We start from the raw sequence: 57,671 nt of genomic DNA, 5'->3' as shown, positions 1-57,671 counted from the left end.
CGAGCTGTCATATCCCAACCGCCACCAGCGCCGCCAGGGATTAGGAAGTGGATTTTTTCTACGTCAGCAGCAAAAGTGTTGAAAGAAAAGGTTGCTGCGATGATAGAAGCCGCAAGAGTAGGTTTCAGTGCCTTGAACATGGTTCACGTTCCTTATGTAGGGGATCTCTTCAATGGAGAGAAACTTATGTTTATTTCCAGCTACTAAACAGATGAGTAGGATATTGCCTAGCAGATGACGCTAAAGTTAACGGTGTGTTAACGAAATGTCTGTAATGCGGCGATATTGAGAATAAAGAACATTGGATTAATATTGTTCATAAAGTTCACGATGACGTGTTGTGCGAAGGCGAAAAAAAGAGAGCCATATCAGGCTCTCTAAAAAATTTGGAATGTTTGTAACGAATTCCTTTATTTGTCAGACGGTTAATCAGGCAAGGTCGATCCTTTTAAGATCTCAGTTGCCTTGTCAAAATCAAACTCTTCCAACGAAACTTCCAGTCGTTTGAATTCTGAAGGGGATAACCCAATCTTAGCGCCATCTTCAATGTTAAGAATTATGGTGAGCGCATCGGTGTCATCATTGGCCGTCGCCTCCAATAATTGGCGGTAGAGTTGCTGATCAGTAGTCGATGGTTGCTGCTGTTCAGAGCTCTCTTCCGACTTGGTAGAATTGGTCGCTACTGAATCTTTCGATACTTCAATTTGAGACAAGGCTTGGCTTATTGATTTGCTTAGTTTAAGCGATGCGTCGATCACATTGTCTTTCAAATCGTTGTCGTCTGGTTGTGCTTCTAGGTTTTCACACAACGTGTGCAGTTGTTTCGCCCCCAAATTACCAGCCACCCCTTTCAGTGTGTGAAGATAGCGTGGTGCGCTGCCGCCTGTTAGCTCGCTTTCAAGCTTATCTTTGTCAGAGTAGGCCTCGACAAATCGATGCAATAGCTTGCTATACAGTTGGTGATTATTGTTGGCTCTGATTAAGCCAAGCGTAATGTCTAGACCTTCAACTTTGGAAAGCGCTTCATTAAAGGCACTGTTGTCTTCTGACTCGTTAGAGCTAGAGTTCACTGATTCTGCTTGATGTGATATTGGATCAATAAACGCAGTAGGACGGGAAGGTGATACCCAATTCGCAAGAGTGGCAAACATGGAACCGACATCGATAGGTTTAGCAATAATGTCACTCATACCACAACTGAGCGCCTTTTCCTTGTCTCGCTCCATGACATTGGCTGTCATCGCGATGATCGGTATATCTTGATCGTTGATCTGCTGACGGATGTACTCTGTTGCTTCATAGCCGTCCATTACTGGCATTTGGCAATCCATCAAAATACCATCGAACGGTTGTCCGTCTGCAATGGCTTGTTGGTAAAGCTCAATCGCGAGCTTGCCATTTTCGGCTACCGAAACCTGAATTTTCTGTCCTTCTAATAGCTCAGTCGCAAGTTCTTGGTTGATCTCATTGTCTTCAACTAAGAGTAGCTTGGCTCCGGCTAGTTGCTGAACGTTGGCTAACTGAGTTTGTTGCTCAAGTTCGCTGCGTGAGACACGGTCTGAATCGAGCCCATAGAGTGAGACAATAGAGTCATAAAGATGAGAGGAGGTGATTGGCTTATCTAGAATGCTAGGCACTTCAAAGCCTCTTTGTTCAATCGCTTCAGCAAGCTCTTCTCTGTCGTAAGCGGTCAGCATCATGATCTTAGGCATTGTGTTTAGCTGCTGCCCACTGTTGAGCTCTGCGAGTAAGTCTACACCGTCTCTCTTAGGCATCTTCCAATCGGAGATAACCAAATCAAATGGTTTGTTCTGAGCGTCAGCGGTATGTAACTCAACAAGAGCGTCATCCACCGATGAACTTAGTGTTGGCGTTAGCTTCAACGACTCTAGAATGTCACCCATGATCAAGCGTGCGCTGGAGTTGTCATCGACGACTAATACTTTCAAGTCGTTAATCGATGCAGGCACCACCACTCGATGTTGCTGGATGGAATGACTGACGCGAGTGGCAATCGTAAATGAAAAGGTCGAGCCTTTGCCAAGTTCCGTTGAGACATGAATATCGCCGCCCATCAGTTGGCTTAGTTCTTTACTAATGGCGAGGCCCAAGCCCGTACCACCGTATTTTCGTGTGGTTGAGCTATCAGCCTGAGTGAACTTGTTGAATAACTTGGCGGCTTGCTCTTGCGTCATACCAATCCCACTGTCTGAGACGGCAAAGTTCAACTTGATGTCATCGCCTTGTCTTTCTGCAACCGAGATAGCGATCTTCACTTCGCCTTTCTCTGTGAATTTGACAGCATTGTTACTTAGATTAATCAATATTTGCCCAATTCTTAACGGATCCCCAATCAGGTTAGTCGGCACGTCTCTGTCGACTTGAATGAGCAGCTCTAGGTCGCGTTCTGAGGCTCGTAAGCCAACCAAGTTAGTAATATTGTCGAGTACATTCTCAAGTTGGAAGTCCACTTTCTCAATATCGAGTTTACCAGCTTCAATTTTCGAGAAATCGAGAATGTCATTGATTAGGCCGAGTAGGGTATCGGAAGAGAGCTTCACTTTATGGATGTAGTTACGCTGCGCCTTGGTTAAATCGGTTTTTAATGCCAGATAACTCATACCAATGATGGCATTCATTGGGGTACGAATTTCGTGGCTCATGTTAGCGAGGAAGTCAGATTTTGCTTGGTTTGCGGCATCGGCTTCATCTCTTGCTGCGGCTAGACTGTGTGCGAAAGTTTCTAAAGCAGAATGCGCTTTGTTAGCCAGCAAGCCCATCAACAAAATAATCACAAAGAAAATCATCCCACCGATGGCTAAATGGAACGTCACGCTAGAAGAGTCTTTTACATTGACGCTTTCTGAAAGGTGACGTTGAGAGACGAAATCTCGAAATTCTAAGAAGCTTTCATCCATTGCCGTGAGTAGTTGGTGACCTCGCATCTGTGAACTGACTAACTCCATAAATTGCGATTCATAAATGCTGATATGCTCGTCAAAGGCAGTAATTTTTACGTTTGGTGCATATAAAGTAATAAGTCGTTGTGCATTGCTAGATTTGGATTGCATCTCATTAATTACATGTGACACTTTGTCGGCAATGAGCTTCTGTTCCTTTGAATTTGCGAGCAGAAAATCTCGGTTGAATCGATTTGAACGACTTAGTAGCGTGCGAATCGCCAATAGGTCTTGCCCTATGAGCAATTGGGAAGAGAGTTCTGCTTGAGATTGAGAAACGAGATGACTCAGTTCCGCGACTTGGCTCTGTTTAGTTTGATAGAGCAAGCTAACTGAGCGTGAGAATTCAGAGCCACTTAGGGTGACTTGATTGATAAGGGATGCTCTTAACTTTTTCGAAGACGCCGGTATGCCTTGCAGCTGAACTAAGTTGGTGTAATAGCGATTTTTTGCCTTATCTACAATCTCTAAAAGTTGTTGCCCTTTGTCATCCAAAATCTGCTCTTGCAACTCTGAAATGAGCTGTGAAGCCTTTTGCATCTCAAGTTTGACTAACGAGTGAGTCTTTAGGTCGCCGTCGAGTAAATACTCTTTTTCAAGGTTTTGTATGTTAACGGCGAGAGTGGCAAGTTGACTGGTTTTTAGTGCGACGTTGGTCAGTTCTTCGTTGTTTAGTCGCAGACCGCGAATTTTCTGATTGTTTTGATTGATCGCTTGATTATGTAGATCCCTCATCTCTCGCAATAAGTCTGTTGCGGCATTAGAGCGCTCGTCCATAAGCGTTCGAGTTGATTGGTTCAACTCAACAATGTCGACATATTGCTTGAATTGAACCAAATATTCCGTGAGTAAATTGATAGGAAGGGACGTTGCATACTGGTCGGCGTAATCATTGGCCAGAGCCACGGTTTGTTCTGCTTCTTGATCAAAGTTAGAGATGACTTGTTCGCTGTAGTCGTTACTAAAAGACAACTCATAAACGCGGAGCTTATCGAGTGAGGTCAATAAGCGAGTACTGGAAGCGTATTGTTCAACGCCGATGAAGCGATCGTTGAGATTGATCCAAGCGCCTACCGCGACAGAAAACACCACGATGGCTGCGACCAGAAAGGAGGTTAAGATTAATTTCGAATCAGTAGCAAATCTTGAAACAGTATTCATAAAGTGCCTGTATTGATAAAGTACCAGCGAACTTAGTGTTCTTGTTCATCAGTAAAAGAGTCTTTGATAGTGAGCATTTCATCGAGCTTACTAATGAAAATAGGAACCAAGTTAGGATCAAAGTGATGGCCAGCTTGCTCTTGTATTAACTCAATCGCTTTTTCAATCGGCCAAGCTTTCTTGTATGGGCGTTCGCTGGTGAGGGCATCGAATACATCTGCTATTGCAACAATACGTGCACTTAGAGGGATGTCTTCGCCTGATAGCTTATGAGGGTAGCCGCTGCCATCCCATTTCTCATGGTGATAAAGAGCGATCTCTTGGGCGAGTTTTAGCAATTTAGAGTCGTTGTCTCCGATAATATCCCCGCCAATCGTTACGTGTGTTTGCATGATTGCCCATTCATCCGCATCAAGCTTGCCAGGTTTACCTAATATGCAGTCAGGAATACCGATTTTGCCAATATCGTGCATCGGAGCTGCTTGGAATAACAACTCCACCCACTCTTCACTGACGTCTAACTGTTGAGCCAAAATCTTTGAGTAGTAGCTCATTCTTACAACGTGCATTCCGGTTTCATTATCCTTGTATTCAGCGGCGCGGCCGAGCTTGCGGATTATCTCCAATCGACTCATGGCGAGAGCTTCCGTTCTCTGTCTTACCTTACGAGACAGTGCCAAGTTTTGGTCATACAAGGAGATATGTGTGACAACGCGAGCTTTCACGATAGGGGGGCTGACTGGTTTAGTGATGTAATCAACGGCTCCGAGTTCAAAGCCTTTCTGTTCGTCTACTACATCTGTCTTAGCTGTCACAAAGATAACGGGGATGTCAGAAGTGACAGGGTTACTTTTAAGTCGACGGCATACTTCATAACCATCCATCACAGGCATCATGATATCGAGAAGAATGAGATGAGGCTTTGGGTGAGTAGAAGCAATTTTTAGCGCTTTTTCTCCGGATGTCGCAGCCTTAATTTTAAAGTCGTCGTTCAGGATCCCTGAGAGGGTATGAATATTGTCCGGGATGTCATCAACAACCAGAATGATCGGTTTATCTGTCGTAATTTGATTCATTTTTCGTCCCTAAAAAATTTAATCAGATTGCTATGTTTTATATTAATAAAGCGTAGTGGAATTTGGCGGAAATGCATGATTTCAGGAGGGTTAATTGTTGGTTTTGGAATCTATAAAGATAATGGCGCGCCTATTTATTAATAGATATTTTATATATTAACCGTTATTTGACAAAGAATAACTAAATGGATTGTGTAGTAGTGCGATCAAGGTTGAATAGTTCAGGTTCTCGTTTGCTGACACTGAATCATTCAGAGTTAATTAGCCTTTCAATTAGCCTTTCAATTAGCCTTTCAAATCTATCTTGGACTTGCTACAGGGGAAGACATGCGATGCCGAATGTCGGGCTTATCTATGCTGTTTCAGTAGAACCTGATACCGACTAGGCAGATTCGCTTCATCTAACCGTTCTTCCAACATGACTGCAAGCGCGAACCAATCGTCTAGCCTACTTGTTACTGAATCAAGCATCGCGTATCGAGGTGTGTAGCTTTCAAAGCGAAGCGCAGTACGTTCAGTTCCTATTTTAGTAACGGAGCCAAAGTCGATGAGTTGAGCTTGTCCTTGTGGGCTGAGCACGATATTGGATGGCTTAATATCTCCATGAACAAATCCAGCAGTATGGACTTGGTTGATGGCTGATTCTAAAGTGCTAAGCCATTGAGAGGGCATATCGGCATTGATATTTGAGTTGCTTTGAATTTCCAGCAGTGTGTTACCACTTAAGTGAGAAAGCACCAGGCAGTCAGTCTGATGACGAGAAAAGTAATCACAATAGTTCGGCCAGGTATCTTTTTTATTAGAGTCGGTATTGGTATTTGAATACAGAAACTCAGCCTCTTGTTTTAAAAAGTGACGGTGCTTGAGCTCTTGAGCATATTTAATGGTCACCAGTCCCCAACTAGGATGCTGGGCTCTGAAAACTCGTAGACTTAAGCGAGTGAGATTAGTGTAGCCATGAGCTGTAAACGCTTGTCGAAGCTTTTCATCTATCACACCACCTTTCACGTCTTCTGTGTTTGAAGAGACAATATCCTCTGCAGGTTGAGCTCGCCTTGATAGGCAAGACGAGCTCGTTGTGAAAGCGTTATTAGATCCCACTTGGCAGAGAGAATCCGGAGAAGAAGCCAGGAACAAACGGGTTCGATTGACCCTGAGTCTTGATTGTTAATTTCACCTTGCTGTCACCGTAAACAAATTCTACCTGGGTGTCTTGTGCAGACGTAAAGTTCACATTTGGTTCGAATAAGCGGAACCAACTCCATGTGCCTTTTACTGTGTTCTGGCCAATTGTAGAGTCCTGTGCATTAAGCTGAATACCTAGCTTTTCGATAAACTTCGCGTCACCTTGCCACGATTGCTGGCTCCATAACGTCGGCCCATGACGATAGGTAAAGATTGGCTTATCCGAAATGATCGAAAACTCCGTTATGTTTGGCGTCATATCGACGGCTTTCAATTGGAAATTGATCAGGATGTTCGATGGGTCAGCTAAGAACAGGGCACTTTTTATATCGCCGGCTTTGTCCATCATTGTCCAAACCTCTGGCGTAATCGATAAGCCTGTACCCGGCAGTAGTCCCGGTAAATAAGGCGCTTCGTCGCTATCTTTAACGAATCCATTAAGGCGAGTTTGAGAGAACTTATCGACGATGCCATTCGTAACGAAGAAGGCTTTCACATCCGCCACACTGACATCCGTTTTAGACTTTCGATTGAACGGATAAAAAGAGGCCAAACGCTGTTGATAAGGCTGATAAATTTCGTTCGACCACGCTGTGTTTAAGTAGTCGTGAGCCAGTGACATCACCGTTTCATTACTTTGGTGTACCACCTTGTTAACCAGTTCTTGAGCGACCGCTAAATGGCTGTTGGATAGGCTCGATAGGGACGCAATAGGGTTACCGGCTTGCAAAGTGACGGACAGCGTATCAAAGGCAACCTTTTGCGGCTCTTTGGTTTCGTAAAACTTGTCTCCCCACTTTTTAGCGTTGATAAACGCAGTAAGCAGGTTATCGATTGGCTTCTTACCTTGGTCGTTAGGCGATACCTGTTTTTTGTAAGCTTGGAAGCTGAGTGATATCTGGCGAGCGGATTCTTTTTTGTCAGGGTCTTGAATCGGCATACTCGCAGGATCTTGTTTCTTGTCATCCTCTACAGGGATTTCAAGCTCAACATAGGTGTATTTAGCGATCGTCGAGTACAAGCTGACTAATGGGTTATTGCTCGCTTCCGACAGGCTCGTTAATGCACTTTTCAGTTGTGTAGGATTAGCCACTTCTTTGACTTCGACATTACGAACCAAATCACGCCAATAGTTGATGTAATCATTCTGGTAAGTTTGCTTTAACTCTCGACTGATTCGATGCAGCTCCAGTGCGCTAGGGTAAGCTCCTGCAACGCCTTCATAAGACTGTAAAGCGGACTTCAGAGTCGGGGAATTCACCGATAAATCGAGTTGGTTAAACCCCGCCGGGGTAAAGATATACGGAACCAAGTAGCCAGCGTAACTCGGTGAAAACTGAAGCACTGAGCCGAAATTTTCACCAAGCTCACCGCGAATGTCGACACGCTTAGCATAGGCCGTAGAACTCTGAATGTGTTCGTATAGCAGGGTTTCAATGCCCGTTTGCGTGATGACTTTCTTCGCTAGGCTTTCTAAATCATGATTCGATTTTACTGGCGTTAGGTTACGAGCAAAGATGTCATTGAGTAGCACATCAAGCTGAGCAATGTTGACGCTATCTGCTTCGCCTTGATCTTGGAGCGTACGAATGTAGTAGTTCTTGAGTTCTTGGACGTTGGTTCTGTCTTTGCTAAACAACAGACGATAGTTGTTTAACAGAGATAGCGTCTGAGATTGATCCTCAAGGTTTACATACACAAACAGGTCTTTCTCTAGCGTATTCTCCATTGAAGGAATCAGGACTTGTTGTAGCTCGGTGAAATAGGCTTCTTCGACTTCTTCCTTGATGCTCGGATTTGGCATAAACGGCAGGCTGTACCAAGGCTCTGGCTGCTTGTAGAGGTTATAGATACGCTGCAGTGAGAATAGGTTGGGGATATTGTCAGCCATGTTCTCGATGTCATAAGGCGATGCCGATATCGCCTCTTTATAACGCTCAAGCATGATATCCGCTCTGGTTTCACGTTGATTCTGGAAATCAAAATCAAACTTAATCACCAGCAACACAGCGGCGAGCAAGGCAATCCAAGATAGGGTGAAAACGACTTGGTTAACGAGCAGAGTGTTCTCTTTGCGTTTGTTGACGCCGACCAGCTCATGTTCCGATAGGATCACGTGAGTCATTAGGTATTGAGCAAATAAGGTTTGGTTAACCGGGATTTGCTCGTTTTGTTGATAATGCTCGTGACCTACTGAGTAAGAGACAGCGCTCGCCAATAAATCTGACTGCGCTGAACTTTGTCCATCATGCGTGAAGTAAAAGCCGCGGAATTGCAGAGCATCACTAAGTTGTTCTCCTCTGTATAAACGATTGAGGAACAACCAAAGATTCTGCTTTAATAATCCAAACTGGAAAGGGGCACTGGCTATGGAGTTGCGATAATCTTGATTGAGTTGCCCGGCAAGCGCATTGCTCATATTAGCAATCAGTTCGCTGATCAAGTGGTCATACTCATCGTTAAACCAGTCTGCATCGATCCCACCGTGTTTAGAGTAAGGCGCGGTGGCACCAAACACTTCGTCTCTTTTGGATTCATCAAATGCTGAGAAGAACTGACAAAAGTCACTGATGCTACCCATATTCGAGATAACATTATAAATCGGTAAGCTGACCCCAAATGCTTGATTAAAAGTCTTAATGGTCGATTTAAGCTCGTCAGCTTGCTGTGTAATTTGCTCATTGTTTTCTAATAACGAGGAAACATCGGTGGTAAGCAATAAGCCATTGGCGGCTTGTCTTGGTCGCCACGCAGTTAACGATTGACATAGCGTTTTCAGGTACTCAGGGTGTTGGTCTTCTCCCATACTGATAGAAACCAAAATCGAGTGCTCACTGACCCAAAACAGGATTGGGAATTCAATGTCATTGCCGAAGTCATCGAGCTTATACGCTTCATAGCCCATTTGAGTGATGATGCTTTTGTCTTTATTTGGGTTCTGACTTAGTAATAGATAGATTGGCTGGTCGTAACGGCTGGTTAAGCGAGTTTTACGTTTCTGCCCACTGATCATTCGCTTGAAATGACTGGCTAGTTGCTTTTGTCGTTTTTGAATCAATTCTTTATCTAATGACTCTTCTTGTGATTTTGCGCTGCGTTTGATCAGCACCCAGTAACAAATGAAGCCGATAAGCGTGGATATAATGGCGATAGTGGCCAGCGCCCACACCAAATAAGCGTTGAGAGGTGTTAGCAGAATGACGCTAGAAGCGACGGTAAAAGAGGCGACAGAGGCTAGGGCAGAAATGCCTACTGTTTTTTTTACATTGCCTGACTTGTTTGATTTGGCATCCGGCATAATCAGTTAGACTCTTCCTTGTTTAACTCGTGTGCAGAAGTGCGAACGATAATGGCGTTTATTTGGTCGTTTTCGACATACCACGCCTTTGTGCTTCTCGCTTCTTCTGAGGTGTTTGTTCTTAGTATCACTCGGTAGTACTTCTTGTAAGGAGAGATAATCGGCTCATAAGCTGAAGGTGATAGGTTCTTGATGAAAGCTTCGGCGTTTTTCTTACTTGAGAAGGTGGCGAGTTGAACCAACCAATTTGCTGTACTTGGCGTAAAGTCGTTGGTTTGTGATGCTTCTATTGCGTCCGCTTTGCTGGCGTGACGAGGTGGATTTACCAAGTCTTTATCATCGCTGATGAATACGATGTCCTTGATTTCGCCTGATAAGACGTAACGTTCGCTAAAGCTTGGCAAGAATGTGAAATCACGCGCTCTTTGCTCGTGGGTCTTGGTGTACCAAAATTCAGTTAAGCCAATGCTGGTGGCGATTAAACAGAAGAAAAACAGGCTAGTGATGAAGTAACGTTTACGCCTAGTCGGTTTCCTTACTTCTGGGAGTTTTACTTTAGTACGACAATGCACACCGCTAGCCGAGCGATATTGGCTGATGGTTTGTTCTAACTGATGAACAAACGCTTTTAACTGTTCAGCGCCGCCTTCACGATATTGGCCTTTGAATCCAATATTGATAAATAGGTAGATGATCTCTAAAAGGTCTATCAGCTTGTGGGGCTGTCTTGCGGCTTTTTCTGCAACGGAGAAGAACAGTTCGCCACCGTTACGCATGCCAAACAATTCGCTCAGCAGGGTCTTGTTTTCCCAGCCGCGTTTCTCTCCCCATTCGGTGTAGATGATGAATTCATCAATGACTACAGCGTATAAAAAGCACAGTTTATCGATCACCGCGATAGGGTAAGTGAGCTCGGTTGCTTGAGCTTTTATGTCGTTGATGCCTTGAATAAATTGTTCACGAAAGACCGTGAGATCTTCGGGTTCAGACAGTGTGGATATCTTGAGTGTTTTAGTCAGTAAATCACTGCTGATGTTGATCAGTTGATTCTCTGCCTTATCAAAATGACGCAGAAACTCTTCTTGAGTGCTGGTGGAGTGTACAGCAACCAATTTAGAGAATGCCTGATCAGACTCTGTGTTAGCAGAGCCTTTTGATGCTTTATCGATGACCAGTGTTTCTTCGTCTAAATAATCCATAGCCATTATCTCAACGCGTATAGAACGACTTCGAGAGCAGGAATGCGCGCATCAACGTGTAGGGCAATCGCGTCACGTGTGTCTAGCATGTCTAACCAATTTCGGTCCTTGGTATCCACTTCGAAATAAGCGACGCCTTGCATCGGCTTAAGCTCGCTTGGTGCAATCGGAAGCGGTGTCAATGAGATACCAGAAAGCGAGCTTCTCACTAGCTCTACAATCTTGTTGTTACTGCTTAACTTGGCCGAGATTGGGAACAACTCATTAAGCTCTGTACTGCTGATGTCGGATTTAACACTTAGAACGAAGCGACGGTTATAAACGCTGCTAGGGTCTTTGATTAACGTGCGTAGTAAACGGCGTTTCTCAAACAGTGAAATATCCCATTTAAATTCGATGACTGAATCTTGTTGAACCAGTGTGAGTAGGTTCCGTAGGCTCGAAAACAGCGGGTTAAAGTTGTCATAGAGCTTGTCATATTTTAGAGGCTGACACTCACCTGGAATCGCTGGTGTTAACGCCATGACTTGAGCTTCAAATTGTTTTAGCTTTGAATACAGTTCATGGGTAGGGTATTTGGTGTTGCTGATGGTCAACTCAAACCACGGTAGCCATGTGTTGAGAGTTTGCAGCCATAGAAAATCTTGCATCATAGACTGAGGGCTTTTTTGACCTTGGCCAGCTTCAATGCGTTTTAAAAGGTTTTGAGCTCGGTTGCTTACCAGCGCGTGGATCTCTTTAACTCGTTCGCTGAGTAGGGTTGAAGCGCCGTAATGCAAGCAAGCAGGGATGAAGGCTCTATCAAGCATGACTTCGTCTGAGTCGCTGATTTCTAAAATCTTAGCCACTGGAATGAGGGTAAAGCCAGAGGTGTCTTCTCCCGCGAATTTGAGCCCGATATTCAGCTGAGCTACGTCGACTTCGACGCTGGCGTTTTCGGAGGTAGAAGTATCGAATACATTGATTGAACGGGTGATGTAACGACTCTGTTCTTGGCCATCTTCGCTGTAGTCATTATTGCCTTGCAAAGAGATTGGCAGAGCAAGGTAGACGATAGTTTCGATGGTGCCTTGCGGAATATCGACAACAATCTCTTGCTTGAGGTTGAATTGGGTTCCATCGGGGAACACACCTGAACAGCTCGGTATAGACAGCTTGCCGATCTTTAAGAGATCGTGGTTAAGCACTAGCTCGGTGATGCCAAAGAAAGGGGCAAAACCAGCCAGTGTTTCAATGTTCTGACGAATGTAGTTTTGCACATAGCGATCTTGCTGCTGAAAGTGCTGAGGGGCAATAAACATCCCTTCTTGCCACACTACTTTTTTGAAAGCGTCCACGTAAAATCCTTTTCTATTATTTTTATATATTGGCTTTTTTATTAAAAGATTTGCCACCAGCTCGAGTCAGGCTGTATCACGGCTAACTCTGCTTTCTTCCCTGTAATCGTTAACTCTAAGGTTTGCTCTGGATCTGAAGGCATAATCAAAACGGTCTTGGTTGTGCCATTCTGGTAATCCGCGAATTCGACCAGAGCTGCAATGTATTGCGTGTTTTTGTTGATGTCTAACGTCAGCTTTTGCTCTGAGTTAGGTAGTACAATCGGTAATACCTGTTTTGAAACTAAGTTTGCCGCCAATAACTGCAGGTCATTGTTGTACAAATCAATAAACGGCAGTTGTTTGAACAGCTGTTGATCCGTGAGTTGGTAAAGCCTAACCACAACTGGGTTCGCTTGGTCATCATTGTATTGGTTGACGGTCGCATCAGCTTTAACGGTCAACGAATATTGAGTGACAACAGGAGCTGGATCTGATGAAGAACACGCTGTGATCAGTAAACAAAGCGATAAGAGTATGAGGTGTTTCATTCTCTTTCCTCACTTTGTTTCTGCATGTTCTCCATAAACAACGCTTTGAATTGGCGTCTGAAATCCCCGTTGTCTTGACGATGTTGAAAGTGCTTTCGGTAAATCTTCCAATACTTTTTATCTTTGTTGGTAAAAATGCTGCTACTGACATACTCACTAAATTGGCTCTCAAGCTGCTTTGGTGCGAATTCATTTAAGAACTGATCAACGGTTTGTTCTAGGGCGTCGAACAGCGCTTTTTGTTGAAGCTGAGGATTCTGTAAGTATTGTTGGTTCTTTTCGGTCAGCGTGATGAGTTTGTCGATTGACTCTTCAATGCGAGTATTGTTCTCAACATTGACGGGCAGATATTCTAACTCTGCAGAAGAGAGTGAGTTGTTATCGGCGTGAGAGATTTCGTCTACTTCAATGTTCGGTATGACTTTGTCATCGTCCAAATCTTCAAACGGATCAGATGAGAAGGGGTCGTCACTCAGAACATTCTTCGAAGAGAAATTCGAGGTCTTCTGAACGGTAGCAACTTCTGGTGAGTCATCTAAAAAGTCAGTATCGCTGTCATCAAGCTTTAAGTTAAAAGGTTCTATAAAAGTTTCATCCTGTGTGGTGTTATTGGCCGCGTTGACCTTTGGATCACTCAATAGGCTAACCAGCAGTGTATAGCCACCAAGTTTGATGATGTCGCCGTCGGTAATGACGTACTCTTTCTCTTTTGCCAGAGACTTGTCGTTTAGTGATACGCCATTGTTACTGATGTCTTTAATCACGTAACCACGATCTGTCGGGTAGAGCTGACAATGAGTTCTCGAGATCCATTTTGATTGATCTGGCAGCGCAATATCACATGACGGAGAACGACCTAAGCTTCCGCCACTTTCGGGCAGATACGTCACTCTAGAGGAAACAACCTCTTCAGCAGGTACAGAAATCATGTGGACACTGATGGACAATGGCTACTCCTTGCACTTGGATATGGCTGAATTAAAACTGTCTAAGAAACCCGAATAGGTTTTAAGGAATCGATTCGAAAAATAGACCCCCATATCCTTGGTATCTAAATTCGTCGAATTGAAGTAATCGAGTGGTAAAGAGGCTTTGTTCAATTCTCTTTTAAAGACCAACTCATCTTCTAAAACAACATCAATTTCCCTTTGTTTTAAAAATCTTAGTAATACTTTAGCATCTCGTGGCTGCTTAACGACGTTAAATCCATTACGTTTTAGCCAAAACCATTTGTTTGAGCCAAATTTGGCAGAAAAGTTAAGGTTTAACTTTGACAATTCATCAACCTTCGGCTCAACTCCTGGGCCAAAATACCAATTCAACGTCTGTTTTGCGATGGGTGCTGAGAGCGTAGCGTATTCATCACGCTCAGAAGTTTTAGTGGCGACGAAAAAGCCGTGTTGGCTACCGCTATGCACGCGCAGTTGTGCGTCCGACCAAGTTGTCATTGTGAGTTGGTAAGGCTGTCCCATTATTCCTAAGGCACATTTAACCTTGTCCAAAGCAATTCCTTGCATTGTCGCGTTTTCGTAGCTTTGGTAAGGCGGCCAATCTTGTGTGGTCAGCATTAGGCGAGATGGCCCAATTTTTACTTGAGCAGAGACACTCATCGACCAAAACGTCGAGATGAGTAGGGTGACTAACGATAGTCTGATGGTAGAGGCTCTAGTTAACGTCATTAGAGTGTCCTATCACTTCAGAAATCTTCAAAATAGACACTGGCGGGTAATAGTCGAGCTTGTGTGCAGCCTCGATATTAACAATATAGGAATATTGGCTTAGTGATTCTATTGGGATGTCTGAAGCTTTTTGAGTTCCTTTCAATATGTTCTTCGCTTTGTATCCAGCGAATTGACCAACATTGTAGTAACGGCTAACAATGCCAAACAGGGCCTTATGTTTTCTTATCGGACTCTCGGTCGCCGAAAAAGTAGGTATACCTGCGGAATGTAGCCCCGATACGACTTCCCCACCTTGGGTGATAATGTATGAGTCCGGGGGTAAATAAGCCATATCGATACCATCACGTTTCATATTGTTTATCGTGATGTTAATTAAGTCGCTGTTTGACTTGGTTTTATCAATGTTTAATGGGTACAACATAACACGCTTGTTATAAATTTCCGATAACTCCATCATTTTATTTGCGGTGATAATCGAATTATTTTCGTCAGCGTTATATATAACCCCAAGGCTTGAAATGTTATTGAGCTTTTCTATCGCTTTAAACTGTATTTCATGGGGTACGATGTGCGATACACCAGTAAAGTTTCTGTCTGTTGAAGATAAATCAGTGATTAACTTCGAACCCACTGGGTCGGTCACGATACTGAATACTACGGGCGTCGTGTTGTTTATTCTAAATTCGCTAGGTTCAGTGTAAGTTCCTAATAAATTCAATGTGATAGTGGTACCAAATGAATAAATGAGGTTGGCTTCTTTATATTCTAGATCTCTTATATGTTGTTTGAGCTGAGCTTTATCTCGGTTTGCATCAAGAACGGTAAATCTCACATCAATATGTTGGGATAAATAATCCATGAAGCCTTGTTCGGCGTCCGTTACTCCCCGCCATAATAAAAGAATGACGTGTTTTTCATCACTCTTAGCAAATGAAGATGGGGACATTAAAATAAAGCTGAGAACGAACACTATAAATCTCATGATTGAACCCCTAGCTTCTGTTTATCAGACTTCAGGAATATCGAGAAAAACACAATTAAACTAAAGGAACTCGCGAGAAGCGACGCGCCAAATATAAGAATAGTTTGGTCGTAACCGAAGATACTCAAACAAACCCCAGCCAGCATTGGCCCCGCGATATTACCGATACGCTCTGTAAGTCTAAATATACCGATGATTTTTCCCTTCTCGATGCCCTGACCAGACAGGAGGTCGATGACCAAAGGTATTTGTGGAGAAACACAGATGCCGTGTGCAATACCAATAATGATCACGATAAGTAGCAGCCCTAGTGTGCCTTGGAAGAAGTAGAAATTGAGCAAGGCAAGGGATGAAAGCAAACCACCGATAAAAATGAAGGCCATTTTGTTTTTAAGCTTATCAACTAATATCGCGCTTAATGGTGAAATTAATATGATAGCGAGGCCATACGCCATAATCACCCGTCCAGAAACAGAGCTGCTTTCGCCTAGGAATTGCAGATAGACAGGGCAGATGTAGTAGAGGAAGCCTGTCAGTACGATCTTCGCCGGTATCGCACTGAATATCGTAATTAATGCAAAATACTTATTACTTAATAACAGCTTAAAGTCTTTCAGCTGAACGGGTTTACTCGCGTTGCTGGTGGTCGACTTTTCAAAGAACACATAGACCAACAAGACACTCAATGTTGCCAATAGCCCTGCGAGCATAAATGTTTCTGAGTATCCAAGTTTCTCGGCGAGGATCCCGCCAATGGCGGCGCCACATAAAGAGCCAGAAAAGAATGATGATAAGAAAGTCGCCATTCCTTTGGTGCGATTGGAATCGTTAGTGGTATCTGACACATAACCTTGCGCTGAAATAAATACGATACCGTAGCCTACAGCGGTAAAAGCCCGAGCTACTAACAGGAGTTCGAGAGATTGAATGAAAGCAGTAGCAACCAAGCCTATACAAGTGATGAGTCCACCTGTCATCAATGAATGTCTTCTGCCTACTTTATCTGACCAGTAACCTGCAAATGGCAGTGAGATAGCCCAACACAACATGAACAGAGAAATGGGCAAGCTCGTGACTAGGTTTTCAGGGATCCAACCGGTTGTGTTTTCCAGTGAAGAGACAAATCTAGGGAAGAAGGCGAGTGAAGATGCTTCTGAGAACACCAATAAAAACAGGGGTAAGCGAATGAATCGAAAGTCTTGCTTATCGATGTCTTGTGATGGTTGAGTCGGGTTGAGCTTAGTAATCGCTTGGTTAGTCAGATTGAGCAGTTTGCCTATTTCATCGCGCGTAGAGATCTTGGCTAAGTGATTCACGATGTCGCGGTTGACCAGCATGAACACTTTCTTTACCTGATTCCAAGGCGAAATAATCATGAAGTTACACATGAATAGAATGATTTCTGCAACCACAAGGCAAGAGGCAACTAACACGGTAATCATGTCCATGACGCTTTCTTTAAGCAGGTTAATGATTAAGTTGTTGTCGGTGGTGACATTCAATTGAATCGTGTGGCTGTTGTTGAGTGAGAATGTCGATTCGCGGATAGAAGGGTGATCGACCTGTTCTGCAGGGTAACGATAAGAAGTGCCCGATTGTCCTTCAAAGTTAATCGATAGAATCTCGCTATGATGATCAACGAAGAACGCAAATTCGTCTTCTAAGCCATGTAGTTTATCGGCAGGAACGCCTTTATCGAGTAGCTCTTTAATCATTTGATTTAAAGAGTCGCCAATCAGATTGGACTTCTGTTCGAGTTTAACCTCATAAATCTGTGAAAACTTGTCTAGAGATTGATACGAAACTCCTAGGTTAGCAATGATCGTCAACAGGATAGCAAGAGAGATGATAAACACAGGAAAGTGTTTGTTTTTCAACTTCTCAAACTTAGACAATGAATTCGGGGATTGCAGCGCCTTGTGAGCTTGGGTAATCGTTGGCAGTAATTCATCCGAATCGGTCGCGGACTCAAATATTGCAGTTGCGCCTTTTACTCGGCCGACAATACCTTTCAATAGGTACTTCAAAGCGACAAAGGCAAACAGGCAAGAGAGTAGTATCCAAATTGCCGAGTAGAGGAACTGGAGCTTGAGCAAGAAGGTTTTTTGTTGTTCTAACAGAGTTGTGGAGTAGTAGAGCTTTACTTGCCCCTCAACTAATCCAAAAGAGTTGGTGATATCGAGCGATAGCTGACGGTTATTCTCGTTGTTTTGTTCTCCGGTACCAAACAGTCGTTCGCCAGAGCTTGAGACGACAACCAAGGCGGTAATACCGTCAACGATTTTTAATCGACGATCCAGCATGCCTTGTATGTTTGATATTGCAGAAAGCGGCAAGCCTAAACTGATCGCTTGGTTGATATCGTTATGTGTTTCTTCTAATACAATTTCATAGATGGAGTCGGAGGTTTCAGTGAGCCTTTTCTCGAAATTAAAATAGTTCAGCGTTGCATTTAAGGTGATGGAAAACAGCAAAACCGCCATGATAGCAAGCATCAACTTAACCCGAAGTGAAAGGTTAATTAATGAAGGTTTGGTCAATGTTTGGCTGGCTTTGCTGTTCATAGTTAAAACCTACTTAATCGATAAATCGAAGTCAGCACTATTGTTGGTTGCGCTAACGGTGACTTGAGTAATAGGTTCGCTTCGGCTTAGCCTTCCAATACACTCTTCAGCTAACCTCGGCATCAATGAACGATTAATGATTTGCTCGACTGCACGGCCCCCTGTCGTTGGATCGGTATTACGGTCAACCACGAATTGAATGAAGTCTGCGTCCCAAGTAAAGGAAGCTTGATATTGTTCTGCGAGTTTCTTCTTGATTCGATTTAGCGAGATCTCAGTGATTTTCGCTAACTCTTCATCGTTAAGTGGGTAGTAAGGGATAATGGTGGTTCGTCCTAAGAAAGCGGGTTTGAAATATTGCTGCAGATCTGGACGAATTGCTTCAAGCAGCTCGTCGTTGTCGATACGATCTGGTGTCTTCGCGCACACATCACAGATAGCTTGGTCAGCTGCGTTCGACGTCATGATGATGATGGTGTTTTTGAAATCGACAGTTCGACCTTCACTGTCTTTGATATGGCCTTTATCGAAGATTTGATAGAACAAGTCATGCACGCCAGGGTGCGCTTTTTCCATCTCATCCAACAATAGTACTGAGTATGGGTTACGTCGGATAGCTTCCGTCAACACACCACCTTCACCAAAGCCAACGTAACCAGCAGGTGAGCCGAGTAGCATCGAAATCTTATGCTCCTCTTTAAACTCGGTCATGTTAATAACGGTAAGGTCATTGCTACCTCCGTACAGTTGCTCCGCAAGTGCCATGGCGGTTTCAGTTTTACCCACACCACTCGGACCACACATCAGGAACACACCAATTGGTTTACGATTATCGGTTAACCCGGCGCGTGATATGCGAATCGCTTTTGCGAGCTCGTTTTTCGCGACATCTTGACCAATAACTCGAGTATTAAGCTCGTCTTCTAGGGTCAGCAGCTTGGCGATTTCATCACTCATCATGTTGCCAACAGGAATACCGGTCCAATTCGCAATCACTTGAGCAATGGTGTTGTCGTCTACCATGGCGTAAACAAGAGGTTCTTCACCTTGCAGGTCGGCCAATTCAGTACGCAGGGTGTCGAGCTGTTTTTGCTTGTTAGCGTCGACAGCATCTTGCTCTTGTTCTTCGGTGATCTCCTGTTGAACCGATTTGATTTGGTCAACTAACTCAATCTCTTTTTCCCAACGTGTGTAATACGCTGCCAATGCTTGTTGGTTTTCTTCAATCGACTGTGTGAGTTCTTTGATCAATTCAGCGCTATTTGAGAACAACGCATCTTCTTTTTCTAACGCTGACTTCTCGTTTTCTTGGTAACGAATAGTTTGCTCTAACGTTTCTAATACTTCTGGTTTCGCACCTTGTGTCAGTGCGATTCGTGCACTCGCAGTATCAAGTAGGCTAATGGCTTTGTCTGGCAGTTGGCGACTTGGAAGGTAACGAATAGATAAGTTGACCGCCGCTTCAATCGCGGATTCAGCAATAAAAGCGCCATGGTGAGCTTGCAATGAAGCGGCTACACCACGCAGCATTTGCATTGCATCTTCTGCGTTAGGCTCTTCAATGGTCACGACTTGGAATCGACGTGTCAGTGCAGGATCTTTTTCGAAATACTTTTTGTATTCCGCCCAAGTTGTCGCGGCGATGGTTTTGAATTCACCACGCGCCAAGGCTGGTTTTAGAAGGTTTGCCGCGTCGTTTTGTCCGGCAGCGCCACCTGCACCAATAAGGGTGTGGGCTTCATCGATAAATACGATGATGGGTACTTCTGAGCTTTTCACTTCGTTGATGACGTCTTTTAAGCGGTTTTCAAACTCACCTTTAACGCTCGCACCAGCTTGCAGTAAGCCAAGGTCTAAAGAGTGGATTTGCACGCCTTGTAGAGCACTAGGGACTTCGTCGGCTGCGATTCTTAACGCTAAGCCTTCAACAACAGCGGTTTTACCTACGCCGGGTTCACCGACCATAATCGGGTTGTTTTGGCGTTTACGACACAAGATATCAATCGCTTTTCTTACTTCGGCATTACGGCCAGAAATAGGATCGATATTGCCGTCAATCGCTTGTTGAGTCAGATTCACCGTGTACTTGCTCAGTGCATCGTTGCCTGCTGGGGTAGTATCGACAGAGCCACCGGCTGAAGGCGTTGCAGAATTACGGGCAATAGGGGTTTTCTTGATCAGACCTTGCAGAGATTCGAGTGAAACACTGCTCAGTGTTTCTAGCTGCAGGGTGCTGACGCCTAACACGTTCTGTTGCATCAACGCTTGAATTAGATGCAAGCTGACGATTTCGCCATGACCATAGTTTACCGATGCAATCATCCAAGCATCTTTTATTAATTCAGTTAAGCCATGGCTTAGTGTTGGCTGACCTTCGCTGCCTTTTGGAAGCATAGATATTTTTTTGGAAAGCTCATTCACTAGCGCGTCTAATGACAGCTTTTGAGATTCGCACAACGCCATTAGCTTCGGATCTTTTTGGGAAATAAGCTGAAGGATCCAGTGTTCTGTTTCTATCGCTCCAACACCTTGGTTCATCGCCGCGCCCGCAGACGCTTCCAACGCTTGCTTCAGTTCGGGAGATAGCTTTCCTACTAAGTTAGTGAGAGTTACTTGTGTCATAGTCAATTCCTTGTATCTCTAAAATCTACACATTCCGTATTTATGAACTACAAAAGCAAAATCTTTACGGTTTCATTGGGGTTACGCTCAGGTGCAAGGTAGTCAATTTCACCTAAACGAGCGGCTATAGAAACCTTGCTTGATAAACGGGGTTTGGTTAAATATGAACGTTTGACGTTCAGATAAATGGCAACAGGCGTACTGTCTTTTAAATAGTGCTGAGTCAAAGACAGCACGGCTTTTGCAAATTGGTCATCTTTTTGAATCTCGAGGAACTCATTTCTGTTCTTTGGGGTAACAAAAATACTCAAGTTGTTGAAATGAGCTAGGCAGGTTTTGCCGACCAAAAAACCTTGCCCTAAGCGACTGTTAAAATCTCGATTAACACCGATGCGAGTTAACGAGTCGGTCGGTAATAGACGTTGTTCAAATGCCTTGCACTCCACCTCGATGGAGTAAGGGAAGAAGTCATTTAAAATCTTTTTCAGAGTCGTCAGATTTCGGCTTTGCTGGCTTAGCAGTAGTGAGTATTGGAGGTACTCTTTGTGCTCTTTTCCAAGCGCAGCAAAGTGGTTCAATAATGCTGTTTTCTTTGGGTTTTGCTCACTTTCAACGAGCAGCCAACGTCGAGCATTGGTTCGATAGGTGATTTCAAAGTGTCGTTGATTAAATACGTCGAGAAAATCTTGCAGCGAATGATCTTCATTGTGGATCGCGGCTAACAACTCTTCGTATATGTAATTAGGTATCACGCCTTTAACGCCCGAGAGCGCTTGTTTTGCCAATCTGAGTTTGGCTTTGTTCCCCTTTAACGAGAAGTATTGGATCTCTTGAGGGTTGCCAGTCGGCATCGCCTCCGATTTCAATTGGATCTGTATCGGCGCGCTACTTTGGGACTGAAGCTGCTCCAATAGCCTCATTGCCTGAGAGAAGTCGTACTTTTCAGGCTGAGCGGCTAGGTCTTTGATGAAAGGCTTCATATATCCCCCTTGCAGCCTAAGCGCTGGTTACTTTCAGTTCGCATCATTGCCGATATTCGCTGAGTTATAAGCACAATTGACTACCGTGAATCTTAGGGTACTTTTTAACGACACCATCTCGTCCGTAGATTCGGATCTTGAGTTGGATATAGCGATCAAAGCTACAAAATTGTTGGAAGAAGCGATTCAGTACATCTGCAAACGCCAAGTAGGGTGAGGTTGCATCGAGTGTGAGTTCAATCTCTGTTCCTGGAGAGAATACGTTTTTGCCCAGAACGCGAATCGCAGACACTTGAGAGTTAAACGTGATCGAGTGAATCATTTGAATTTCAGCGCTCGATACTTGTTCTCGACTGCACAAACTCAACATATGCTTGAGGTCTGCTACCGGATTACTAGACTGCACCAGTGATGAAAAGTTGGTGTTCAGTAAGCTAATGAATTCCCAATGGATATTTTGGTCGACTTCCTTTGTAATGGGTGCCGAAGGCGGATAAATAGGTGAAAACTCACCGGGTAAATCAATACTCTCGAGACATTCCAGAGTGCCGCTTACGCCACACGCTTGCTTGCCATTTGTACACAACAAGTGAGTACCAAGTAGCTTGCTAAATTCAGCCTCTGGCGCTTCAGATAGCGAGATTGCGATGCTCATTTCACCAAAGAGATTGTGTTTACTTTGCCAGTAGTCATATTGCTGATTGTGGGTGTATTTCTCTTTAAAAAGAGGAACTAACGGTATTTCACCGTTAGGCGTGATTTCATACACCTTCTGAATTTCGATGATTTCAATATTGTTGTCGCTGTGCGCGTCGGCATTGACAGGAACTGAAAGGGTTCTGTGATCGTACGCAATAGGTTCGCCTGTCTGCTCAAACAAGTTAATCGCTGGCATTACGTTTAACTTGAAAACATCTTTATTGAATAGGCGGATAAATTCTGACGGCAATGACGACATGAACAAGTTAATGATGATTTCTGACTCATCAAATTGGCCTGCGTAATCTGCAAAGTTCTTAAGCCTAAAGAACTGTCGCTTCTCTTTGAAAAAGAAGAACTCGTTAATCAGTTGGTAGCCCGTGAATTGATTACCATGCTCAGGTAAAAACTTGAACTCGAGATCGCTGATTCGATTTTTAAGCTGGTGGCTGTCAATGGTGACATGTCGAGCGCATTCGTTGTCTGAGATAGAAATCGCTAAGGTGTTATTGAGAAGAAGTTCGACTAGAGAGTCTGCATTGTTTTCAAACCCTTTGACGAAGAAGTCGAGGTCATTCAGTTCTAAATGGCTGAAATGTACTTCGGGGTCGCCAGTGTTCAGTGAGATCTGAACGACCGCTGAGCTTTGATTCGCCGATTTGGGTCTATTGAAGCTAAACGGGGCGCTTAGCGCTTTGATGTTACCTAAGCTAAACGGCGCTATTTTGAGTTCATCAACTGTTCTAAATAGACATTCGTTTTTGGTGTTTGTGCTTGAGAAAAGCGAACCCTTTGGCAAAGTACTCGATTCAATCGGGCCTTCTTCTGCGAGTAACTCAAGATAAGCAACGCTAGGAACGGTTTGTATATAAGAAGGATAGAGCACTCCTAATATACCTTCAATGACCTCAGGCAACTGCTCTGATAGTTTCTTTTCTACCTTAGCATTCAATAGCGCGACGCCATCTAATAGACGAGCCATGCTAGGGTCTTCAATCTTCCCTTGATGAATATTGAGCTTCTCAGCGTGCGTCGGGTATTCCTGACCGAATTGACCTAATGAACGGCGCACAAAAGCCAGTTCTTGCTCGAAGTAACGCATAATAGGTTCAGTCATAGTTATCTTCTTCTAATGAGGTGGTTAGGTCACTTAATGCGATTTTGGAGTCAAAGATAAGGTCTTGTTCGCCATGGCTTGTCTTAACCTTGGCGATGATGTTGAACGATAGTGAGTTGTCACCCTCTTTGCGCTCTCCAAGCTCTACCGAGATGTCATGGAGTCGTGGCTCAAAGCTTTTTATCCACGTTTCAATACGTAGAGTCAGTTGTGTTTTTTCTAGAGTGGCACTCAGCAATTGAATATCTTCGATACCAAACTTTAAGTTCGAGCGGTTGACTTCTATCAGTCTGTTATCGATATCTGTCAATGATGCCTCTGCTTCAAGGAGCTTGGTGAGATGGAACTTGATGTCTTCAATCTCCGCGTCCTGATAGGGCTTCGAATCACTGATAAAGGTCTTCCAAAAGCTCATTACGCCACCTCATTTAGGTCGGTGGTCAGCACCACTTCACCACTGAAATAATCAAATTGATATTGAGGAACAATGCGCAGAGTACAAGCGAAGCTGCCAGCTTGAGAACTCGATTCCGTCACGCTCACTTTGGCGAAGCTGAGTGGGTATTTGGATAAGGTTTCCTCATTAGCAAATGAAACGTTACTCGAGAACTTTTCAATCCAATGGGTCAAAAACAACTCACACTCGGTGGCGTTGTTGAAGCTGCCGATCATCTCTCTTACTTGAACTTTTAGGTAATGAGCAATTCGGCAAGACATCAGTGTGGTTTGAATCTGCGTGAGCACTTTGTCATTGTCGTTTTGCCCGCACTGCCAAATTGAGTTGTTACCATTGAAGTAAAACTTGTCGGTCAAAGGGCTCTTCGCTAATGGGATAAAGCCGCTTTGAGCGTAGAAGTTCGACAGTTGGCCGAACAAACTGATATCCGTCACCGGTTTCTGCAGATGGCTGTCGAAATAGTGATTCGTTGGTAGGTTAACGACGGCACCTTGCAGCTTGTCGTTCCAACGGGATTTTAGGAAGCCAAACCAGTTCACGCGGTGAAACTCTCGCATGATAGTGGTAGCCAGTACCATATTGGCTAATCCCCAAGCACCTTGACCTTGCTCGTTGTAAATGAAGCCAGCGCGTCGATTCTTGTATGCGTCTCTCAGACGGACTTGTGGTAGCGCCATGCCAATAAAGCGAGAGCTCGGTTTACTGCGTAAATCCTGCCACGCTTTAAAGTCGGGGCCGGAGAGGATCTTATTGATACGTTCGATATCAGATAACCAATCGGCACCGCTCTCACCAAAGAAGGATGCTACGGGTGAAAACAACATAGGGCAGAGTGTTGCTTCGCCTAATTTGCCTAACAGTTCTACGGTAAACAGATCGTCGTAGTCGGCATCAAAATCGATGTCCATCGAGATAGGATGACTAAAGGTGATGCAACCAAAAGGGTGACCACCTAAGGTATTCAGTTCGTTATTGCCGATCTTGTTATACAAGTCGCTGGATTTGGTGGAATAGGCTTGATTGACGTCGCTAGAGATCTCCGCCCAGTTCATATCGAGCAGTTTTACATGCGCTCTTTGGTAACTGACGGGTAGGGAAACAAGCTGCTGAAGGCTTAACCAGTTGCGTTCCAGTTTTTGAAACTCTGGTTCATGGAGGACTTCATCAAGCTGTAAACTGAGTTTGGAATCGATTGTTGATATAAGTGTTGATATCAATGAAATTAGTGAGGATTTAGAGCTTAAGGAGTGTTTGTCTAGCTCAGATAACAGAGATAAAGCCTCTTTCATAAAGGTATTATCTGTGTCATCTAATTGATTGAATCTGTTTTGCCATTCTGTATTTAACTTCATACAAAATTTTTGGCCGGATTGCTCCGGCCAAATCCATATTAGCCTGGAATCTTAGCAACCATTCGAACTGAGGTCGTCAATTCTTCAAGTTGTAACCAAGGTCTTAGATGAGCGACAGCTGAATATGCGCCTGGCTTACCAGGTTGCTCGACCACTTCAATGCGAGATTCACAAAGAGGGGTTTTTGCACGTTGCTCATTACCAATGGCACCTGCATTGGTGTATTGGTCGATCCATAGTTGCAGCTCTCGTTTGATATCCGGAGCTTCAAGATTCGAGCCTAACTTGTCGCGACCCATTACTTTCAGGTAGTGGGCGATACGGCTACTTGCCATGATGTAAGGCAGGCGAGTTGAAATTGCCGCGTTTGCCGTTGCATCTGGGTCCGTGAAGGTTTTAGGCTTCTGAGTTGTTTGACCACCGATGAACACAGCGTAGTTAGAGCTTTTGTAGTGAACCAAAGGAAGGAAACCAAGGTCAGATAGCTCTTTCTCACGCTCATCCGTTAGGTTAACTTCTGTTGGGCACTGCTGAAGTAGGTCGCCCGCTTCAGACTTGTACGTTAGGTTTGGAAGGTTCTCGACCTTACCACCGTTATCCAGACCACGAATAGACGTACACCAACCTGAAGCCGTGTAAGCTTGAGTCATTTTAAGACCCAGATCGTACGCAGCATTAGACCAAACTAACTGATCATTGCTGGTTGGCTTAGGGTTACCATCCATATCAGTACCAAGCTCTTCATAAGCGAAGACATCAGTACTCAAACCTTTGTCACCATAAGGTAGGCGAGCAAGAGTTCGTGGCAGTGTTAGGGTTACGTAGCGAGCATCATCACTCTCACGGAATGAATTCCAGGCAGCGTAAGCCGGAGAGTCGAAACCTGCAGCAACAGGCTTGCCTTCAGAGAATGTTTGGAAGTCATTAAACTCGAACATCTCAGCATTGGCAGCGGCCACGAATGGTGCGTGACACGCTGCAGCAACTTCACCCATGTAGCGAAGTAGGGCAACATCTTCATCTTTCGCGCTAAACTCGTAATCACCGATGAATGTGCCGTAAGGTTCACCACCTGCGGTACCAAACTCACCTTGGTAAACCGCATTGAATAATGGGCTACGGTCAATCGCTGGTGCATCTTCAAATTGATCAAGCAGCTCTTCTTGAGTGTAATCGACCATTTTGATCTTTAGATCACGACCAAGTTCGCTCTCTTTAACGAGTTTTTGTAGACCACGCCAAGAGCCTTCAAGCTTCTGTAAGTCTTTTTGTTGCATGACTTCAGATAACTGTTGAGATAGCTTCTTGTCTATCTCTGAGATTGCGTTTTCAATTGTTTTTGTAACGTTCTTATCCCACGTCACGGTGCCAGAAAGAGCTTGCTCTGTAAGTACAGAAAACAGTTCTTTTGTCGTGTCTGCAGGAGTTTGAGTGGTTGCTTCAATCGCACGGTCTAGGAAGCTCAGTGAGCTTTCCGCTGCTTCCGGTTGCGCTTGATTCTCAGTTTCAGTACTCATTACTCAGCTCCTTCTTCTTTAATGCCAAGCTCATCAGAAAGAGCATTAATCGTATCTGCACTTTGTAGAACTTCTTTAAGCAGCTTTTCTAGATCGCGGGAACGATCAGCTTTAGAAAGAAGTACCTTCAGTTGATTACGGGTTTCGACGAGTTTTTTAAGCGGTTCAACCTGTTCAATAATTGCTTCAGGTTCGAAATCTTTCATCGAGTCAAACTTAAGGCTCGCTTCAAACTGGCTGTCATCACCGGCAAGTACATTGTCTACTTTTAGGGATAATTCAGGGCCAACACGCTTCATTACAGTGTCGAAGTTGTCTTTATCAACGTTATAGAAGGTACGATCTTCCACTTCTTCTTTGTCTTGCTTATGGCCAGAGTAGTCACCAATAACCCCAACAACAAAAGGGAGCTCTTTGGTTTCTACAGCGCCATTAGTCTCAACGTCATAGGTAATACTTACGCGGTTCTTACTTACGCGTTTATGTTGGGAATTTAGTGCCACGGTAACTCTCCTTGTTTAATTACTTAGCAGTTGAAGTAACTTTAGCTGTAGTCGCATCGAAGCCAACCTCAGGGCCTTTCTCGATCTTACCGCCGTCTGCTTCAATGTAGTAAGCCTTAGAAATTTCTGTGTAGGTTAGGCTGAAAGACTCGCTTGGAAGTGAGCCGTCTGTGCCAGACATGTTGTAGCTAGACATACGAGCCATCTTAAGCGTTAGAATCAGATATGGATCAGCACCAGAACCTTCACGGTTTGGTTTTGTCATAACGATTTCAACAGTGCGACCTTCTGGACCCGGCGCATATAAGAAAGTGGTTAGATGAGGTGTTGCACCATCACAGCCACGAGTCATGTTGACTTCACCAAGAGCAACCATACCTTGGTCCGCATTGTTTGCATTACCTACATCGATACCGACACCACGTACTGCACTCCAAGAAACGCTATCAAGTGCAAAGAATCCATCTTTACCCCCGATCTTTTCTACCGTTGCTGCACCTTTTGGTGTCGTACCATCAATTCTCATAAAAATAGAAGCCATTACTTTCTCCTTGCTCAACGCATTAATGTGCTTTACCACTCAAAATCTTGCAGGCTGCTCGATGATGAGTTGGAAGTCGGTTCAGATGTTTGGTTTGTATCTGTCGTACTATTTGAACTATCAGGAACTGGCGATACTGCCGCTGGCTCTTCAATAGTCGGTGTTGCTACCGGAGTTCTCTCCGGAGCGGAAGTCATTACTGGAACGGACTTTCCGGACAAATCGGTTTTGTCTAGGTTGTCCATTCCTGTCATTTGATTGATTTGGGCGATGACACTTTCATTGCCAACCATTTCTTGGAGTAACTCTGGGAAGCTCATGTAGCCCCAACGAATTGAACGTTCGAGTAAGAATGCAATAGGGCTATGAGGCTCTGTTTCTTTAAAGTACTCTGCGATTTTTCTAATTTCTTGAAACGCATGATCGCGATTAACAATGCCGTTGATGCTCGAGACGTTTTGAACAATCGTTTGAGTTTGGTTTTGAGAGGCAAAGTTGCTTAGTGCTTGTCCGTCACTAGCCACGCTTCCGTTACCTTGGTTTACCTGGTTAGTTGCCCCTGATTTTTGGCTTGTTTCAGTAGTTAAACTTGAGTTAATAGGGGTATCACTTGCTTGCTGGGATGCCGAATGTATCGAATCTTCTTGCTGAGGTGCTTCTGTTGAATTTTGGATAACGTGGAAGTTGTCATCCAACGGCCAAGGAGTGAATTTTTCTCCAACAAGGAAATGTATCGCTTTAATTAAGTCACGTACGTTTGTCTTAATGAAGTTGAAGCTGATTACGGTCGCACCAACAGCTTGGCATTTTTCAGCTAAGTTTTTCTCTGCAATCTCTAATTCACTAAAAATACTCGCAAGTAGATAGAGTGTTTCTGAAACACTTCCATCAAATGAGCCTAACGCTGATTCTTTTAGCTCTGCGATATTGCCTTTACGCTCAGCAGTGAGGTAATCACCAAAAGTAACGCCCGCGCAAAAATCAAGCATTTGAAAAGGAATATAAACGGAGCTTGAATCAACAGACTCACCAACGAGTTGAAGTAGGGGTTTAGTTTTAAATTCAGTGATTTCCTTTGCTTTCCCTGCATCGTCAGAAGCTTTGAGTTTAGCTTCCGGAAGCATAGGGTTTAGCGTATCCCAAAATTGGTCGATGAAAAGGTTTAAAGCCGGGATAGCATTCGCAAGGTTGTGAAATGGTTGAGAAGTAAAAAGTTGGCTTGTGATGTACCAACCTAATATCTCTAAGTCTTTGGACTGTGAGGTCAGCGTTTCTTCTGAAATCTTTTTTAATTCAGCCCAGTTGTCTGTATTGGCATCGACGATAGCGGGATCAGACGATGCATCAGGCGTTTCAACCAACTGTCGAAATGAGGATTGAGCGCTATTGTAAACGTTTCTCAAACTGCGATAGGCACTTCGATCTAACTTTAAATAAGAGCCTGAAGGCTCTTCATCCGAGATTGGAACAAGTAGGCGAGCGATTTCTGTCATATACATCCTGTAAAAATCTATTGTTATCCTGATCGCACCAAAGTGTCATATTTGATACATAATCCTTATGTTTCGTAAACACTTGTTAACATTTATTAATTCTAGAGCTTTTTCGTGAAAAGTCTCATGCAAAATATATATTTACTCAAAACTTTGAACTTCATCTAAGAAAGTGGACCGATGTCACGGTTTTTTGAAACCTCATGAAAAGTAAGGTATTTAGCCTCCAATCATCACAGTTGGCATACCTAGAACAATCGTACCGCCGTGGCTGGTTGTATCTCCCATGCGTGCTGCTGGTTTACTCATTATGAGCACAGTGGCACTGCCTTTGATGATGCTATCTGGAGGCCCGACACATACGCACATGTCCCCAAGCGTCGCGGCTGGCATATTGCCAATGAGAACTGTTGGTACTCCGGGCCCACTGATTGGCCCACCTACGTGAGGGATCGGCGGAACAGCGGGTGTCTGCATTGGGCAAACGTGCATGTCAGTTAATCGTGCGGCTAACGTCATCAGTAACTCCTATGCCTTACTGCCTTTGGCAAGCTCAAGAGCAATACCAATAGATTTCTTATAGTACTCGTCGGTTTTATCCCAATTGGGCAGTGCTGCGGAGTGGTTTATCGCGCCTGCTACCGCTTTCGAATATAGAAAAGGGTCTGGGAGTACATTGGGTAAATCAGGTGCCACAATGCTGCCAGAACCATTCCAAAATACGGCCTGGGCTAACCAAGAAGGCCCGCAATTTAATTTGAGCTTATTAGAGAATAGTTCACTCTTGCGCCTTTGCTCTTCTGATGGCGATTTGACCCAAGCTTTGGCTGTGGAAATACATTGTTTTTGCATTGCAGACCAGACGTCATTTCTCGCATCGAGCGTGTGCGCGCCCCACCAAATGGCTTCTCGAACCGGTAGCCCGTGAGCCAGAAACTGAACCAAATCGAAATAGAGCTCGTTTTCCAACAACGCTTCAATGGAGTCATCAATATTGAGTTCTTCATCGATCAGCGCTTGAGCTTCATCAGAGCTTGAGAACCTATCGAGCAATTGTCGGCCTGTCTGATACGGAATCTTTTTATACATGTTTTCGTTCTACCTAAATTTGTACTGCGGCATCGTTTAAGTGGTGGCGATTTGAACTCGCTAATTCACCTTAACAATCGCACCTTTTAACTCACCCATTACGCCACCATCGAAAGTGCCTTTTAGGCCGGATTTAAACTCGGCACTTAATGAACCTTCAGCTGAGAGGGTGGTATCGGCTTTAATCGCGACACTGAGGCCTTTAATGCTGTTGGAGCTCGTTGCTTCTAGAGCAGTCGTCACACCGGAGATCTTGTTTGCAGATGTAGCCTTGCTGGTCACGTTCATCCCCTCAAGATTGAGCGCACTGCTGGCTTTGATATCAATGTTGCTGGCTTCGATACTGATTGAAGATGAAGACATGGTGATCTTGCTTGACCCAACGGTCAGCTCTATCTTGTCATCGGCTTCAAGTGAAATGGATTTGCCTTTTTCACTGATCGCTTTATCCGAGCTAAGCGTGTAGTTATCTTCAGTTGAAACGGTCACTTGCTTAGTAGTTTTCTGAATCAGCTCACCTTTGATCGTCTCCGTCAGGTTGTTCTCGACCTCTTTGGTGAAGTCTTTGGTCGCGTGCATGTACAACAGCTCATTATCTTTCTTGTCATCGAAATAGAGCTCATTCGCCAATCCACTCAACTTAGTGCTAATGCCTGTTTTTGTGGCGTTCGCCTCTTTGTAAGGTGGCGGATTTTTACTGTTATAAACGCTTCCTGTGATAATCGGTTGGTCAGGGTCGCCATCAATGAAGCTGACTAATACCTCTTGTCCGACTCTTGGAATAAACTGAGCACCGTAACCGCTGCCTGCCATCATCTGAGCGACACGCACATAGCAACTTGTTTTGTCGCCAGAGGCTTCGGTATCCCAATGAAATTGAATACGCACGCGGCCTTGATCGTCTTGATTGATTTCACCTGCCGTACTGCCTGCGACAATCGCACTTTGCAGACCGTGGATTTTGGCTTTGTCTCTCGGTGACGGATAATTCGGAATTGATGTATCGAGAAGGGTAAGTTGGGTCTCACAGTGATTATCTGTGTTGTATCGAATGTGAAGTTCTGTGACCAGATAATCGCCGAGTTGAGACTTATCTAAATGGGAAGATAATGAGAACCAAGTTCCTAATTCAAATGAATCGTGTTGAGCTTCGGCTTCAACGGTTTGATAACTTTGTTCGAGCTGTTCTATTCGCCTTTTGACTAGGTTGCTAGCGAGATCTTCCATGCCACCAGTGATACCAAGGTTAGGGTAAAACTGCTTGGTCAATTTGGTATTGTTGGCGATCTTATGGCTGGATTTCTTCTCTTTACTGCTCACCAATTTGGTTTGTGAGTAGTCGTAGCTGGTTAGCTCAATGCTAGCACCATGAAATTGCCCCTGTGGCATCCATTTGTTGATTAATGGATTGCTGCCTGATGGGACCTCAATCATGTCGAGTTTGCTAGCATCCGACTTTTGAAAGGGGCTCTGCGCATCTTGCAGCATCATTAAATGGTCGGAATCGCTGTGTTGGAAAAAGTAGTGAACGCCTTCCTCTGCGAGCAGGCGTGTTACGAAATCAAAGTCGCTTTCATCGTATTGAACGCAATATTCGCGTTTAGACGAAGGCATGGTGCCCGTCTTATATGAGCCACTGAAGCCAGCTTGGGTCAATACGTCTGAAACGATGTCTTTCGTTGATTGGTTTTGATAAACGCGGAAAGAGTGGGTGTGCTTCAGTAACCAGAACCAAGGCCTTAGAGTGACGCGGTAACTAGAGTACTGCAGGTTTCCGTCCATACCCAGTAATTGAACCTGCGTAACAATACCGTTGAATACTCGCGTAGTGGTCAAATTATCGGTGTCATTAACGAAGCGGGTAATAGAGAGCTTTTGCCCCAATTGATCATCGATGACAAAGTTTTTTGAGATGATGGTTAGTTCGATTTTAAAAGGCTTCGATAAGTACTCAGAAATAGCAAAATCGCTGACTGCATGCTCGTTGCTTTTAGAATCTTTTGCCACAATAGTGCTGGCAGAAGGGGAGAAATTATCCGTCATAGGCTCGCCTGATAATGCTCGAAGATGTTCTGACATAAGGTTATGTCGATACTAACGAACTGACTTAATGTTAAAATTTTATATCTAAATTTATAGCATAAAGTAAATAATATAATAAGCCTGACAACAAAGGCGTGAGGTGTTTCCATTTTATGAAAACTAATACCACTAAATTAATTATGGTAATTGGCAGCTGATTTATATTGTTAAATGTCATTTAAATACAATGATATTGCGACGTAGAAGGGGATATAGGGAGATCTTGAATAATATATAGAATAATGTGTTGCTAGAGATAGTATGCCGTAGTAATAATATAAATATTGCTAGCATGTTACATTTCTGGGCTAGTGGTTATTCAAGGATAGAATAATGGCAAACACAAAAATCTCGTTGCGGTTTACCGTTGGAGGGATGTTTTTACTTGCGACAGTGCTGACGGCGGTCGTCGCGGTTTCACTTCAATACTACTTCAGTAAGAAAATGGTGACCGAGCATACCTTGTCGAAGTTGACCATGGTATCTCAGGATTTAAGCGACTATATCGGCAACGTCGATTCAGATGCGATAAATACCGCTCGCTTACTCTCTTCAGTGCATCGCTCTATTAGTCATCAAATTTCTCGCGAAGAGTCGCGTGGGATCCTCTCAGAAGCGATAAAAGATAACCCTCTTTTTTACAGTATTTATATAGGTTCTTCTAACGAACGCTTCTTCCAAATTATCAATCTGGAATCCTCTCCTTTTGTTAGAGAAAAAATTGGTGCCGATCGCTCAGACCGTTGGGTGGTGATCGAGATAAGCGACAGGGAAGCAGGTCGTATCCGCACGACTAAGTATTACGACCTTGAGTTTAACCTCAGAGATTCAAAGACTGAACCTAGCAATTACTTTCCTACGACACGGCCTTGGTATGTTTCCGCGAATACAGAGACGGTTGAGAAAACACAGCCTTATCTTTTCCAGCATCTTCAGATCACGGGACAAACTTATTCCTTAGCTTTTGAATCAAAGGCCGTTGGTGACATGCAACATGTAATCGGCATTGATATCGTGTTGTCTTCGTTAGCGAGTAAGTTATCTGCGAGTGCGTTAGGTTTAGATGAAGACAGTCAGGTTGAGTCATTTCTGTACTCTAAATCGGGCAATATCATTGCGTCTAATCGAGACACTGAAGCGAAACATGCACTCCCTCAGACAAGTAAAATCGATTGGTCTGCTCAGCAACAAGCTGTCATTGAGAACACGCCTCCTTTGTTACTCTCTAACCAAAGCGATTGGGGGCCAATGGATTTTGCAGTATCCGGACAGCCACACGGTTATGCGATTGATCTTCTGAAAATGATCAGTGAAATGAGTGGCGTTAAATTCGAGTTTGTTAATGGCTTTTCGTGGGCAAAGCTAACGGGCAAGTTTCATGAGGGTAGCATCGATGGTTTGCACTCTATTCAGAATTACGAAAGCAACGGAGTAAAAGGCTTATATACGGATGCTATCTACGAGTTGCCTTTCTCTGTCGTCACGCGAGAAAACGCACAAACTGTCTCAAACTATGGAGATCTCAGCGGCAAAAAGGTGGCGATTTTATCTGGGTGGTCGGTTATTCCTCAACTCAGAAAAGATTTCCCAAATATAGAGCTTGTTGAGTTTCCTAGTATGGAATTGGCATTTGATGCTGTTGATCGTGGTGAGAGCTTTGCAGTACTCGACGCTAAGCCTGTGTTGGAATTTTCATTGGATAAGTTTTTCCATGCAAGATTGAAAGTTAATGAAGTGCTGTTGGATCTTAAATCCAATTATCCAAATCAATTCCACATTGTGTTGCAGAACAAACATTAGCAGCTATTACCAATCCTAAATCAAGCCATTCGCGCACTCACTGATGAACAAAAAGCAGTGTTGTCACAAAAATGGTTTCATCATCATGCTCTCAATACAGGCACAACCATTCCTTATACTGAGCTTTATGAACGGACTGCGACAGCCACTGCCGAAGGCGAAATGGTTAAAATTGTGCTCAATGGAGAACCTAAGCGTCTGTATCTGAAAAAGATTGAAACGGGCGAGCACTACTCTGAATATTTTGCCGTTGCGATACCGGAAGCGGAAATCTACAGCGCGGTAAACAAACGAGTTGCTACGTCTATTGGTGTGACGGTACTTCTTATGAGCCTAACCTTGCCAGTGGCTTGGATCTTTGGTGCGCCTATTGTTCGACCGATCCGTAAACTCAAAGCCGAAACGCAAAAAATTAGGCAGCGTGATTACGACAATGTGTCTGTGCTTAATACGCGAATCAAAGAGGTGTGGGAACTGTCTGTGGCAGTGAAAGGCATGGCGGCAGAGATTAGACAACATGAACAGACGCAAGAGGCGTTTGTGGAGTCGTTTATCAAGCTTATCGCCCAAGCTATCGATGATAAATCCGCTTATACGGCAGGGCATTGTAATCGCGTACCAGAACTCGGCTTGATGTTGGCTGATGCGGCTGAGAAATCACAGTCCGATCATTTCAAAGATTTTGAGTTTAAAAATGATGATGAACGTCGTGAATTCAGAATTGCGGCTTGGCTCCATGATTGTGGCAAGATCACGACACCTGAACACATCGTCGATAAAGGTACGAAGCTAGAAGCGAACTACAACCGAATTCACGAGGTGAGAACTCGATTTGAAGTACTTTGGCGTGATGCGGAAATCACCGCTTTGAGAAAGCAACTTGAAGGTACGCTAACAACGCAGCAAATTTCCGATGAGCTTGCGACAACCAAACAACAGCTACAAGATGACTTTGCTTTTATCGCGACATCGAACGTTGGTGGTGAATTCATGAGTGATGACAAAGTTGCTCGCATTCGCTCGATAGCTGAGACGACTTGGACACGTAACTTTGATGATCAACTTGGTTTATCGCCGGTAGAGGCGTTAAATCGAGAACCGAGTTCGAGCTTACCTGCGACAGAGCCACTGTTAAGTGATAAAGCAGAGCATATAGTGAAAAGAGATAGACCGTTAGAGTTTGACCCGAAACATCAAATCAAAATGGATGTACCTGAGCACTTATACAACCTAGGCGAAGTCTACAATCTGAGTATTGCACGCGGCACGTTGACCGCTGAAGATAGATTCAAGATAAACGAGCACATGCTTGGCACGATTAAGATGCTTGAGAATCTGCCATTCCCGAAAGAGCTAAGCCGTGTTCCTCGCTATGCTTCGACGCACCATGAAACACTCAAAGGTACGGGATATCCAAGGAAACTGACTGGTGATGACCTTTCAATCCCAGAACGTATTCTAGTTATCTCCGATATTTTTGAGGCGTTAACCGCTGCGGATAGGCCTTATAAAAAGGCGAAGCCAATCAGTGTTGCTGTCGACATCATGTACAAAATGGCATTAGACGAGCATCTCGATATCGAGCTGTTTAGATTGTTCTTAACCAGCGGTACTCACCTGCGTTATGCAGAAGAGTATTTGAAGCCGGAACAAATTGATTTCGTTGATATCAACAAATACCTAGAAGTTACTCGTCAGATAGCTTGATTAAAGGTTGGCTTGTTAGAACGGGTTCGATGAATGAAAGGCGCACATGAGTGCGCCTTTTTTATATCTGTTTATCGGTGAGCAGGAGGATAGACACAAAGGGATTTGCGTTTGACAAGGTTGGCTATAAGTTGTCGACACATCGATTTTAAATGATTTTAGGGTAGCTATCGGGTTAGTGGTTGTTAATCTGTTTAAAGTTATAAATAACAAGTGGTTAAGTTGCTTCTGGTGTCTTTTTAGGTGAGTTTTTATCGTCTATGAAAAATACTACCTTAGTCTAAATTGTCGACAATTGGCTTGATTGTCGACAATTTGATCGTGTATTTTATATTCATGTTATGGAATTGTTGACAATTAAGGTTCAGCAATCAGAAGTGAGCAGCGTGAATATGAATACTGCGATAAAAGATCTCAGCTTAAGTGCAAACACTAAGACGCGTGTGAGCGACAAAGAGAACACTAAATCAGAAAACCTCACTGAGTATCTTGTTGAGGCGATTGTTAACGGTGAATTACCACCAGGCAGTAAGATCTCGGAGCCTGAACTGGCTAAACGCTTTGAGGTAAGCAGAGGTCCACTACGTGAAGCGATAATGCGTGTTGAAGGGCTTGGCTTGATCGAACGCATTCCTCATGTAGGAGCTCGAGTTATTACGTTTTCGGCAGACAAACTACTCGAGTTGTACGCAGTGCGAGAGGCATTGGAAGGCATGGCGGCTCGCTTAGCAGCGCGACATATCACACAAGAAGAGCTTGTCGGGCTTGAAGGATTATTGTCGACACACTCAAAGCACATCGATGAAGTCGAAGGGTCTTCTTACTTTCATCAACATGGGGATTTTGATTTCCATTACCGCATTATCAAAGCGAGTCGTAACAGCAAACTCATTTCGTTGTTGTGTGACGAGCTTTATCACCTATTACGCATGTATCGCTACCAATCGCCAAGAGCACAATCTCGTCCCAAAGAGGCGCTCGATGAACACAAATACATCCTACAAGCGATTCGTAATCGTGATGAAGAGCTAGCAGAAATGCTAATGCGACGACACATCTCGGGAAGCCGATTACTTATAGAACAACAAATTCAATCCAAAGATCTTGATTAACAGGCGACTGGTATTTGCTAGCGGTTCTTCGCTGGCGAGAGCTAAACATCAGTAGTCACGAAGATTAGAAATTAACAATTAACAGGGAGCGTCATTATGAAGTTATCAGCAGGAGCTAAATTCCGACAAGCTGTGCAAGACAACGACCCATTACAGATCGTCGGCACGGTGAATCCGTATTGCGCGATGATGGCAAAGAACTTGGGGCATCAGGCGATCTATTTGTCGGGTGGAGGCATCGCCAATGCGTCTTATGGTTTGCCTGATTTAGGTATTACGACATTGAACGATGTGTTGGTGGATGTTGAACGTATTACCAACGCGTGTGACCTGCCATTGCTGGTGGATATCGATACGGGGTTTGGCGGAGCGTTTAATATTTCACGTACCATTCGAGCGATGGAAAAAGCGGGTGCAGCTGCGATTCACATGGAAGACCAAGTCGCGCAAAAACGCTGTGGTCATCGACCAAATAAAGCGATTGTGAGCCAACAAGAGATGGTCGATAGAGTCAAAGCGGCAACCGATGCTAGAACCGATGAGAGCTTTGTGATTATGGCGCGTACCGATGCATTGGCGGTTGAAGGCATTGATAGCGCGATTGAAAGGGCGATTGCTTGTGTTGAAGCGGGCGCTGACATGATTTTCCCTGAGGCGATGAATCAACTCGATCAATACGTGAAGTTCTCGGCAGCGCTGAAATCAGCAACGGGTAAACACGTGCCTATTCTTGCGAACATCACTGAGTTTGGCCAAACACCACTCTACAACTGTAATGAGTTAGCCCAATCAAGTGTCGACATGGTGCTTTACCCATTGAGTGCATTCCGCGCGATGAATAAAGCGGCGGAGAATGTTTACAAGCACTTGTTAGTTGAAGGCAATCAAGAAGCTCTATTGGATTCAATGCAAACCCGTAAAGAGCTTTACGAACACCTGAATTACCACGACTACGAGAACAAGCTTGATCAGTTGTTTTCAAGCGAAGGGTAAACCGGTTTCAATTAATCAAAAATCAACTTAATCCAATAACGTGAAATGGTTAGTCGCCATATCCAGTACCGATGATAAAGATCATCGGACACATAAACAGGCAGCACCAAAGAGTGCAGGCGACTAACACAGAAAAGGAGTTCACCATGTCTGTATCTTTGAGTGATAAAGCAGCTGTCGATAAGGCTTCAACAGAAAACCAACAACAAAGCGAAAAACCCGAAAGCAAACCAGCCAGCGCACCTGCAATCAGTGGTGCTGGTCTTCGTGGCCAGAGTGCGGGAACCACGGCGCTATGTACGGTCGGAAAATCAGGAACCGGGTTAACCTACCGTGGTTATGATATTACCGATCTTGCTAATCATGCTCAGTTCGAAGAAGTGGCGCATCTGTTACTAAGAGGTCATTTACCCAGTGAAAAAGAGTTAGACGATTACAAAACATTGTTGGTTGGTCTGCGCGGCTTACCTCAACCATTGAAAGCGGCCTTAGAACTGATCCCCGCAGACGCTCATCCAATGGATGTAATGAGAACGGGTTGTTCAATGCTAGGTAATCTAGAGCAAGAGTCTGATTTTTCTGAGCAACTGCCTGCGACCGAACGAATGCTCGCACTTTTCCCTGCCATTATTTGTTATTGGTACCGCTTTAGTCATGATGGCGTGCGCATTGACACTGAAGATCAAAGTGAAGCGTGTCTGGGTGGCTACTTCTTGAAAATGCTAACGGATAAAGCACCGAGTGAACTTCACAAGAAGGTGATGCACTGCTCGCTAACTCTGTATGCGGAACATGAGTTTAATGCTTCGACTTTTGCCGCTCGTGTGTGTGCATCAACGCTGTCGGATATCCACTCTTGTGTCACAGCAGCGATTGGCACACTGCGAGGCCCTTTACATGGCGGTGCGAATGAAGCGGCGATGGAAATGATCCAAGATTGGCAAACCGCTGATGAAGCAGAAACTAACATCATGCAGATGCTTGCTAACAAAGACAAAATCATGGGCTTCGGTCATGCCATTTATCGTGAAAGCGACCCGCGAAATGCTCTAATAAAGCGTTGGTCAAAAGAGTTAGCTCAAGAGGTGGGAGATAAGCAGCTTTACGCCGTTTCTGAGCGTGTTGAAGCGGTAATGAAGCGCGAGAAAGGGTTGTTTTGTAATGCGGACTTTTTCCATGCATCGGCTTACCACTTCATGGACATCCCAACCAAATTGTTTACTCCTATCTTCGTGATGAGCCGCCTTACGGGTTGGACGGCACACGTATTCGAGCAAAGAGAAAACAATCGAATTATTCGTCCAAGTGCAGACTACACCGGGCCAGAGCATCAAGACTGGCTGCCAATCCATTTACGTTAGTCCTCTATATCGAACCGACTTATATCTCGAGGTGACTTTTCTCTTCATGTGATAAGGCCTCGAGAACCAAAGAATAGAATTTAACAGATAATGGTGGATGTATGTCTGATGTAAAACTTGAACAAGCTCAGTACTTTGATAAAAATCAGTACCGGAAACTTTTACCCGGAACCCATTTAGAGTATTTCGATGCTTGCGAAGCGGTAGAAGCGATATCTCCGGGCAGTTATAAAACCTTGCCTTATACGTCGCGAGTGTTGGCGGAACAATTGGTAAGACGCTGTGATTCTGAAACCCTTGAAGACAGCTTAAAACAGATCATTGAACGCAAGAGCGACTTAGATTTTCCTTGGTATCCTGCGCGCGTAGTGTGTCATGACATTCTTGGTCAAACAGCCTTGGTTGATTTGGCTGGATTAAGAGACGCGATTGCCGACCAAGGCGGAGACCCTGCCAAGGTGAATCCAGTAGTCGAAACTCAATTGATTGTTGATCACTCGTTAGCCGTGGAACACGCAGGCTTTGATAGTGAAGCGTTTGATAAAAACCGAGCGATTGAAGAGCGCAGAAACGAAGACCGTTTTCACTTTATAGAATGGTGTAAAACCGCGTTTAAAAATGTGAGTGTAATTCCTGCGGGTAACGGGATCATGCACCAGATCAACTTGGAGAAGATGTCTCCGGTGATTCAATCCAAAGAAGGCATCGCCTTTCCTGATACATGTGTTGGTACCGATAGCCATACACCGCACGTTGATGCCCTAGGCGTTATTGCGATTGGTGTGGGCGGCTTGGAAGCCGAGACAGTGATGCTCGGTCGTCCGTCAATGATGCGTTTGCCTGATATTGTAGGCGTTAAACTGACGGGTCAACGACAAGAAGGGATAACCGCAACGGATATTGTGCTTGCGATTACTGAGTTCCTTCGCAATGAGAGAGTGGTCTCAAGCTATTTGGAATTCTTCGGTGAAGGGGCTCGTGCGCTGACCATTGGTGACCGCGCAACCATCTCCAACATGACTCCAGAGTACGGAGCGACAGCGGGTATGTTCTACATTGATGAACAGACCATTCAATATTTGAAACTCACTGGCCGAGAGCCTGAACAGGTTGAATTAGTCGAACGCTACGCTAAGCAAACAGGGTTGTGGGCTGACGATCTCGATTCTGCTCAATATGAGCGTGTACTCGAGTTTGATTTGTCGAAGGTCGAGCGAAACCTCGCTGGCCCTTCGAACCCCCATCGCCGTTTGCCAACCAGAGAGCTGGCTCAGCAAGGTATCAGTCAAACATCTTGGAAAGAGCAGCATGCTAAGCAGTACAGCGACGAGCAGATGCCTGATGGTGCGGTGATCATCGCAGCTATTACCTCTTGTACCAACACCAGTAATCCAAGAAATGTGGTCGCCGCGGCATTGGTGGCTAAGAAAGCCAATCAACTTGGATTAGTTCGTAAGCCGTGGGTGAAAACATCATTTGCTCCAGGTTCTAAAGTTGCCAAGCTCTATCTCGAGTCGGCAGGTTTGCTTCCTGAGCTGGAACAATTAGGCTTTGGTATCGTCGGTTATGCGTGTACGACATGTAACGGAATGAGTGGGGCGTTGGATTCTAAAATCCAACAAGAGATCATCGACCGCGACCTGTATTCAACCGCTGTGTTGTCAGGGAATCGAAACTTCGATGGTCGAATCCATCCTTATGCAAAACAAGCGTTCTTAGCCTCACCGCCATTGGTGGTTGCTTACGCCTTAGCGGGCACGATTCGCTTTGATATTGAGAAAGACAGCTTAGGCACTGACAGCAACGGCAAGCCAATCTACTTAAGTGATTTATGGCCGAGTGATGCAGAGATCGATGCTGTTGTCGGTGAGCATGTTAAGCCTCAGCAATTCCAACAAATCTACGTAAAAATGTTCCAGCCAGGTGAGGATCAGGCAACGACTGAACCACTTTATGACTGGCGACCTCAAAGTACCTATATTCGCAGGCCACCTTATTGGGAGGGGGCTTTGGCGGGAGAACGAAGCTTATCTGGTATGAGGCCTTTGGCTATTCTGGGGGACAACATCACTACGGATCACTTGTCCCCATCAAATGCGATTCTCGCTTCGAGCGCGGCGGGGGAATACCTCACCAAAATGGAAGTGCCGGAAGAGGATTTTAACTCTTACGCGACCCATCGAGGAGATCACTTAACCGCGCAACGAGCAACATTCGCCAACCCGAAGCTGTTTAATGAAATGGTGAAGGACGCTGGAGAAGTCGTGCAAGGTTCATTGGCACGAGTTGAGCCAGAAGGACAGGTTACGCGAATGTGGGAAGCGATAGAAACCTACATGAATCGCAAGCAACCCTTGATTGTCGTTGCTGGCGCGGATTACGGACAAGGTTCATCACGTGACTGGGCAGCCAAAGGGGTGCGCTTAGCGGGTGTTGAAGTGATTGTGGCAGAAGGGTTTGAACGAATCCACAGAACTAACTTGGTTGGCATGGGTGTATTACCTCTGCAGTTCAAAGTAGGAACGAATCGCAATACCTTAGAGTTGGATGGCACCGAGCTTTACGACGTGTACGGCGACATTGAAGCAGGTTCTGATTTGGCTCTAGTCATCACTCGTAAAAACGGTGAAAAGCTGGATGTTCCTGTGACCTGCCGACTAGACACCGCGGACGAAGTGAATGTGTATAGCGCTGGTGGTGTGTTGCAGCGTTTTGCTAAAGACTTTCTCGCACAGTAGGAGCTGGTTATGAACCCTAAACAGATCAAAGTACCTGCAACCTATATGCGTGGAGGTACCAGTAAAGGGGTATTCTTCAATCTGGAGGACTTACCTGAAGCTGCGCAAGTCGCCGGAGAAGCTCGAGACGCATTACTTCTGCGTGTGATTGGCAGCCCGGATCCTTATGGCAAGCAAACCGATGGTATGGGTGGTGCAACATCCAGCACCAGTAAAACCGTTATTGTTTCGAAAAGCAGTAAAGCCGATCACGATGTTGATTACCTATTCGGCCAAGTGGCAATAGATAAGCCGTTCGTTGACTGGAGCGGTAACTGCGGCAATCTGTCTGCTGCTGTAGGTCCATTCGCTATTCATAGTGGATTGGTCGATTCGAATCGTAATCCAGAAAACGGTGTGGTCGAGGTGCGAGTATGGCAAGTGAACATAGAGAAAACCATTATTGTTCACGTGCCTATCGTTAATGGTGAAGTCCAAGAGTTGGGTGACTTTGAACTCGACGGTGTGACTTTCCCCGCCGCGGAGATCCAAGTCGATTTTCTAGACCCAGCCGATGCGAGTGGTTCAATGTTTCCGACAGGGAATGTTGTCGATTTTTTAGATGTTCCAGATCTGGGTTGCATCAAAGCAACTTACATTAATGCAGGGATACCAACCATTTTTGTTGATGCTGAAGCTGTGGGCTATCAAGGCACAGAGCTTCAATCGGATATTAACAGTGATACCAAAGCCTTGGCTCTGTTTGAATCCATTCGAGCACATGGTGCAGTAGCGATGGGGCTGATTGATTCTTTAGAACAAGCAGAATCACGCCAACATACACCTAAAGTTGCGTTTGTTGCTAAGCCTCAAGCGTACCAAGCTTCCAGTGGAAAATCGGTAGCTGCCGAAGATACCGACCTTCTAGTACGTGCTTTGTCTATGGGGCAATTGCACCATGCCATGATGGGTACGGCTGCGGTTGCTATTGCTTCAGCGGCAAGTGTAACAGGCACCTTAGTTAACTTGGCAGCCGGTGAGGGTTCCCGAGATTTTGTGACCTTTGGACACCCGTCAGGAACCTTAAAAGTGGGTGCTAAAGCTATTCAAACGGAAAGCGGTTGGAAAATTGAAAGGGCGATAATGAGTCGTAGTGCCCGAGTGATCATGGAAGGTGCCATTCGTGTGCCTTTTCCCAAGTAAAGCGACTGTCGTGAACGGTTAAATGTTCACGAACACTACGCTGAGAAAAGAGTGCACCCAACTGACGCTGCTAAAAGTTAGTTGCTTGGACAAATGGATAAATCATGGAGGAGGCACTATGTCTGCTACGAATCGAATGAACAGAAAAACCGATTATATCACCGAGTACCAATGGGCGAGGGAAGACCCAAATTCGTTTTGGGAAACACAATCACAAGCCATTGATTGGTTTGAACCACCAAAAACAATTTTACAAACTGATGAGAATGGCATTGAACGCTGGTTTCCTGATGGGGTAATGAACACCTGCTGGCTGGCGCTTGATTATCATTGTGAAAATGGGCGAGGTGATAATACCGCGCTGATTTACGACTCCCCAGTTACAGGAAATCAATCCTCATACACATACAAACAATTGCGTGACCAAGTGGCAAAAGTCGCAGGTATGTTAGCCACGCAAGGCGTTACCAAAGGCGATCGTGTGGTGATCTACATGCCAATGATTCCTGAAGCGGCGATGGCAATGTTGGCCTGTGCACGACTAGGCGCGGTGCATTCGGTGGTGTTTGGTGGTTTTGCTCCTCATGAGCTTGCCGTTCGAATTGAAGATGCCGAGCCGAAGGTGTTGATTACTGCTTCCTGCGGTGTCGAGATAAACAAAGTTTTGCCATATAAGCCGATGGTCGATCGCGCGATCATGGACAGCCGTTGGAAGCCTGAGAAAGTGGTCGTATTTCAAAGAGAGCAAGCTTTAGCTGAATTGAACAATGAACGCGATGTACTTTGGCAGCAAGCGGTTAACGATGCATTGCCACACAGTTGCGTTCCTGTTTTGGCAACCGATCCTTTGTATATTCTTTACACGTCAGGCACAACGGGTAAGCCAAAAGGTGTGGTGCGTGACAATGGTGGTCATGCGGTCGCGATGAAATACTCGATGAGCACTATCTACGATATGCCGCAAGATGGCGTGTTTTGGGCGGCTTCTGATGTCGGCTGGGTAGTGGGGCATTCCTATATTGTGTATGCGCCATTGATTCATGGCTGCACGACCATTTTGTTTGAAGGCAAGCCTGTACGAACGCCAGATCCGGGCGCATTCTGGCGTGTGTGTGAAGAGTACAACGTCGATGTATTGTTTTCTGCTCCAACGGCATTTAGAGCCATTAAGAAAGGAGATCCCGAAGGCGAGTTGCTCACCAAGTATGACTTATCATCGCTCAAGTCTATTTTTATGGCGGGAGAGCGTTTGGACCCGCCAACATTGGATTGGGTTGAATCTCATACCAATAAGCCGGTTATCGATCATTGGTGGCAAACAGAAACGGGTTGGGCTATTTCTGCCAATCCAACAGGGCTGGAATCTTTGCCAGTGAAAGCGGGTTCTTCCACTAAACCTGTTCCGGGTTATCAAGTGGAGATTCTCAATGAACTCGGTGAAGTCGCTCAACCTAATCAACAAGGTTTTGTGGCTCTTAAACGCCCGTTGCCACCCGGTTGTCTGCCAACGGTATGGCGTAATCATGATCGGTTTGAATCCGGCTATCTGAGCCAATTCCCGGGCTATTACGTTTCTGGGGACGGTGGCTATCTCGATGAAGATGGGTATCTATTTATCATGGGTCGTATTGATGACGTGATAAACGTGGCGGGGCATCGTCTGTCTACGGGAGAAATGGAAGAGATCGTGGGTGGTCACCCTGCTATTGCAGAATGTGCGGTAGTCGGGATTCACGATGACTTAAAAGGGCAGCTACCACTTGGTTTAGTTGTGCTGAAAGATGGCGTAAAAGTCGATGGCATTGAGTTGCAAAGGGAGTTGGTTGGCAAGGTTCGTAATGAGATCGGCGCGGTAGCTTGTTTTAAGCAAGCCTTGGTTGTTGAGAGACTGCCTAAGACACGCTCCGGTAAGATTTTACGTAGAACGATCCGACAGATCGCAGAAGGTGAACAATATGTGGTGCCTTCGACGATTGACGACCCAACCAGCTTAACGGAAATTGCTGAAAAGCTCGGTAAATAAGTTTTGTTGTTTAGGTAATCTGATCTTCGGCTTGTTGCTTTATACATAAGCCAGCGTGATGGTTTACCTAAACGCCAGTTTATTCATCTGCTTATCCATTGCGTTAACTATGACCTCATTATGAATCCCACATATTGAGGTCTTTTTATGCGAGCTTACTTTTTGTTGATTGCTTTATTGGTCAGTGGTGCTGCTAGTGCCAGTATTTCAAAGGATGAAGCGAGTAGAGCGTTGTTAGAACCTTTGAGTCATCCCAAGGTATTTAAATGTGTATCAAAGACTGGAGTCGATCTCTATCAAGCGGTTTTTGATATTGGTGTGGGGTATGAAGCCGACCCGATTAACTCGAAGATGATCGTTAATTCAAGGAAAGGCCGCTACGAATATCAAATCCTAGGCGCAGTAAGGTCTGAAAGAGCCGGTGAAATTGTCGTGTTGACCCGCCATGTTGGTGATGGTGTGAAAGTCGCAGCGATGATTAATGATGAAAATGGTAAAATACTGGGGATAGGTGATAAAAATCATTATCGAGATTGTGGCGTAAGACCACCTCCAAGTGCTGCGGATATGCAGAACTTTTGGTCCAAAGGCTAAACCTGAACGGCAATCATTCTTAAGGCGACCTTTTTGGTCGCCTTTTTTGTTGGTGAGGATAAAGCGAGCTCAAAGCTATATATCACGAAGCAGTTATGCGATGGATGAAAATACATAACTGAACATGATGTATCGTCTAAACGTGGCTTTATTTATCTCATTAACGGTTCTGCTTAAGATGACTCTACTCCAAACGAAGAACTAAGCGAGACTCCTATGAAATTCACTAAACCTTTTCTTTTAGCGACACTGATTGTGACTCTTTCTGGTTGCGCATCACCAGCAATGGATAACGAAAATGAGAATGCCGCACGTAATCGTGGTGCTGTAGGTGGTGCTTTATTAGGAGCAACAGCCGGCGCTCTAACTGGAGATGCGAGTTTAGCCGTGAAGGGCGCTGCATTAGGTGGTGTGACCGGTGGTGTTGCGGGTTCAATGAAAGATACGGACGATGCAAGAAACGCACAACGAACCCAAGTTACTGCTGATGGTCTAGCGCAAGACAATCGCACCGATGCAGAAAAGCGAGTTGCTGAAGTAGAGGCGGAAATTAAGCTTATTGAATTAGAACAACAGCTTGCTGATCTCAAAGAAGAGAAAGAAGATAACGGTGCATAAAGCTGAAGCTACAGCAAAAGCCAGAGCCACAGCAAAAACCATAGCTTCGATATTCGTTTAATTCAAAATCATTCAAACAGAATGGCCACGTAATGTGGCCGTTTTTGTATCTAAAATACACACTTCAAACAATGAATTAATTCAATAACTTGTATAGATACTCACGCCAAGTAAACTAGACTCAGTTTAGATATTAATTTGGTTTGAGAAGCGCAATAGTCATGAATGTCACCTTAAGGGCCGCAAAGCACGCGGATTTGGAACAACTTAACGAGTTAATGTTCGATCTCCACCATCACCACCACCTTGCTAGCCCAGAGCACTTTAAAACGGCAGAAGAGATTGAGCAGGAAAAAAGCATTGCACGATACTTGGATGATCCTGAATGTTTGGTTTATGTGGCATTAAAAGGTGAGCTCATTGTTGGCTTTATCTCTGGGCATTTTTGTGAGCTTATCTCAACGGTAAGTAAACCAGTGCCGATGGGGAGTGTCGATGAGCTGTTTGTCTTGCCTGATTATCGAAAAGAATCAATTGCAGAAAAGTTGTTTAGTAAAGTTGAAAGTACTTTTGATGATTATGGGGTTGAACAAGTCTTTGTAGAAGTTTGGGACTTTAATTCACCTGCCAAGGACTTCTATCAAAAAATGGGGTTCACACCTCACATTCAATGGATGAGGAAGGCTTTGCACAAAACGTAGACAGCGATTTTGTGTGGGTTTGATTACAATAGTTCAACTGCAACAGCAGTCTTCAATGTTCTTCTATTATTTTTAGGTAAACTCGTTGGTTATTCGATATTTATTAGTTTTCATACTGTCTCTTTTGAGTACTACTTCCGCTTGGGCAAGCAACACCTTACCCGATCATATCGCGGGCGCCTTGTGTGTAGTACGTGCTGATAACCAAATCGTGTTGGTTGATGAGTTGATCACAGGTCAATTGTCTCTACCGGGAGGCACTGTTGTTTCAGGTGAGCCGCCAGCAGTCGCGGCGCAACGTGAAACGTGGGAAGAGGCAGGCTTGTCGGTAACGGTCGGTGATGTACTGGGTTATACCGACAGTGCCGTTGTGTTTGATTGTATTTCTGACTCGGAAGTGATCAGTTACAAGGCTCGAAATGAGTTAGGTGGCTTTGAGCTGCCGATTTGGTTTGCGCCTCATTACGGCGTGGAAGTCAGCCGAGCGATGTTACTTCCTCCTACTGAATTACAAGATCACCAATACCGCTATCCAGAACAGTGGTCTGAGATTAACGAATTCTTTCTATCCGCGACAGACCAACCGGTGACGTATGTGACTGAGCTGGTGGGCGCAGCACCCAAAGTCCATCAAGTTGAATTAAATTGGATTGTGTCGCTTCAAAACGCGTTCGATAAGATGCCAAGCGTGTTTGCGAATACTGTGCTTTTGACTGACTTGTTGGCGAAGCCATGGGTTTTCATTGTGATATTGCCGCTAATTGCTTGGTACTTTGGCCGTAACTTCGCGTTGAAGTTTGGCTTTACTTTGATCTCGGTGACACTACTTACTTTAATCGCGCACCAAGGTTTTGGTTTTCCACGTCCACACGCTTACTTGCCAACATTGAAACTGGTGATGAGCAGTGGGTATAGTTTTCCAAGTCTGTTAGCTGCCTTGTGGGTTAGTTTAACCTTGTTAGTCTTTTGGAAACTAAAGCGCCTCTTGGAGCAAAAAGCTATTCTGGTAGTGCTCGCTGGCCTGCTGTGGATCATGCTATTTAAGTCTTATTCAGGCAGTGCGTTTTTTAGCGATGTATTAATGGGCGGTGTATTAGGCGCGTTAACGACGTGGCATATCGTGAGACTAGACGCGAAACCGGATGTTGATATTAGTGCTTTATTGAGTTCTAAAGGTGTTTGGTGGGCATTGTGCTTACTTTCGATAGTTCTCACGGTGATATGGCCACTGCCAACATTCTCATTCTGGGTGGCGATTTTGATGACGATTGCATGCCTAGTGACGTTAACAGACTCGAAACCTTTGGTTGGTCAGTTCTCATTCAAGATCGTTCTTGGAGTGATGGCTATGTTGTTAGCGGGAAATCTGCTGATTAGCTGGGCTGGAAGCTTTGTCTCTTTCAGTGGTATTGCTTCATTTATTATTGAAACGTTACGTTTCCCAATATTGATTCTGTTTGGTGTGGTGGCATTTCGTCTGCCATGGAAAAGAGAGTAATCGACTCGACTAACACAAAATCAAAAAGGCTGTGCAGTGCACAGCCTTTGTCATTTCTGCAACAAGCAAAAAGTAATTCTCATTAGAACCTGTTGAGCGTTTATGAGTTGAAAATAAACTTCTCAATCGCGACTGCGACACCATGGTCGTCGTTGCTCGCTGTGATGTGATCCGCCAGTTTCTTGGTTTCTTCCATTGCGTTTTCCATTGCAATGCCAAGGCCTGCGTATTCAAGCATATGGTGATCGTTTTCAGCGTCACCCATGCAGATGACTTCTTCCGCTTTAATGCCTAAGTGTTTCGCTATCGCTTCAATACCGACACCCTTGTTTGATTTCGGGTTTAGGAACTCTAAGAAGAATGGTGCACTTTGTACGATAGTAAACTGAGTCTTAAGCTCTTGTGGCAACTTACTGATGATTTCAGTCAGCTTGCTTGGTTCAGCGACAATCATAGTTTTGATGATTTCGTGGTCATCTTCTAGTCTAGAAAAGTCGAACTCGGTAATATCTAAGCCATTAATACGCGCTTCAATACCAGTGTACTCATTGTTCTCAGGTGTGATTAAGCCGTGGATCTTGCTGAAAGCATGGACATAACCACCAAGCTCTTCAGCGAGGGCAGCAATCTCATTTGCGGCTTTACCGTTGCTGATCTCACTGTGAATGATCTCTTTTGTCGATACGTTCTGAACCATAGAGCCGTTGTAGAAGAGTACAAAGTCATCCTCGCCGTCAATCGAAAGCTCATCTAATTTGCTTTGCATGCCTTCTAAAGGGCGACCAGAAGCGAGAACCACTTTCACACCTGCAGCTCGTGCTTTGGCGATTGCGTCTTTGTTCTCTTGAGAAATCACTTTTTCACTGTTGAGTAGTGTGCCATCCATATCAAGAGCAATCAGTTTGTACATGTTGTTCCTTACTAAAAAATTAAAAGCTAACGAAATCTATGGGCGAAAGGATAAGGGAACTTGAAAGTTCAGGCTAGGGCTTTGATCAACTCATTTATCAGTACTCATTTGTTTGACCAAAAGGGGGAAGTGCTTTAAGGTCTGCGGTTGATTAATTTCATCAAATGATTGAGCTGAGGGAAAGTTGTACAAGATTAATGAGATGTTTGAAACCATTCAGGGTGAGGGCGTGTTTACTGGCGTTCCCGCTGTTTTTGTTCGTCTGCAAATTTGCCCAGTGGGCTGTTCTTGGTGTGATACCAAACAGACCTGGGAAGCGTTGCCAGAACATGAAACCAGCCTTGGCGATATTATGGTTAAGACAGAAGATTCACCTACTTGGTCAGCAATCGATGCTCAAGGAATCGTGAATGAATATATCAAGCAAGGTTACACTGCTAAGCACATTGTGATTACTGGTGGTGAGCCATGCATTTATGATCTTGTTCCTCTTACTGAAGCATTTGAGCAGCACGGTTGTCGCTGTCAGGTTGAGACTAGCGGAACATCAGAAGTTAAAGCCACATCGGACACTTGGGTTACGGTGTCACCGAAGGTGGCGATGAAAGCGAAACTGGAAATTTTAGATAGCGCTTTACAACGTGCTAACGAAATTAAGCATCCAGTAGGTACAAGCAAAGACATCGAACAACTTGACGGTTTATTGGAGCGAGCTGCGGTTGCTAGCGACACTGTTATCGCTCTGCAACCAATCAGCCAAAAAGACCGCGCTACTCAGCTTTGTATTGATACCTGCATTGAGCGCAATTGGCGCTTATCAATACAAACTCACAAATATTTGAGCATCGCATAGGTTGTATTTTTACTGGGCAAGATAAGTCGCTAGTAGAAGGTTCTCGTAAGGATTTAAGATGAAAAAAGCAGTGGTAGTATTCAGTGGTGGTCAAGACTCAACAACGTGTCTTGTTCAGGCATTAAAAGAGTATGATGAAGTTCATGCGATTACGTTTGATTATGGTCAGCGTCATAGACTCGAGATTGAAGTTGCGGAGTCATTGTCGAAAGAGCTTGGTGTGAAAGCGCACAAAGTGATGGATGTGACTCTATTGAATGAACTGGCTATTAGCTCTCTGACTCGTGACGATATTCCTGTGTCTCATGAACTGCAAGAAAATGGGCTGCCGAATTCATTCGTTCCTGGTCGTAATATTCTATTTCTAACTCTAGCGGGTATTTACGCTTACCAAATAGGTGCTGAAACCGTGATTACAGGTGTGTGTGAAACAGACTTTTCTGGTTACCCTGATTGCCGTAATGACTTTGTGAAGGCGATGAACTCTGCACTTGTACAAGGTATGGATAAGCAGCTTGATATCAAAACACCGCTAATGTGGTTAAACAAGGCTGAGACATGGGCGCTAGCAGACCAGTACTCAGCACTTGAACTTGTTAGAAACAAAACACTGACTTGTTACAACGGCATTGTTGGTGATGGCTGTGGCGATTGTCCGGCATGTGAACTACGTAAAGTTGGCCTTAACGATTACCTCGGTGATCGCGAAAGCATTATGGCTGAGTTGGTTCGCAAACAGGCTGAGAACAAATAGTTTCAGGTAGATCAATCGGTTCGTTATATGCATCAATAATACAGTTTCGACCGTTGCTTTTGGCTTGATAGAGCGCTTGGTCAAGCACTGAATACAAGTCATCAAAGTCACTTAATGCGTTTGAGGTTGCTAGATAAGCAAAACTCGCGGTCACATTAAGTGACTTTTTGCTTTCTGATAAGAAGACAGTGCTTGAAATGGCGTAGTGCAACTCTTCAACGCGTTCTCGTACCTCTGCTGGTTGGGTATCGGTTAACATGATGACAAATTCTTCTCCCCCTAAGCGACCAAACAACTCACCATTCACTAAGTGTTTTCTAACTTGATCACTAATATGGACCAAGGCTCGGTCACCAGTAGGGTGCCCATGCTCATCGTTAATCTTCTTAAACTTATCGAGATCGAACAGCACGAGCACATGCTGTTTGTCCGTCCCTTTACAGCGTTTCACTCTTTTGATTCTTCGAATTATCTCAGTTCGGCTATATGCTTTCGTTAAGTCATCAATTGCTGCTTTTGCGCGAACCGTTTTGTTTACCAATACCGTAAAGCTTGCAGCACAAAGCAACAAAATAACAATGATGTTGTACATCCATCTTTGATGTTCCATTTTTTCAATTTGAACGCGGTCGATTTTCGCCTGATGTGTCAGGAAAGAGCTTTCCAGTTCCTGCTCATATTTGGCGTGCGTTAAGCCGAGTGCTTCGAGTGCGAGTCTATTATCTATGTCTCTAGCTTCCATTTGTATTGATGAGTATCGCTGGTAGAAATAGAAAGCTTGTTGGTAATCGCCGAGTGATTGATGAATATCTGAAAGCTGCAGAAGTGACTGCGCGATGTATTTATGCCTTTTGACTCGTTCTGCTATTTCTAGCGCTTGTTGAGCATAGTTGAGCGCTTCAGTTGGCAGTTTCTGTTCTTCGAACATATCGCTGATCGCCAAGTAAGCATTGATGCGAATGACATCATTGCTCAGTTCGCTCGAAGCTGAAAGAGACTCGATTAGGTAGGCTCTCGCCACATCATAGTCTTTCGTTTGAGTGTATGCTTTTCCTAAGCCAAGATTTGTTAGTGCGATACCGTAGCTATGCGACGTTGCGCTCAACAGTGTTCTTGCTGTCTGAAAGTGGTGAATTGCTAGGTCACTTTGCTCTTGGTTAAGGTAGAGATCCGCAAGGCTGTGATGCACTTGTGCTTTCATTAAATCTGAAGCGTTTGCTCTGAGAATGAGAGCTTCATCTAGATACTCCGCCGATTTTTCATATTGCTTTAATTCTTTGAGCAAGTTACCCACATCGTTGTAAACCCCTGAAATATCATGTCCTTGTGGAAATACGTTTATCAGTGATAGGTAGGTGTCTAGTGAAGCTTGATAGTCACTGCGGAAATGGTGATTGTTGGCGATGACTCGATAAGTCCCAAATTTTGGCAATACAGGGTCAGCGATGTCATGTAAATCTGATTGAAGCGCAGAGCAGTAATAGTTTGCTTGATGATATTTAGCTTGTTCGTTAAGCGATCGGCATAGCTGGTACTTTAGTAAGGCTTTACCAGTTAAATCACTGCGAGATTGCATTTTCGCCAAAAGTGTTAGAAAGCCTTGTTGTGCTTGTTCATATTGGCCTTTGCCGTCTTTCATCAGAGCAGAAATAAACGCTGTTTCTATCGCTTGGTAGTCGCTGTCGTTTGAAGCGATTCCGTAAAACGGCTGATCTCGGTGGCTCATGTATTGATACAGAAGAGACGCAAGGTAAAGCTTATCTCCATAAACCGTTGAGCCGATGTAGCGTGTTTGCAGCATGTTTAATGCGCGCTCAGGAGAGTGGTTTAAAGTAGAGAGATAAAGCGCGTTCCAATCAGCATTTGGAGTAGAACTTAGATTGGAGGTATAGACTGGTGAATTGTGGTCACGATCTGATGTTGATACTTGGCTATAAGAACAAAAGCTAATGAATAGTAGAAAGGTAACAAAAACGAAGTGATTCACAAGAGACGATCAATCAGATAAAGAACGATATTCTATTATTAGTTTGATGTTGCTTCAAATTTTGAATGGTGCGGCTACGAGGTTATGCGAGGTAGGTCTCTAATTTATTGATACTAATCAGAGGTATATCGGTCGCACGATTCGCGCGACCGATATCGGAAATTAGATGTATAATTTCGCTAGGTCAGAAGGCTCAAGTTCTTTGCCTTCTAATGTTGCATTCCAGTTAGTACCAACAAGAACTCCGTCTTCAGCAAGAGTCAGTAACCAATCTTCTACAAAGATATCTAGTGGAATTTCTAATACTTCGAAGTCAGCCCACTCTTCAACGTTGTGAGTTTGAGCATCTTCTTTTGAAGACCAGAATGGCATCACTTCGCTGTTTTCGAATTCACTTGAGTCACATGCTAGCCAACCTTCTTCGTTGCGAAGGCCCCATACCAGTTTAGTTTCTTGTGTTTCAGAAACGAAAAGTTCTAGATTTGCTTGAGTATCAGCTGTTAGTTTGCTCATGGATTAATTCTCTATGTTGATAACGTGGCAAGATTAACATTATAGACGGCTTAGGTATATGCTATTCAAGGAATTATCACCATACTGAAACGTTAACTTAAGATAACGTTTCAGTACGGTATAAGCAGGGTACGCCTACTTTTTAATTTTGGTGAAGATGTGCCATTCTTCTTTGATATTACCCTTAAATCCAACAACGGAAGCAACAACTTTTCGATGCAGTGCGTGATTGATTTGAGTGTCATCGCTGCTGAATTCAGAATCACCATGACCGACGATGTTGACTCTAGATGGCTGAATACCGTTGCTGATTAGCGCACGTCTTACATGCGATGCACGTTCCTTCGAAAGCTTTAGGTTGTGTGCCGCGTTGCCTACTTTGCTGGCATAACCTTGCAATTCAATACTGGTACTTTCGTAGCGCTTCAAAAACGCAGCCATTTGGCGTATCTGCCCTAGAAAGACAGGGTTTATTTCCGTTGAATTATTAGCGAAGAGTATATGCAACTCTTTCTTTTCCGATGACTCGAAATATGATCCACAACCGTCGTTATCGATCTCAGCACCAATTTGTGTATCGGGACATAAATCTCGCGCGTTGATTACACCGTCATTGTCATCATCTTGAAGATCGTAAATTTGAGTAACAGGCGGAAGAGCACGATATTCGAATTCATCTTCGCTGTTTTCAGCTAAAGCATTGGCAGATACAACCATGAAGCAAAGCGATAATACTGTGTTGGTAAGCTTCATTAATATTCCACCTTTTCATTCCATTCTTCTGGGATCTCAACTCGTAAACCGATGAGTAGGTTACCAGTTGCGTTCATTACGCGATATTTTGCGTATTGCTCGTCATACTTAGCGTCTAAATAGCCTTTACGAGCTTCGAATAATTCATTCTCAGTGTTAAGTAAGTCGAGAAGGGTACGTTTGCCGATGCGGTATTGTTTCTCATACGAGATAACCGTGTCTGATGCCGAGTCTACGTGGTCAGATAGGAACTCTTTTTGCTGAACCGTTAAATCAAGTGCGCTCCATGAAAGACGCAGACTCTCTTCTACATTGCGGTAAGTGCTTTCGCGAAGGTCTTTGGCTTTGTTGAGTTGGTAAGCAGCACTCTCTGCACGGTCTTGATCCGAACCACCGTTGTAAAGGTTGTATCTTAAACGAACCATGGCAGAAAACTCGTCACTGCTTCCAGGAGTACCACCGGCATCATCGCGCCAAGTTTGGGCAGCTTCAAAAGAAACAGTCGGGTAGTTGGTGCTTTTGGATTGTTTGTATTGGAATTTGGCTGAGTCAACATCGGCTTGTGCAATCTTGATGACTGGATGCTGGTTAAACGCTTTTGCTAACGCACCATCAACGGTATAAGGAATCGCGCCCACATCTGCGCGGGGGAAGGTTAACCCTAACGGAGATTGACCAACAAGTCTTTTAAACTGTGTATGTGTATCAAAAAGGTTGTTTTGAGCAGCTAGCAAATTCCCGTGCGCTTTCGCAATACGAGCTTCAACTTGTGACATATCTGCGGTTGAACCAATACCTGATTCCACGCGCTTACGAATGTCGTTATATATCTCTTTGTGCGTCGCTAAGTTACTTTCCGAAAGAGAAAGCACTTCATAGGCTTTCACTGCATCAAGATAAACCTTTGTGACTTCTAAAGCGATGTCTTGCGCGTTAGATAGTAGCTGATAGCGCACAGACTCTGCATCAGCGGCAGTACGGTCGATATCATTGGATGTATTAGCACCATCCCATATCAACTGGGTCAAGGTGATCGTTGCTTCTTTTCTCGTCAGATCTGTTGTGTCTTGGTTGGTTACAAGATCAGTATGTTCATAACCAATCCCACCATCTAAGTCTATACTTGGTCGATAAGCACCACCAGAAGCGTCGTTAAGATAACGCTTACTGATATATTCGTTATAAGCACTTTTGATTTCAGGGTTACTTTCTAAAGTAAACGCAACGGCTTGCTCTAAGGTTTGTGCTGTTGTCGGTAAGCTAATACTTATAGCTAACCCCAATGTTGTTATTTGAAGCCTATTCAATTTGCGTCTCCCTAAAATAAGCTCACATCTAAGTATTGAATTTGTGCCGTTATATGCAAAATTTAGATGAACCGCCAAAAAAACCACGATCGCTAAATTGGCGCTCGTAAATGGTTGTGAAAATGTTAACCGATTGGTGTGCGTTTTATGATGATTTTAAGCGCTTCAATCTTGTATTTTTAACTCAATTATTTTTCGCAAACACAATAACTTATATTGTGAATGTGAGCACTTAGATTATTGTGTGATGTGATCACCGTCATTACCTTGTCACTCAGTATGTTAAATGCTCGATACATAACTAGGAATTATATGAGTTTAGATGTTATATTCTAACTAATATTATAAATATAATGTCACTATTTTGACGTTAAAGACAAGAAATGCTTTTTTAGGGGTTTATATGGACATGACAACATTGAATTTGGGTGGTGCATTAGCACTTGGCCAGCGCATTGTTATCTCGGTAGATGGTACGATTAAAGTCTTAGAAGAAGGCCAACCACTACAAGCAGGGGATGTCGTTCTTGAATCTCAGAACGGGTCCAATGAACCTCAGGTATCGGCAAAACGCTTCTCATCAGAAGAAGGCGAAATTGAGCTCGACCAAGATATTGCGAATATCTTTGCCGCATTAGAAGAAGGTCAAGACCCGACCGAGCTAGGTGAAGAGTTCGCAACGGCAGCTGGTCAAAACGGTTCAAGTTTGGCTGCTAGCGGGACTATTGAACGTGATGGCGAAGAAACTATTCCTGGTACAGAGTTCGTTACTACGGGTTTTGAAGCGCTAGGCATGTCTCGAACTCAAAGCTTGAGTCTGCTAGATGCTTTCCGCTCGATTGAGCAAACTAATAGCGCCCCTGCCTTTGTTGATACCAATAACTCGCCTGTCGGTGACACTCTCTCATTTACAACCGATGAAGATACTCTAGTAAGCGGAACCTTGTCAGCGTCAGACGAAGATGGCGACTCCCTGTCTTTCGTTAAGTCCACCGATCCATCAAATGGTACTGTCGTTGTCGATGAAAATGGTGATTGGACTTATACCCCCAATGAAAACTACAACGGTAACGATAGCTTTACGGTTATCGTCGATGATGGTAACGGTGGTACTGACACAATTACGGTTAACGTTGGCGTAACTCCCGTAAATGACGCGCCGATAGGTAATGACCTTTCAGTAACCACCGACGAAGATACCCCAGTAAGCGGAACGCTAAACGCAACAGATGCGGATGGCGACTCGTTAACATTCTCAAAAGGTACAGATCCGTCAAACGGTTCTGTAGTCGTTGATGAAAATGGTAATTGGACCTATACGCCTGACCAAAACTACAACGGAAGCGATAGCTTCACGGTTATCGTCTCTGACGGTCAAGGTGGTACCGATACACTGACGGTCAATGTTGGTGTTACACCAGTACCAAGCGTGACCGGCGTGGAAGTGGGCACCGATGCTGACGATGACAGCGTAGTGGAAGGCAACGGCCTGAACTTCAACGTGACGTTATCGGAAGCAACGCAATCGGAAGTGACGTACACCCTAGACTTGCCAGTGTCGGCGGACGTGGATCTGAGCACAGTGACGTTCAGCGCAGGCGTGACCTACGATGCCGACTCAGGGTTAGTGACGGTAGAGGCGGGCGTAACGGACTTCACCATCACGGTACCGACGGTAGACGACAGCATCGTTGAAGCGGCGGAAGACTACATCGTGACGGTCGATGGCGTGGCGGCGACAGGCACCATCTTAGACAACGACAAACCAAGCGTGACCGGCGTGGAAGTGGGCACCGATGCTGACGATGACAGCGTAGTGGAAGGCAACGGCCTGAACTTCA

General features: G+C 44.5%; 42 protein-coding genes and 1 pseudogene (1 of these 43 running past the window's edge). 14 read left to right on the top strand and 29 right to left on the bottom strand.

Annotated elements, in window-relative coordinates; genetic code table 11:
- From MSG36_RS15425 to tssI, 24 genes are all read right to left on the bottom strand, one after another.
- A protein-coding gene (locus tag MSG36_RS15425) for a tripartite tricarboxylate transporter substrate binding protein (protein WP_048615086.1) crosses the window boundary here: on the bottom strand, positions 1-140 show its 5' portion. The gene continues 832 nt to the left of window position 1, outside the view; the window shows 140 of its 972 coding nt (coding positions 1-140); the start codon lies at positions 138-140; its stop codon lies off the left edge, out of view.
- Positions 141-425: 285 nt separating this feature from the next.
- Entirely contained in the window at positions 426-4,121 is a 3,696-nt protein-coding gene (locus MSG36_RS15420; RefSeq protein ID WP_248368648.1) for a response regulator, read from the bottom strand.
- 32 nt (positions 4,122-4,153) lie between these two features.
- Entirely contained in the window at positions 4,154-5,197 is a 1,044-nt protein-coding gene (locus tag MSG36_RS15415; protein ID WP_050654068.1) for a two-component system response regulator, read from the bottom strand.
- A gap of 348 nt (positions 5,198-5,545) precedes the next feature.
- On the bottom strand, positions 5,546-6,205 hold the full coding sequence (locus MSG36_RS15410) for an AarF/UbiB family protein (protein ID WP_248368647.1): 660 nt from the start codon (positions 6,203-6,205) through the stop codon (positions 5,546-5,548).
- Positions 6,206-6,287: 82 nt separating this feature from the next.
- Positions 6,288-9,680, bottom strand: a complete 3,393-nt coding sequence (tssM, locus tag MSG36_RS15405) for a type VI secretion system membrane subunit TssM (protein ID WP_248368644.1) — start codon at positions 9,678-9,680, stop codon at positions 6,288-6,290.
- A 2-nt stretch (positions 9,681-9,682) separates the two neighbouring features.
- A complete protein-coding gene (icmH, locus tag MSG36_RS15400) occupies positions 9,683-10,879 on the bottom strand; it encodes a type IVB secretion system protein IcmH/DotU (RefSeq protein WP_050648306.1) in 1,197 nt (398 codons plus the stop codon).
- A gap of 5 nt (positions 10,880-10,884) precedes the next feature.
- Positions 10,885-12,216, bottom strand: a complete 1,332-nt coding sequence (gene tssK / locus MSG36_RS15395; protein ID WP_048606919.1) for a type VI secretion system baseplate subunit TssK — start codon at positions 12,214-12,216, stop codon at positions 10,885-10,887.
- Between the two features lie 41 nt (positions 12,217-12,257).
- Positions 12,258-12,746 carry a type VI secretion system lipoprotein TssJ gene (gene tssJ / locus MSG36_RS15390; RefSeq protein ID WP_248368642.1) on the bottom strand — a complete coding sequence of 163 codons (489 nt, stop codon included), beginning with the start codon at positions 12,744-12,746 and terminating at the stop codon, positions 12,258-12,260.
- The gene (locus MSG36_RS15385) at positions 12,743-13,693 is read right to left on the bottom strand and encodes an FHA domain-containing protein (protein ID WP_052878488.1); all 951 of its coding nucleotides are present in this window, start codon (positions 13,691-13,693) and stop codon (positions 12,743-12,745) included. The genes tssJ and MSG36_RS15385 overlap by 4 nt, the downstream gene beginning before the upstream one ends.
- Positions 13,694-13,696: 3 nt before the next feature.
- Complete coding sequence (locus MSG36_RS15380) at positions 13,697-14,425, bottom strand: transporter substrate-binding domain-containing protein (protein WP_248368640.1); 729 nt, start codon at positions 14,423-14,425, stop codon at positions 13,697-13,699.
- A complete protein-coding gene (locus tag MSG36_RS15375; protein WP_248368638.1) occupies positions 14,412-15,410 on the bottom strand; it encodes an ABC transporter substrate-binding protein in 999 nt (332 codons plus the stop codon). The genes MSG36_RS15380 and MSG36_RS15375 overlap by 14 nt, the downstream gene beginning before the upstream one ends.
- On the bottom strand, positions 15,407-17,974 hold the full coding sequence (locus MSG36_RS15370) for an MFS transporter (RefSeq protein WP_248368636.1): 2,568 nt from the start codon (positions 17,972-17,974) through the stop codon (positions 15,407-15,409). The genes MSG36_RS15375 and MSG36_RS15370 overlap by 4 nt, the downstream gene beginning before the upstream one ends.
- A 9-nt stretch (positions 17,975-17,983) precedes the next feature.
- Positions 17,984-20,596: a type VI secretion system ATPase TssH gene (tssH, locus tag MSG36_RS15365; RefSeq protein ID WP_248368634.1), complete on the bottom strand. Its 2,613-nt coding sequence runs from the start codon at positions 20,594-20,596 to the stop codon at positions 17,984-17,986.
- 47 nt (positions 20,597-20,643) lie between these two features.
- Positions 20,644-21,576 carry a type VI secretion system baseplate subunit TssG gene (locus MSG36_RS15360; RefSeq protein WP_248368632.1) on the bottom strand — a complete coding sequence of 311 codons (933 nt, stop codon included), beginning with the start codon at positions 21,574-21,576 and terminating at the stop codon, positions 20,644-20,646.
- A gap of 64 nt (positions 21,577-21,640) precedes the next feature.
- Positions 21,641-23,392, bottom strand: coding sequence for a type VI secretion system baseplate subunit TssF (gene tssF, locus MSG36_RS15355; RefSeq protein WP_248368630.1), 1,752 nt, complete (start codon positions 23,390-23,392; stop codon positions 21,641-21,643).
- Complete coding sequence (gene tssE / locus MSG36_RS15350; protein WP_048606902.1) at positions 23,385-23,807, bottom strand: type VI secretion system baseplate subunit TssE; 423 nt, start codon at positions 23,805-23,807, stop codon at positions 23,385-23,387. The genes tssF and tssE overlap by 8 nt, the downstream gene beginning before the upstream one ends.
- Positions 23,807-25,201, bottom strand: a complete 1,395-nt coding sequence (locus MSG36_RS15345) for a type VI secretion system contractile sheath large subunit (protein ID WP_248368627.1) — start codon at positions 25,199-25,201, stop codon at positions 23,807-23,809. The genes tssE and MSG36_RS15345 overlap by 1 nt, the downstream gene beginning before the upstream one ends.
- 38 nt (positions 25,202-25,239) lie before the next feature.
- The gene (gene tssC / locus MSG36_RS15340; RefSeq protein WP_248368624.1) at positions 25,240-26,718 is read right to left on the bottom strand and encodes a type VI secretion system contractile sheath large subunit; all 1,479 of its coding nucleotides are present in this window, start codon (positions 26,716-26,718) and stop codon (positions 25,240-25,242) included.
- On the bottom strand, positions 26,718-27,221 hold the full coding sequence (tssB, locus tag MSG36_RS15335) for a type VI secretion system contractile sheath small subunit (protein WP_009846607.1): 504 nt from the start codon (positions 27,219-27,221) through the stop codon (positions 26,718-26,720). Before tssB ends, tssC begins: the two co-directional genes overlap by 1 nt.
- 19 nt (positions 27,222-27,240) lie before the next feature.
- On the bottom strand, positions 27,241-27,762 hold the full coding sequence (locus MSG36_RS15330; protein WP_017110736.1) for a type VI secretion system tube protein Hcp: 522 nt from the start codon (positions 27,760-27,762) through the stop codon (positions 27,241-27,243).
- A gap of 32 nt (positions 27,763-27,794) precedes the next feature.
- On the bottom strand, positions 27,795-29,255 hold the full coding sequence (locus MSG36_RS15325) for a type VI secretion system ImpA family N-terminal domain-containing protein (protein ID WP_248368621.1): 1,461 nt from the start codon (positions 29,253-29,255) through the stop codon (positions 27,795-27,797).
- Positions 29,256-29,474: 219 nt separating this feature from the next.
- A complete protein-coding gene (locus tag MSG36_RS15320; RefSeq protein ID WP_017110734.1) occupies positions 29,475-29,774 on the bottom strand; it encodes a PAAR domain-containing protein in 300 nt (99 codons plus the stop codon).
- 9 nt (positions 29,775-29,783) lie between these two features.
- Complete coding sequence (locus tag MSG36_RS15315) at positions 29,784-30,344, bottom strand: hypothetical protein (RefSeq protein WP_048606891.1); 561 nt, start codon at positions 30,342-30,344, stop codon at positions 29,784-29,786.
- A 60-nt stretch (positions 30,345-30,404) separates the two neighbouring features.
- The gene (gene tssI / locus MSG36_RS15310; protein WP_248368706.1) at positions 30,405-32,387 is read right to left on the bottom strand and encodes a type VI secretion system tip protein TssI/VgrG; all 1,983 of its coding nucleotides are present in this window, start codon (positions 32,385-32,387) and stop codon (positions 30,405-30,407) included.
- A gap of 372 nt (positions 32,388-32,759) precedes the next feature.
- Here tssI and MSG36_RS15305 point away from each other — a divergent pair.
- From MSG36_RS15305 to MSG36_RS15255, 11 genes and pseudogenes are all read left to right on the top strand, one after another.
- A pseudogene (locus tag MSG36_RS15305) lies at positions 32,760-35,933 on the top strand (HD domain-containing phosphohydrolase).
- Positions 35,934-36,325: 392 nt separating this feature from the next.
- Positions 36,326-37,045, top strand: coding sequence for a GntR family transcriptional regulator (locus MSG36_RS15300; protein WP_050621277.1), 720 nt, complete (start codon positions 36,326-36,328; stop codon positions 37,043-37,045).
- Positions 37,046-37,141: 96 nt separating this feature from the next.
- Positions 37,142-38,038: a methylisocitrate lyase gene (prpB, locus tag MSG36_RS15295; RefSeq protein WP_102502603.1), complete on the top strand. Its 897-nt coding sequence runs from the start codon at positions 37,142-37,144 to the stop codon at positions 38,036-38,038.
- A 146-nt stretch (positions 38,039-38,184) separates the two neighbouring features.
- Complete coding sequence (gene prpC, locus MSG36_RS15290) at positions 38,185-39,399, top strand: 2-methylcitrate synthase (protein ID WP_248368618.1); 1,215 nt, start codon at positions 38,185-38,187, stop codon at positions 39,397-39,399.
- 101 nt (positions 39,400-39,500) lie between these two features.
- On the top strand, positions 39,501-42,137 hold the full coding sequence (acnD, locus tag MSG36_RS15285) for a Fe/S-dependent 2-methylisocitrate dehydratase AcnD (protein WP_248368615.1): 2,637 nt from the start codon (positions 39,501-39,503) through the stop codon (positions 42,135-42,137).
- 9 nt (positions 42,138-42,146) lie between these two features.
- A complete protein-coding gene (gene prpF, locus MSG36_RS15280; protein ID WP_248368613.1) occupies positions 42,147-43,319 on the top strand; it encodes a 2-methylaconitate cis-trans isomerase PrpF in 1,173 nt (390 codons plus the stop codon).
- A 118-nt stretch (positions 43,320-43,437) separates the two neighbouring features.
- The gene (locus MSG36_RS15275; protein ID WP_248368611.1) at positions 43,438-45,342 is read left to right on the top strand and encodes a propionyl-CoA synthetase; all 1,905 of its coding nucleotides are present in this window, start codon (positions 43,438-43,440) and stop codon (positions 45,340-45,342) included.
- A 147-nt stretch (positions 45,343-45,489) separates the two neighbouring features.
- Positions 45,490-45,936, top strand: coding sequence for a hypothetical protein (locus MSG36_RS15270; RefSeq protein ID WP_248368609.1), 447 nt, complete (start codon positions 45,490-45,492; stop codon positions 45,934-45,936).
- A gap of 216 nt (positions 45,937-46,152) precedes the next feature.
- Positions 46,153-46,554: a glycine zipper domain-containing protein gene (locus MSG36_RS15265; RefSeq protein ID WP_017062298.1), complete on the top strand. Its 402-nt coding sequence runs from the start codon at positions 46,153-46,155 to the stop codon at positions 46,552-46,554.
- A 221-nt stretch (positions 46,555-46,775) separates the two neighbouring features.
- A complete protein-coding gene (locus tag MSG36_RS15260; protein ID WP_061039739.1) occupies positions 46,776-47,255 on the top strand; it encodes a GNAT family N-acetyltransferase in 480 nt (159 codons plus the stop codon).
- Positions 47,256-47,340: 85 nt separating this feature from the next.
- A complete protein-coding gene (locus MSG36_RS15255; RefSeq protein ID WP_248368608.1) occupies positions 47,341-48,753 on the top strand; it encodes a phosphatase PAP2 family protein in 1,413 nt (470 codons plus the stop codon).
- Between the two features lie 100 nt (positions 48,754-48,853).
- Here MSG36_RS15255 and MSG36_RS15250 read toward each other — a convergent pair whose 3' ends face one another.
- A complete protein-coding gene (locus MSG36_RS15250; RefSeq protein WP_248368607.1) occupies positions 48,854-49,663 on the bottom strand; it encodes a Cof-type HAD-IIB family hydrolase in 810 nt (269 codons plus the stop codon).
- A 184-nt stretch (positions 49,664-49,847) separates the two neighbouring features.
- Between MSG36_RS15250 and queE the strand changes: the two genes are divergently transcribed.
- Positions 49,848-50,516: a 7-carboxy-7-deazaguanine synthase QueE gene (queE, locus tag MSG36_RS15245; RefSeq protein ID WP_348983452.1), complete on the top strand. Its 669-nt coding sequence runs from the start codon at positions 49,848-49,850 to the stop codon at positions 50,514-50,516.
- 58 nt (positions 50,517-50,574) lie between these two features.
- Entirely contained in the window at positions 50,575-51,270 is a 696-nt protein-coding gene (queC, locus tag MSG36_RS15240; protein WP_017063822.1) for a 7-cyano-7-deazaguanine synthase QueC, read from the top strand.
- Here the strand turns inward: queC and MSG36_RS15235 are convergent.
- The 4 genes from MSG36_RS15235 to MSG36_RS15220 all read right to left on the bottom strand — a co-directional run bounded on the left by MSG36_RS15235 (position 51,230) and on the right by MSG36_RS15220 (position 55,788).
- Complete coding sequence (locus MSG36_RS15235; protein ID WP_248368605.1) at positions 51,230-53,257, bottom strand: diguanylate cyclase; 2,028 nt, start codon at positions 53,255-53,257, stop codon at positions 51,230-51,232. The two genes, queC and MSG36_RS15235, sit on opposite strands and share 41 nt — an antisense overlap.
- Before the next feature lie 162 nt (positions 53,258-53,419).
- Positions 53,420-53,770, bottom strand: coding sequence for a DUF2750 domain-containing protein (locus MSG36_RS15230; protein ID WP_017062305.1), 351 nt, complete (start codon positions 53,768-53,770; stop codon positions 53,420-53,422).
- Positions 53,771-53,905: 135 nt separating this feature from the next.
- Positions 53,906-54,523, bottom strand: coding sequence for an OmpA family protein (locus MSG36_RS15225; RefSeq protein WP_059020346.1), 618 nt, complete (start codon positions 54,521-54,523; stop codon positions 53,906-53,908).
- Positions 54,523-55,788 (bottom strand): TolC family outer membrane protein, encoded by a 1,266-nt coding sequence (locus tag MSG36_RS15220; RefSeq protein WP_248368705.1) that lies wholly within the window; start codon positions 55,786-55,788, stop codon positions 54,523-54,525. Before MSG36_RS15220 ends, MSG36_RS15225 begins: the two co-directional genes overlap by 1 nt.
- 445 nt (positions 55,789-56,233) lie before the next feature.
- On the opposite strand from MSG36_RS15220, the gene MSG36_RS15215 reads away from it, so the two are divergent.
- The coding region (locus tag MSG36_RS15215; RefSeq protein WP_248368603.1) for an Ig-like domain-containing protein at positions 56,234-57,671 on the top strand (1,438 nt) is incomplete at its 3' end.

The sequence above is a fragment of the Vibrio sp. 1CM8B genome (genome assembly GCF_023161685.1).
Lineage (GTDB): Bacteria > Pseudomonadota > Gammaproteobacteria > Enterobacterales > Vibrionaceae > Vibrio > Vibrio coralliirubri.
Note: the sequence above shows the minus strand (reverse complement) of the source record. Positions and strands in the feature narration are given on the sequence as shown.

Coding starts and splice junctions, on each gene's coding strand:
- queC (WP_017063822.1), top strand. CDS start 50,575: ATGAAAAAAGCAGTGGTAGTATTCAGTGGTGGTCAAGACTCAACAACG.
- icmH (WP_050648306.1), bottom strand. CDS start 10,879: ATGGATTATTTAGACGAAGAAACACTGGTCATCGATAAAGCATCAAAA.
- MSG36_RS15375 (WP_248368638.1), bottom strand. CDS start 15,410: ATGAGATTTATAGTGTTCGTTCTCAGCTTTATTTTAATGTCCCCATCT.
- MSG36_RS15230 (WP_017062305.1), bottom strand. CDS start 53,770: ATGAGCAAACTAACAGCTGATACTCAAGCAAATCTAGAACTTTTCGTT.
- tssI (WP_248368706.1), bottom strand. CDS start 32,387: ATGACGGATAATTTCTCCCCTTCTGCCAGCACTATTGTGGCAAAAGAT.
- MSG36_RS15370 (WP_248368636.1), bottom strand. CDS start 17,974: ATGAACAGCAAAGCCAGCCAAACATTGACCAAACCTTCATTAATTAAC.
- MSG36_RS15260 (WP_061039739.1), top strand. CDS start 46,776: ATGAATGTCACCTTAAGGGCCGCAAAGCACGCGGATTTGGAACAACTT.
- tssF (WP_248368630.1), bottom strand. CDS start 23,392: ATGACTGAACCTATTATGCGTTACTTCGAGCAAGAACTGGCTTTTGTG.
- tssH (WP_248368634.1), bottom strand. CDS start 20,596: ATGACACAAGTAACTCTCACTAACTTAGTAGGAAAGCTATCTCCCGAA.
- MSG36_RS15265 (WP_017062298.1), top strand. CDS start 46,153: ATGAAATTCACTAAACCTTTTCTTTTAGCGACACTGATTGTGACTCTT.
- MSG36_RS15275 (WP_248368611.1), top strand. CDS start 43,438: ATGTCTGCTACGAATCGAATGAACAGAAAAACCGATTATATCACCGAG.
- MSG36_RS15415 (WP_050654068.1), bottom strand. CDS start 5,197: ATGAATCAAATTACGACAGATAAACCGATCATTCTGGTTGTTGATGAC.
- tssM (WP_248368644.1), bottom strand. CDS start 9,680: ATGCCGGATGCCAAATCAAACAAGTCAGGCAATGTAAAAAAAACAGTA.
- acnD (WP_248368615.1), top strand. CDS start 39,501: ATGTCTGATGTAAAACTTGAACAAGCTCAGTACTTTGATAAAAATCAG.
- tssE (WP_048606902.1), bottom strand. CDS start 23,807: ATGAGCTTTTGGAAGACCTTTATCAGTGATTCGAAGCCCTATCAGGAC.
- tssC (WP_248368624.1), bottom strand. CDS start 26,718: ATGAGTACTGAAACTGAGAATCAAGCGCAACCGGAAGCAGCGGAAAGC.
- MSG36_RS15270 (WP_248368609.1), top strand. CDS start 45,490: ATGCGAGCTTACTTTTTGTTGATTGCTTTATTGGTCAGTGGTGCTGCT.
- MSG36_RS15330 (WP_017110736.1), bottom strand. CDS start 27,762: ATGGCTTCTATTTTTATGAGAATTGATGGTACGACACCAAAAGGTGCA.
- MSG36_RS15250 (WP_248368607.1), bottom strand. CDS start 49,663: ATGTACAAACTGATTGCTCTTGATATGGATGGCACACTACTCAACAGT.
- MSG36_RS15380 (WP_248368640.1), bottom strand. CDS start 14,425: ATGACGTTAACTAGAGCCTCTACCATCAGACTATCGTTAGTCACCCTA.
- prpF (WP_248368613.1), top strand. CDS start 42,147: ATGAACCCTAAACAGATCAAAGTACCTGCAACCTATATGCGTGGAGGT.
- MSG36_RS15325 (WP_248368621.1), bottom strand. CDS start 29,255: ATGACAGAAATCGCTCGCCTACTTGTTCCAATCTCGGATGAAGAGCCT.
- MSG36_RS15360 (WP_248368632.1), bottom strand. CDS start 21,576: ATGAAGCCTTTCATCAAAGACCTAGCCGCTCAGCCTGAAAAGTACGAC.
- tssJ (WP_248368642.1), bottom strand. CDS start 12,746: ATGAAACACCTCATACTCTTATCGCTTTGTTTACTGATCACAGCGTGT.
- prpB (WP_102502603.1), top strand. CDS start 37,142: ATGAAGTTATCAGCAGGAGCTAAATTCCGACAAGCTGTGCAAGACAAC.
- MSG36_RS15300 (WP_050621277.1), top strand. CDS start 36,326: ATGAATACTGCGATAAAAGATCTCAGCTTAAGTGCAAACACTAAGACG.
- MSG36_RS15345 (WP_248368627.1), bottom strand. CDS start 25,201: ATGAAGTTAAATACAGAATGGCAAAACAGATTCAATCAATTAGATGAC.
- MSG36_RS15315 (WP_048606891.1), bottom strand. CDS start 30,344: ATGTATAAAAAGATTCCGTATCAGACAGGCCGACAATTGCTCGATAGG.
- prpC (WP_248368618.1), top strand. CDS start 38,185: ATGTCTGTATCTTTGAGTGATAAAGCAGCTGTCGATAAGGCTTCAACA.
- MSG36_RS15320 (WP_017110734.1), bottom strand. CDS start 29,774: ATGACGTTAGCCGCACGATTAACTGACATGCACGTTTGCCCAATGCAG.
- MSG36_RS15420 (WP_248368648.1), bottom strand. CDS start 4,121: ATGAATACTGTTTCAAGATTTGCTACTGATTCGAAATTAATCTTAACC.
- MSG36_RS15225 (WP_059020346.1), bottom strand. CDS start 54,523: ATGAAGCTTACCAACACAGTATTATCGCTTTGCTTCATGGTTGTATCT.